Here is a 48,317-nt window from a genome sequence, read left to right as displayed (position 1 = left end):
CTTCACCCGCCGCAACCCCGACCGACAACGCGACCGGCTCATCAAACAACTCCACAGCCTGGGCTACACCGTCACCCTCGACAAGGCCGCGTAGACAAGCCACGGTCGATTCTCTTCACAGCCACGGTCGATTCTCTTCACAGCCACGGTCGATTCTCTTCACAGCGTGCGATTGGGGATTCCACGCCTCGGGTAAGTACCGTTGCGCCGCGAGGCGGCGCGCGGCCGCGAGGGTCCCGCGCCGCCAGACGGCGAACCGGCGAGGACAGGAGGCGGCGTGGCAGAGGCGTACCCGGCGTACGAGGACCGGCCCCGGCGACGGGGCCGCAAGGTGCTGATCGGTTTCGTCGTCCTGCTGCTGGTCCTGGCCGGGCTGCTGGCGGTCGCCGACCGGGTGGCCGCCGGGGTGGCCGAGCGTGCCATCGCCGACCAGGTGCGGCAGCAGGTCGCGAAGCAGGACGTGCAGTCCGCGCCGCCGAAGGTCGACGTGGGCGGCTTCCCGTTCCTCACCCAGGTGATCGCCGGCAGGTACCAGCACATCTCGATCGTGCTGACCGACGTGCAGGGCTCCGTGCAGGGCGACGCGGTCAGAGTGCCGCGGCTCGACGTGGATGCCCGCAACGTGACGGCGTCGCTGGACACCCTCCGCTCGGGGCGGGGCGACGTGATCGCCGAGAGCGTCGACGGTCGCGCCACCGTCGCGTACGACAGCTTGGCGAAGATGCTCGACCGGCCGGGGCTCACCCTCGGGGAGCGGGACGGCAAGCTCACGGTCACCGCTCCGGCGGACATCCTCGGTGTGAAGCTCACCGTCCACGGCACCGCCGACCTGGCGGTCGCGAACGGCAAGGTGGCGCTGCGGTTCAACGAACTGACCGCCGAGGGCCTGCCGAACCTGCCGCTGGCGAAGACGTTGCTGGCGAACTACGCCAGGAGCATCTCGGTCAAGGTGCCCCTGCCGGCGCTGCCGTTCCAGCTCAGCGTCCGCAAGGTGGAACCGAGGCCGGAGGGCCTGGTGGTCACCGCCGACGCGCAGCACGTGCCGATCAACTCCGCCGGCTGACCGGCTGGTAAGCGCCTCAGTCAACCGACGAATCCCTGCTCACGGCCCGACCACCGGTCGGGCCGTCGGCGTTCTCCGGGCCCCTGCCGCGTCCCGGATGCTGGTCGGACCGGTGGCATCGGCCGGAGCGGCTGGTAGTCTCCCTCCTCATGGGGACGCTCCTCACCAAACGGCGCGCGGTCGACCTGTGCCGCGTGGCCACCTGCCTGTGTCGCCCCGTCATCTGACGGCGGGGCTGTCCTCGGCCGCCTAGCGGCCACCGGCACGCAGGGTCCGCGTACCCTCCGGTGTTCCCTTGATCGCCCGGCAGCGGCGCCGTCGCACGTACCCGTGATCCGTTCCTAGTTCTGGGTCCCGCGCGTGGTGCGACAACTACCGACTTCGATCTCCGCGCGCAGGCTCACCATCCGTCCTCACCAGGGAGTGATCTGATGAGTCGCGACACCGCACTCGTCTCGGCCGAGTGGGCCGAGAAGAACATCGACGCCCCGGGCGTCGTCTTCGTCGAGGTCGACGAGGACACGTCGGCCTACGACACCGGCCACATCGCCGGGGCGATCAAGCTCGACTGGAGGACTGACCTCCAGGACCCGGTGCGCCGGGACTTCGTCAACAAGGCCCAGTTCGAGGCGCTGCTCTCCGAGCGGGGCATCGCCAACGACGACGCCGTCATCCTCTACGGCGGCAACAACAACTGGTTCGCCGCGTACGCGTACTGGTACTTCAAGCTCTACGGCCACCGCGACGTCAAGCTGCTCGACGGCGGCCGCAAGAAGTGGGAGCTGGACGCCCGCCCGCTGGTCACCGACCGGGTGGAGCGCCCGAAGACGCAGTACGTCGCGAGCGAGCCGGACACCTCGATCCGCGCCTTCCGGGACGAGGTGGTCGACGCGATCGGCACCAAGAACCTGGTCGACGTGCGCAGCCCCGACGAGTACGCCGGCCGGCTGCTCGCCCCCGCCCACCTGCCGCAGGAGCAGGCCCAGCGGGCCGGCCACGTGCCGACCGCGATCAGCGTCCCGTGGTCCAAGGCGGCCAACGAGGACGGCACCTTCAAGTCCGACGACGAACTGCGCAGGATCTACGCGGACGCCGGGCTGGACGACAGCCGGGAGACCATCGCGTACTGCCGGATCGGCGAGCGCTCCTCGCACACCTGGTTCGTCCTGCAGGAGCTGCTCGGCCACCGGAGCGTGAAGAACTACGACGGTTCGTGGACCGAGTACGGCTCGCTGGTCGGCGTGCCGGTCGCGCTCGGCGACGAGCCCGGGGAGGCGTGATCGAGATGACTGTTCCCACCGCAGCAACGGCTCCCACCGCCGCCGGTTGCGCCGCTCCGGACCAGGCCGCGCCGTTGCCGGCCAGCCTGGACCTGGAGAAGGAGACCGTCATCACCGGTCTGGTGAAGGCCGAGTCCGGCGAGGTCGTGCCGGGCGCGTACGTCCGGCTGCTCGACTCGACCGGCGAGTTCACCGCCGAGGTGGTGACCTCCCCGGCCGGCCAGTTCCGGTTCTTCGCCGCGCCGGGCAACTGGACCCTGCGGGCGCTCTCCCGACACGGCAACGGCGACACCGCCGTCGCCGCCGCCCGCGGGATCAACGAGGCGACCGTCACGGTTGCCGCCTGACCCACGCTCTGACCGGCCCGTGGCCCGTCGCCCTACCCCCCAGGGCGGCGGGCCACGGGCCGTTCCGGGGCGCTCCCGCCCGGCCTGGCCCGGTCGGTTCGGGATTGATCGACTGCGGGTCGGCGCGGTGGTGGGGTTCGCGGCCGTGGGACACCGCCAGATCGGCGACCTGGCACCGCCCGCCCGGCCGTGCTGGGCACGTGGGAGAGCGCACGCGGGTGGCGGTGCGGTCGCCATCGCATGACACGATGGCCCGGTGAGTGGTGCTGTCCAGGCGGGCTACGCCCCGCCGACCCGTCCCGACCAGCCGGCCCCCGGCCGGCGTCGGCTGCGTTGGTTGGTGGCCGCGGCGGTGGCGTGGGCGGTGCTGCTCGCGGGGCTGACCTGGTGGTCGGTGCGCCATGACCCGCCGACCGTGAAGGAGCAGCGCAGCCTGGGCCAGGCGATTCCGGTGGTGGCCGGCGCGGTGGGGCGCCTGGTGGCCGCCGTGGACGGCGAGGCCTGGGAGTTGACCCCGGCCCAGGTGCGCCGGGGTTGCCGGGTCACCCCGCTGGCCGACGGGACGGCACTGACCCAGGGTCTGGACGTGCTGGTCGCCGCCGGCGGCGAGCAGGCCCTGCTGGAGCGGGTGGCGCAGCGGCTGCCGGCCGACTGGCGGGCCGGGGTCCACGTCGAATCGGGCCGCCCCCGGTTGCGCGCCGACGCGGGGGAGTTCGTGGCGGTCGACGGGCGGGTGGTGGCCGACGGGCGGGTCCGGCTCTCCGCCGGGACCGGCTGCCGGCCAGCCGACACCGAGTACGCCGAACTGCTGCCTGGACAGGCCGTCGGGCCCGAGCTGGCGGCGGCGCTGCGGGCGCTGGGGCGCGCCGAGCCGCCGGTCCCCGAGGTGGTCGTGGTGCCCTGCCCCGCGGGCAAGGCCGCCCAGACGATCAGCGTGGTGGCCGGGGCCACGCCGGCGTCGCTGGCGCCACTGCGCCCGCTCGGCGCCGCCGTGGTCGACCGTCCCGACGGGTACGCGTACCGGACCGGGCGGGTCGTCGTGCTGGCCGACACCACCGGTGACCAGCTCCGGCTGGCCGCCTCGACCGGCTGCGCCGGCTGACCCGTACCGTTGCGGGCCGCCCCGACCGGAGCGGGCCGCCCTGGCCGCGCGGCCGTCAGTGGCCGCGGCTCCCGTCGTGCGGGCTGCGGCTGCGGCCCAGGGCGTCCACCCGGCCCCACCGGCCGGGGATGTCGAGCACCTCCACCCGGCCCATCCCCTCGGGGAGGGCGGGGTCGATGATCAGGTGCTCACCCTGCGGCTCCAGGCCGAGCATCACCCGGAGCAGCAGCAGTGGAGTGCCGGAGGACCAGGCCTGCGGGCTGCATGCGGTGGGGTACTGCACCGGGTAGTCGGTGAGGTCCCGCTCGTAGCCGGCGAACGCCTCGGGGAGCCGCCCGTCGAAGTAGCGGGACGCGCTGAGCATCGCGTCGCAGATCCGGCCGGCCTCCTCCCGGAAGCCGTACCTCATCAGGCCCCAAGCGATGAACGAGTTGTCGAACGGCCAGACCGTGCCGACGTGGTACCCGATCGGGTTGTACCGGCCCTGGTCGTCCGCGAGGGTACGCACCCCCCACCCGGAGAAGAGGCGCGGCCCGAGCAGGTGCCGGGCCACGGCGGCCGCCCGTGACTCGTCCACGATGCCGCTCCACAGCAGGTGGCCGATGTTGGAGGAGAGGGCGTCGACGTGCCGCCCCTCCGGGTCCAGGGCCAGCGCGTAGTACTCCTTCTCGGGGATCCAGAAGTCCCGGTTGAACCGCTCCTTGAGCGCCGCCGCCTCGCGTTCCAGCTGGTCGGCGTACGCGGGATCGTTCCAGAACGTCCGGGCCAGCCGGGCGCCGCGCAGCTTGGCGTCGTACGCGTACCCCTGGAGTTCGCAGGTGGCCCGGGGAAACGCGGGCAGCCGGCCGTCGGCGTAGGAGACGGAGTTCCAGGAGTCCTTCCAGCACTGGTTCTGCAGGCCGGTCTCCGGGTTGCGGGTCATGTACCAGACGTATCCGGTGCCGAGCAGGTCGCCGTACGTGTCGATCCAGCTCAGCGCCGCCCGGGTCTCGTGCTCCAGTTGCCGGATCAGCGTGGTGTCCCCGGTCCACCGCTCGTACTCGTCGAGCAGGATCACGAAGAGCGCGGTGGAGTCGGCCGAGCCGTAGTACGGGGAATGCGGCTGCTCGAGGAAGCCGGCGGTCTCCCCGTACCGCAGCTCGTGCAGGATCTTGCCGGGCTCCTCGTCCCGGAAGTCGTCCAGCCGGCTGCCCTGCAGGCCGGCCAGCATGAGGATGGTCGGTGGGACCAGCTCGGGCAGGAAGGGCAGCACCTGCAGCGAGGTGAAGATGCTGTCCCGGCCGAACAGGGTCATGAACCACGGCAGGCCGGCGGCGAGCAGCCGTACGCCCAGCGCGATCGACTCGTACCGGAGGGCGGCCAGGTCGTTGAGGCTGCGCCGGTACGCCCCGGCCAGCGGCTGGCAGTCGCAGCCGAGTTTTGGGGCCCGCTCGATCAGCTCGTTCTGCTCGGCATGGATCGCCGCGGCGGTGCGGTGCCCGCCCAGCGGCAGGGTGGTCCGGATGTCCTCCCCCCGGGCGCCGTAGATGATCGTGGTGACCTGCAGCCGGGTGGTCCACTCGCCGTGCGGACCGACCCGGATCCGGAAGGTCATGCCGCCCTCGTCGATGTCGCCCGGGGCGCTCGTGCTGATCACGGTCTCCCGGTGGAGATTCTCCCGCCGGTACACGAGCCGGAGCTCGTTCGTCCGGGTGCCCGGGGTGGTGCGGCCCTTCTTCTGCCGCTGGTGCTTGATCTCGAAAACGTCCGCGAAGTCGGCGCCGATGTCGAGCCGGAGGCTGAACTCCTGCTCCTGACCGGCGTGGTTGAGCACGGTCAGCTCCTCCCCGAAGCTGCCGCCGATCGACCGGCTGCGGAGCACCGAGACCTTGGCGTCGAGGTAGTGCGTCGGCTCGCCGGGGACCAGAAAGAACCGGGTCCCGTATGACAGGGAGTCGTCGATGGAGAGCGGATGCAGCCGCTGGCCGTCGAGAGTGAGTATCCAGGTCGAGACGAACCGGGTGTCGAAGGAGAACAGCCCGGTGGGGAAGTCGAAGGACGGCTCGATGTCGCCGCGCTCGTCGCTGACCAGAAAGGTGTTGCCGTCCAGGATGCTGACCCGCGTCATTCCGACCGTCCGGCCTGCTCACGGACGACCTCGCGGGCCACCTCGCGGGGATCCCGGGTGCCGGGCGGGTCGGGGAAGAACCGGCGGAAGAGGAGGAACAGCAGCACGTTGCCGCTGAGCGTGGCCTCGTTGCGGAACACCGCCGCGAGGGCCGACTCGCGTCCGTCGGCCAGTTCCTCGAACAGGTCGGCGCCGACCGTGAAGGTGGCCTCGGCCGGCCGCTGCTCCCGGCTCACCTGGGCCGATCCGGGCGCCAGCTCCACGTACCAGTGCTCGGTGCGGTTGCCGGTGGTCAGGTCGATCTGAAGGGTGCCGTCGGTGGGGCCGCGCAGCACCGCCGGGGCACGCCTCGGCAGCGCCGCGAAGAACTGCTCGGTCGCCTGGCCCACATCCGAATCGTAGGCAGCAGCCGGACATGTCGGGCCAGTATCGGCTCTCCGCGCAAGACGGACATTCCCCCGGGTCGGCCGGGAGGCCGTCAGTAGACCAACGCCTGCGCGCCCTCGGCCATCGTCTCCTCGACGAAGACGGCTGCGCCGGCGATGCGTACGCCGGGGATGACATCGCCCTGGCCGATGTCCCGCCGGGCGGCGCACTGCGTGCAGGCGGTGACCTTGCCGGTGGCCAGGATCACGTGCAGCAGCTCGGCCAGCGGCGCGGAGTGCGGCAACTCGAACTCCTGCGCCCGCCCGGGCAGCGCGAACCAGGTCGACTCCCCGGTCAGCCAGAGCGACACGTCGACCCCGGCCGCCGCCGCCGTGGCGGCGACGGTGAAGGCCTGGGCGCAGCGCTCGGGAGCGTCCGCCCCGGCGGTGGCCTTGACGACGAGAGTACGGGCCATGGCGCCCAGCATAGGATGGCCCGGATGGTTACCGAGATCGGGTTCGTCAGCCTGCTGGTCGCCGGCCTGGGCGCGCTCGCCGGGGGCCTGGTCTATCTGGCCGTGAAGATTTCGAGAGGAAAATGGTGAGCGCGAGGAGTGAGCCGGGTTTGCGAGCCCCGCAGTCGCGAACGAAGGTGGCCCCGTGAGCGCGAACACGTCGGATGACAATCCGCTTGCGCCGCCGCCGTGGCTGAACGCGCCGCCGATCGACTCGTACCCGTACGAGGAGAGCCACGACCTGCGCGTCGGCCCGAAGCTGCACCGGAGCCTGGACGGCCTGCTGCCGTACATCGGGGTGTGGCGGGGGCGGGGCCGGGGCGGGTTCCCGACCATCGAGGACTTCGACTTCGCGCAGGAGATCCGGATCAGCCACGACGGCCGGCCGTTCCTGTTCTACGAGTCCCGCGCCTGGATCCTGGACGAGCAGAGCCGCCCGGTCCGTCCGGCGGGCCGTGAGGTCGGCTGGTGGCGCCCGGTGATGGACGGCGACCGGGTCACCGACGAGCTGGAAGCCCTGATGACCACGCCCACCGGCGTGATGGAGCTGCACATCGGCAAGCGCAAGGGCACCCAGATCGAGTTCGTCACCGACGCGGTGGTCCGGACGGCCACCGCCAAGGAGGTCACCGCCGGTGCCCGCCTCTTCGGCATCGTCGAGGGTGCCCTGCTGTACGCCCAGGAAATGGCCGCCATGGGCCAGCCCCTGAGCCCCCACCTCTCCGCCCGCCTCCTCCGCGTAGCCGGCTGACCCCACCGCTCCGTCCTGTTTCTCCCGTCGATCATGAGTTGGCGGCGGTCTCGATCTCCGATCCTGCCGCCAACCTCATGATCGACGCTGTGGATCGGCGGGAGGGAGGGGGAAGCCTAGGAGAGTGAGCAGGGCGGGGGTTGTGGCGGAGTGGGGGAGCGGGGTTTGGTCGAGGGTGCGGATCTCGGCCAGGCCGCGGAGGGACGAGGTGAGCCAGACGCCGTCGGCGGTCGCCAGCTCGGCGGGGGTGACCAGGCGTTCCTCGGCGGTCAGGCCCAGCTCGGCGGCGTGGTCGAGGAGCCAGCGGGCGGTCACGCCGGGCAGTACCCCGGTGGCCGCCGCCGGCACCGTGCACAGCGTCGTACCGGCCAGCCAGACCACGTTCGCGCTCGGCCCCTCCAGCACGTAGCCGTCGGTGGAGACCCAGAGCACGTCGTCCACGCCGGCCCGGGCCGCCCAGCGGCGCGCCGCGGTGCTCACGGCGTACGAGGTGGACTTCACACCGACCGGCAGCCAGCTCAGCTCGGGGCGGGACCGGGCGGCCACCCCGAGCGGCAGGGTGGCCACGGTCACCCCGTCCCGCCGGGCTCGCCGGGCCTCGGCCGGCACCTCGCCCAGCGTGGCGTACACGGTCGGCCGGCCATCGCCCTCCGGCCCCCGGGTGCAGACCAGCCGCAGCGCCCCCTCCACCTCGGCCGGCCAGCCGGCCCGGATCTCGTCGAGCAACGCGACCAGCGCGTCGGCGGGTGGGAGCGCCAGAGCGATCGCCGCCGCGCCGGCCCGCAGCCGGGCCAGGTGGGCGTCGCGCAGCCAGGGCTCCCCGCCGCGCAGGTGCATGGTCTCGAAGAGGCCGTCCCCGTGCAGCACGCCCCGGTCGTCGCCGCGCAGCACCGCCTCCCCGGCCGGTACGACGCCCCGACCCAGCACGGCCACCCGCGATGCTTCCACGAGCGCCGAGGGTAGCCGCGTACCACCGCGCCGGCCGGACCGGCGCGGCGGCCGAACTATGATCGGACGGTGTCCGAATCCTCCCTCGCGGAACTGCTCCGCTCCCGTGGGCTGCGGCTGACGGCGCAGCGGCAGCTCGTCCTGCAAGCGGTCATGGACCTGGGGCACGCCACTCCGGAGCAGGTGCACACGGCGGTCCGGGAGGTGGCTGCCGGGGTCAACATCACCACCATCTACCGAACGCTCGAGCTGCTGGAGCGGCTCGGGCTGGTGACACACACCCACCTGTCCCACGGCTCGCCGACCTACCATGCGGCGGGCGAGCACCAGCACGTCCACCTGGTCTGCCGGGAGTGCGGCGCGATCGACGAGATCGAGCCCGAGCTGCTCCGCCCGCTCGCCGACCAGTTGGCCGCGCAGCGGGGGTTCCAGGTGGACATCGGGCACGTGGCGCTCTTCGGCGTCTGCGGCCAGTGCGAGGACGGGGGACGCAAATGATCGACATCGCGGGAGCGGTGGCCGCCGAGGCCATCGACGAGGAGACCCGGGAGCAGCCGGAGCCGGTGCACCGGGCGGCCGGGGTCGGCCCGGTGGCCGCCCACTACGGCGACCCGTTGCGCGAGCAGCGCACCCTGGCCACCGGCGTCGGCCTGGTCGACCGGTCGCACCGGGGCGTCGTGGCGGTGCCGGGGGAGGAGCGGATCGGCTGGCTGCACACCCTGACTAGCCAGCACCTCGCCGGGCTGGGCGCCTGGCAGGGCACCGAACTGCTCGTCCTCTCCCCGCACGGGCACATCGAGCAGCACGCCATGGTCGCCGAGGACGGCGAGACCACCTGGCTGGACACCGAACCGGGGATGACCAGCGGGCTGCTGTCGTACCTGGAGAAGATGCGGTTCTTCAGCAAGGTCGAGCCGCGCGACGCCACCGCCGACCACGCGCTGCTGTCGCTGGTCGGGCCGGAGGCCATCGGCGCGCTCGAGACCCTCGGCGTCAGCGGGCTGGCCGCGCCGGACGTGGTCGCGGTGCCGGGTCCGAAGTTCCGCTCCGGTGATCTGCCAGCGCGGCCCTCCGTGATGTACGACGTCCGGCCGCTGCCGATCGGCGGGTGGGCCCGGCGGGTGCCGCTCGGCGTGGACCTGCTGGTGCCTCGGGACGCGATGACCCAGGTGGTGGACGAGCTGCGGGGCGCCGGCGTGCCGGTGGCCGGGCTGTGGGCGTACGAGGCGATCCGGGTGGCCGCCCGGCAGCCCCGGGCCGGGGTGGACACCGACCACCGCACCATCCCGGCCGAGGTCGACCTGATCGCGCCGGCCGTACACCTCGACAAGGGCTGCTACCGGGGGCAGGAGACGGTGGCCCGGGTGCACAACCTGGGTAGGCCGCCGCGCCGGCTCGTCCTGCTGCACCTGGACGGGGTGACCACGGACCAGCTGCCGGCCGTCGGTGCTCCGGTGACCCTGGACGGCCGGACGGTCGGTTTCGTCGGCACCGCGGTGCAGCATTATGAGCTGGGCCAGATCGCCCTCGCCGTGCTGAAGCGCAACGTCGCCGACGACGCCAGACTGCTGGTCGGCGAGACGGCCGCCGCCATCGACGTGTCGTAAGCCTGCCTTACTGGGCGCCGCAAGCCGGAAATCCTTCGGTTCTATGGCTCGACAGGCACGATTCTTCCGCCCGGCCGCCTCCCGGCCATCGACCGGAGGCGGGTGGGCCGTCTAGGATCGCCAGCATGACCACTGGGACGTTGATCACGGTTGCCCCCACCGGTGCGGAGTCGGCCAAGGCGGACGTGCCGGCGCTGCCGGTGACTCTCGACGAGCTGCTGTTGACCGCCAAGGAGTGCGAGGCCCTCGGCGCCGCCGTGATCCATGTCCACATCCGCGACGACGAGGCGAAGCCCACCCTCGACCAGGGGCGGCTGCGCGAGACCGTCGCGGCGCTGCGCGAGACCACGGACCTGATCGTGCAGCTCTCCTCCGGCGGTGCGGTGACCGACCCGGAGGCCGACCGGCTGGCCGTGCTGGACGCCGGCCCGGAAATGGCCTCCTGCACCATGGGCACGGTCAACTTCGGTGATGACGTCTTCCTCAACCGCTGGGAGTTCATCGTCGCCCTGCACACCCGGATGCAGGAGAAGGGCATCGTCCCCGAGTACGAGATCTTCGACCTCGGCCACCTCACCGCCCTCCAGCGCCTGCTCGGCAAGTACGGCCTGCCGCACGGCGGGCACGTGCACGTCGACTTCGTGATGGGCGTGCCGGGTGGCATGCCGGGCACCACCGCGACCCTGGTCGCGGCCGAGCAGATGCTGCGCGACCTGCCAGAGGGCACCACCTTCTCGGCCACCGGGATCGGCCGCAGCACCATCCCGGTGCTGCTCGCCTCCCTCTCGGCCGGTGGTCACCTGCGGGTCGGCATGGAGGACACGGTCACCTACGCCAAGGGCCGGCCGGTCGAGTCCAACATGCAACTGGTCGCCCGCGCGGTCGGCTTCGCCCAGCTCGCCCAGCGCCCGCCGCTGACCACCACCGAGGCCCGGCAGCTCCTCGGCATGTAAGCCGCGGCAAGCCTCACACCCCTGTCCGCCTGCAGTCGACGCCGCTGGTCACCCCGGTGACGGGCCCGCCGGACCCGTCGGTACCGTCCACGTCGTGGGAGAGACGTACGAGGGCGGCGTGCCGCTCGCCGAGGTGGTCCGGTCCGGGTTCGTGGAGGGCGTCCACCGTGGTTCCGTGGCGGTGCTCGACGCCGCCGGCGCGCCGGTGGCCGGGGCGGGGGACCCGACCTCGCCGATCTTCCCCCGCTCGGCCAGCAAGCCGATGCAGGCGATCGGGATGCTCCGGGCCGGCCTGCCGCTGACCGAACCGGCCGACGTGGCGCTGGTCTCGGCCAGCCACGCCGGCGAGGAGTTCCATGTGGAGCGGGTCACCGCGCTGCTGCGCGGCGCGGGCCTGACCGAAGAGGCGCTGCACTGCCCGCCGGACCTGCCGGTCGGCGAGGCCGCCCGGGAGGCGGTGCTGCGGGCCGGGGGCGGGCCGACGCGGACCCGGATGAACTGCTCCGGCAAGCACACCGGGATGCTGCTGACCTGCCTCGCCGCCGGCTGGCCACTAGACGGCTACTGGCGGCCCGAGCACCCGCTCCAGCAGCGGCTGACGGCCGCCGTCGAGGAGTGCACCGGGGAGACGGTGGCGGCCGTCGGGGTGGACGGCTGCGGCGCGCCGGTGCTCGCCGTCTCGCTGACCGGGCTGGCCCGGGCGTACCTGCGGCTGGTCTCCGCCGAGCCCGGCACCGTCGAGCGGACCGTGGCCGACGCCATGCGGACGTACCCGGAGCTGGTGGGCGGCACCCAGGCGGACGACACCCGGCTGATGCGCGGCGTACCCGGGCTGCTGGCGAAGGTCGGCGCGGAGGGCGTCATCGCGGCGGCGGTCCCGGGGGTCGGTGCGGTGGCTCTCAAGATCGACGATGGCGCCGGGCGGGCCCGGATGCCGGTGCTGGTGAGCGCGCTGCGCCGGCTCGGCGTCGAGGCCCCGGTGCTGGCCGAGTACGCCGAGCTGCCGCTGCTCGGAGGCGGCCTGCCGGTCGGTGCGGTCCGCGCCGTCTGGTGACCCACAACCGCTACGCCGCAGCGGCCGGCCTCGCCGGCCCCCGCGGCGGCGGCTCAGGGCAGGAAGTCGAGCAGGGCGGCGTTGACCGGTTCGGGGCGTTCGAGCGGCAGCAGGTGGGCGGCGTCCGGGACGTCCGGTAGGCGCACCCCGTGCGGGGCCTCGGCGGCGATCCGGTCGGCGAGCCGGCGGAGGTCCGCGAGGTCGTCCGCGCCGGTGCCGACCAGCACCGGCATGGCCAGCTCACCCAGCCGGTCGATCGCCGGCGGGTCGAGTTCGCACACCTCGACGGCGCTGAGCGCCAGCTCGGCGGCGAGTGCCCGCCGGTCCATCTCGTCGGCGAACCGGATCAGCTCCGGATCGACGTCCTCCGGGCGGCGGGTCGGGCCGACCACCCAGAACCGCACCTCGCCGGCCGCGGTCGCGGCGAAGTCCTCCGGGTCCACCTCGCCGACCAGCTCGTCCCAGAGCTGTTCGGTCTCCTCGGACCACTCGTTGCCGGAGACCGGGGCGCCGAAGAGGGCGAGCGCGGAGACCCGGTCCGGATACGCCAGCGCGGTGTCCACCGCCACCTTGCCGCCGAACGAGCAGCCCACCAGGGCGGCCCGCGCGACGCCCAGGGCGTCCAGCAGCCCGATCACGTCGTCGTGGTGGGCGAACGGGCTCGGCGGCAGCTCGGAGTCGCCGTAGCCGCGCAGGTCGGGGACGAGCACCCGGTGCTGGGCGGCGAGCGCGGGCACTTGGCCCCGCCACATCCGCCGGTCGGCGATGCCGGCGTGGAGCAGCACCACCGGGCTGCCGCTGCCGGCCTCGTCGTACGCGAGCACCGCACCATTCACGTCGATCTTGGGCACGGGGGAACCGTACGGACCCGACAGCCGGGGCGCAACCGGCTATCTGAGACCCTGCTAACTCTGGCAAGCATTCTGCTTGCAGTAGCTAGCACCCCGCGCTAGCGTGGAGTCATGGCCACCGGAAAGGACCTACCCGACGTCGGCGGGTTCATTCGCGATCTGCGCCGCAACGCGAAGATCTCCCTGCGGCAGCTCGCCGAGCAGGCCGGCGTCAGCAATCCGTACCTCAGCCAGATCGAGCGCGGACTGCGCAAGCCGAGCGCCGAGGTGCTCCAGCAGCTCGCCAGCGCGCTGCGCGTCTCGACCCCGGCGATGTACCTACGCGCCGGGCTGCTGGACGCCAAGGAGGGGCAGGGCGTGCTCGCGGCGATCGCCGTCGACCCCGAGCTGACCATGGCCCAGAAACAGTCCCTCACCCAGATCTACGAGACGTTCCGCCGGGAGAACGCCCGGCTCGCCGAGGCGACCGCCGCGGCGCAGGGCGCCGCCGAGCCGGCCCCGGCCACCGAACCGACCTCGTCGGCCGGCGCGCCGGGAGAGGCGCCGCCGACCGCGGCCACCATCACGCCGGCCACCGCTGGCCCCGCGACGCTGGACGGCACGCCGACCGAGGGCGTCCTCGAGTCGGTCGCCGTCACCGAGGCGGGTCCCGCGCCCGCCCCGACCGCCGCCGATCCTGAGAAGAAGACCGCCCACGGGGTGGTCCGGAAGGCCGCCGGTGCGGCCGAGGAGGAGAAGTCATGACCCAGCCGAAGACCAACCGAATTCCGGCCCCGCTCTACGCCGCCGCCGGCGCCGGCGAGCTGGCCCTCGAGCAGCTCCGCAAGCTGCCCACCGTGGTCAGCGACCTCGGCACCCGGGTCGTCGCCGAATTCGGCGGCAAGGCTGTCGTGACCGGCGTCGAGCTGCGCCAGAAGGCCACCGAGACGCTGAAGAGCGCCAACGAGACGCTGAAGACCGCAACCGCGACCGGGCTGCGGGAGAAGGCCGTCCCGACCGACCTCGACCTGGACAAGCTCCGCGAGGCCGCTGGCCGCAACGCCGCCGCCGTCCTGACCGGCGCCCAGGAGCGGGCCCAGGCCGCGTCGGCCCGGGCCGTGGCCGCGTACGCCGAGCTGGTCGCCCGCGGTGAGCGGGTCGTCGGCGCGGGGGTGCTGGAGGCCGCGGACACCGTGAACGCCGACATCGAGGCGACCGGGGCCGCCACCACGCCGGCCGCCAAGCCGGCCGAGGTGCCGACCCCGACCGAGGTGGCCGAGGCCGCCGAGGCCAAGCCGGCCGCCGTGAAGCGCACCCGGGCCACCAAGGTCACCGCCACCAGGGCCACCGCGGCGAAGCCGGCGACCCCGTCGGCGAAGCTGCCGAAGACCACGAAGCGGACCCGCCCCGCGGCCGAGTGAGTCGAACCTGGGCCGAGACCCCGGACAGCGTCCTGTAGGACGTTTTCCGGGGTCTCGGCATAAGCTTGCCGGCATGGCCTACGCCGCGCCGATCTTCGCGTTCGAAGTCCGCTACGTGATCGAGCTGATCCTGCTCGTCTTCGCCCTGGTCATCGAGGCTGTCGCCCTGGTCCATGCGATCACCCAGCGGTCCGACGCGTTCGCCGCGATCGGCACCCTGCCCAAGGGCGGCTGGATCGCCATCCTGGCGGTCTGCCTGGTGCTCACCCTGCTCGGGGTCGGGGGCGGGGTGCTGAGCATCTTCACCCTGATCGGCATCGCGGCGGGTCTGATCTATCTGCTGGATGTCCGGGTCGGCTTGCGTGACCTGCACGACGGCCGAGGTTCCTGGTGAGGAGTTTCCGCTGGCCCCCGCCGCCGGACGGCGGTCCCCGCACCTGGGGGCCGGGGCCCGGCGCGCCCCGCACCGGCCGGCCGGCGCTACCCGAACCGGAGACCGAGCTGGTCGCCACCCCGCACGGCGTACGGCTGGAGCGGCTGGTCACCGGCACCGGTGACCCGGTGACGGTGTTCGCCCACGGGCTCGGCAACGGGATCGCCACCACCCGCCCGTTCGGCAGCGGGGTCACCGGCCGCAAGATCTTCTTCCAGTTCCGCGGGCACGGCCGCTCCGACTCGCCGCCCGGGCCGTGGAACTACCTGGACCTGGCCCGCGACCTGCGGGCGATCGCCGACCTCGGCGGCGCCGCCCGGGCCTTCGGGGCGAGCCTGGGCGCCGGCGCGCTGTGCCGGCTGCTCGCCGAGAGCCCCGAACGCTTCGAGAAGCTGGTCTTCTTCCTCCCCGCCGTGCTGGACAGCCCGCGCGGCGAGGTGGCCCGGGCCCGGCTGACCGACCTGCTCGACGCGGTGGCGGAGGGGGACGCCTCCGCCCTGGCCGACGTGGTGTCGCTGGAACTGCCGCCGGCCGTTCGCAACAGCCCGGCCGGCTGGGCGTACCTGCGGCAACGGCTGGATCAGCTGCTCCGGGACGGGCTCGCGCCGGGGCTGGCCAGCCTGCCGGATCAGGCCCCGCTGCGGACCGCCGACGCGCTCGCCGGGGTCACCGCTCCGGCGCTGGTGATCGGCTGCGCCGGCGACGACCTGCACCCGGTGACGGTCGCCGAGCAGTTGGCCGCCGCGCTCCCGCAGGCCACCCTGCACGTGTACGACCGGCCGGGCGTCCTCTGGTCGGAACGCGCCGACCTGCGGGACCGGATCTCGACGTTCCTCAACGGGTAACCTGCCCGGCATGGGCGTCACACACCACGGCCGTACGCACCGCCTCGACCTTGCCGACCCCACCCTGCGGGAGTGGACGTGCACGGTGCTGGCGGCCGATCCCGAGCAGGGCATCGTGCTGGAGCGGTCGGCCTTCTATCCGGGCGGCGGCGGGCAGCCGCCGGACCACGGGGTGCTGCTCTGGCAGGGGGTGCAGACCCGGATCGTGGGCACCCGCAAGGGCGACGACCTCTGGCTCATCCCGGCCGAGGGTGACCCGCTGCCGCCGGTCGGCACCGCCGTCACCGGCGCGGTCGAGGAGGTCCGGCGGACCATGCTGATGCGTACCCACTCCGGCCTGCACGTGCTCTGCGGGGTGGTGTTCCGGGACTTCGGCGCGCTGGTCACCGGCGGCAACATGGAACCCGGCGAGGCGCGGATGGATTTCAACCTCCCCGAGGTGCCGCCGGACTTCAAGTCGCGGATCGAGGAGCTGGTCAACGCCGAGGTGGCCGCCGACCGGTCGGTCGCCGTGCGGGTGCTGCCCCGGGCGGAGGCGCTGGCCCTGCCGGACATCATCCGTACCCAGTCCAATCTGATCCCGGCGGACGAGCAGGAGGTCCGGATCGTCGACATCGTCGGGCTGGACGTGCAGGCCGACGGGGGCACCCACGTCGCCTCCACCGCCCAGATCGGCAAGGTCCAGGTGGTCAAGGTGGAGAGCAAGGGCCGGGCCAACCGCCGGGTCCGCGTGCGTCTGGTGGACTGACGCGACTCCCGGCGCGCGTGCTGCGCGCCGGGAGCCGTGGATCAGACCAGGTCGACGCGCTCGCGTTCGACCGGGTAGCCGGCCCGGGCGAAGGCGGCGGCCATCGGGTGGTTGGTCTGGTCGGTGGCCGCGACCACCACCGTCTCACCGGCCTCGACCAGCAGGTGGGTCGCCTCGACCAGCAGGTCGTACGCGTAGCCGTGCCCCCGCTGCTCGGGCACCACGCCGACGAAGCCGACGATCGCGGTGCTGTGGTTGCGGGCCGGCACGGTCAGGCCGACCAGCTCACCGTCCGGCGTCCAGGCGAGCCGCCACCAGTCGCGCGGGCTGGGCAGCCAGCGCAACAGGTCCAGCTCCTCCTGCGCCGCGGCGTCCGGTCCGGACGTCGCGGCGGTGTGCCGGGCGTGCGCGTCCAGGCTGCCCTCGACGATGCGGCGGAGCACATCCAGCACGATTCCGTCGTCCGGCTCCGGGCGGAACTCCAGCCGGCCGGGCCGGTCGGGCAGCCCGCGGTCCAGGCTCCAGCGGTACCGGTACCGCCACACCAGCACCGACATGCCGGCCTCGGTGGCGGCCGCGATCCGCGCCTCGGCCTGGGCCCGGGCCGCCGGCTCCGTACGCCAGCCGACCGGCAGCGAGATCGAGTACTCGGCCCGCAGCGGCACGGTCCGGAGCAGCCGGACCGCCGCGTCGGCGTCGGTGAAGTCGAACCAGTCGAGCGCCAGGGGTTGGTCGTCGTCCGGCCCGCCCCACCAGGCGGCGCGCGCCACGACGACGTCGTCGCGTAGCGCGATCCAGCTCCACTCGGGGCGGTACTGGCCGTCGGCGACCATGTCGAGGTAACGCTCGCCGAACGCGGCGCGCCCGACGAGACCGGGGTCGGACAGGGCATCGAACAGCTTCTCCTCGCCCGCGTTGATCGGGCGGATGACCAGGTCGGTCATGGTTTCCTTCCGGGATGCGCGTGCTCCCGTCAGGATGCCCGCGTCCTCGTGACCGGGTGGGAGCACAGGAATGTCGTTACGGACACGGTGCTCACCTCCCTCTGGTCGTCGAGGACGCCCGGCGAGCCTACCGGCCGGGCGCCGGGACGGCACCCGGATATCGGGGCTCAGCGCCTTGGCAGGTCGGGCGAATCCGGATCACACCGGAAACCGGACTTCCGCTGTCAGGTATTGCTGCCATCGTCGTCGGCATGAGCCAACCGCTGACAGGGAAGATCGCACTCGTCGCCGGGGCGACCCGGGGCGCCGGCCGGCAGATCGCCGTCCAGCTCGGTGCCGCCGGGGCGACCGTCTACGCCACCGGCCGCAGCACCCGGGAGCGCCGCTCCGAGATGGACCGGCCGGAGACCATCGAGGAGACGGCCGAGCTGGTCACGGCCGCCGGCGGCACCGGCATCGCGGTCCCCGTCGACCACCTCGACCCCGACCAGGTACGCCGCCTGGTCGACCGGATCGACGCCGAGCAGGGCCGGCTCGACGTGCTGGTCAACGACATCTGGGGCGCCGAGCCGTTCATCACCTGGGAGACGCCGCTCTGGGAGCAGCCGCTCGATGACGGTCTGCACGCGCTCCGGCTCGCCATCGACACGCACATCATCACCAGTCACTTCGCGCTGAAGCTGCTGGTGCGCAACCCCGGCGGCCTGGTCGTGGAGGTCGGCGACGGCACCACCGAGTACAACGCGTCGAACTACCGGGTCTCGTTCTTCTACGACCTGGCGAAGACCGCGGTGAACCGGCTGGCGTTCGCCCAGGCCCATGAGCTGCGCCAGCACGGCGCAACCGCGGTCGCGCTCACCCCCGGATGGCTGCGTTCCGAGAACATGCTGGAGCTGTTCGGCGTCACCGAGGAGAACTGGCAGGACGCACTGGAGAAGCAACCGCACTTCGCCATCTCGGAGACGCCCGCGTTCGTCGGACGCGCGGTTGCGGCCCTCGCCGCCGATCCGGACCGGGCCCGGTGGAACGGAAGGTCCGTCTCCAGCGGCGAGCTGGCCCAGGTGTACGGCTTCACCGACCTCGACGGCAGCCGTCCCGATGCCTGGCGCTACCTGGTCGAGGTGCAGGACCCGGGGAAGCCGGCCGACGTCACCGGTTACCGCTGACCGCCGGCGCGGCGGTGCCGAGCCCTGCCGGCGCCGCCAGGTTCGGCTCGAGGTAGAGCGCGGCCGCGCGACGGGCCGCCTCGGCGAACCGCTCCCGCAGCTCCGGCGGGTCGAGCACCTCCACCTCCGGGCCGAGCGAGAGCAGTTGGGCGTACGCCACCTCGACGGACTCGACGGGCAGCCGGAGCACCATCCGACCCTGCCCGTCGGGCCCCTCGGCGGCGCCGACCGCCTCGTCGTACACGAAGGGGGCGTCGGCGAGGTGCCGGAGCGCGCGCAGGCCGGCGGGGCTGAGCCGGACCTTCACCTCGGCCCGGAGCATGTCCCGCAGGAACGCCTCGGCCTGCTCCCGCCAGTACGCCCCCAGGTCGAAGCCCTCGTCCCGGTCGAAGGTCGCCCCGCCCACCTCGACGCCGACCACCCGGTCCACCCGGTACGTCCGGTACCCGTCGCCGACCCGGCCGACCAGATACCAGATCCCGCTCTTCAGCACCAGCCCGTACGGCTGGACGGTGCGGGTCACCTCCCGCTCGCCCCGGCGGTAGCGCAGCTCGACCACCCGGTCCCGCCAGACGGCCCGGGCCAGCTCGGTCAGCCATGCGGGTGGCTCGCTCTGCCGGAACCAGCCTGGCACGTCGAGGTGGAACCGCTGCCCGGTCCGGGCCGGCGCGTCGCGGAGGCTCGGCGGGAGCGCGGCGAGCACCTTCAGCTCGGCGGCGGCGACCGCGTCGGCCAGCCCCATGTCGCCGGCCGGTCCGGGCAGCCCGGCCAGGAAGAGCACCTCCGCCTCGTCCCTGGTCAGCCCGGTCAGCCGGGTCCGGTAGCCGCCGAGCAGGCGGTACCCGCCGGCCCGGCCCCGGTCCGCGTAGACCGGCACCCCGGCGGCGGAGAGCGCCAGCACGTCCCGGTAGACGGTGCGCTCGGAGACCTCCAGCTCGCGGGCCAGCTCGGCCGCGGTCATCGTCTCCCGCGACTGCAGCAGCAGGACCAACGAGATGAGCCGGGATGCGCGCATCCGCCCACCCTGCCTCGTGCCGGCCACGGTAGGGCTGTCCCCACCCCGCGGATACGAGGTGACCGTGTGTCGCCCGGGCCGCCGGATGACGAGGCTGAGGACATGCGAATTCAGGGAACTGGCGGGCCGGTCGTCGAACTGGTCGATGTGGTGCGGAGATATGCCGGCGGCAGTGGGGCGCCCGCGCTGGCCGGGGTAACGGTCGCCTTCGCGGCCGGGACGTTCAACGCGGTCATGGGACCGTCCGGGTCGGGGAAGTCCACCCTGCTGCAGTGCGCCGCCGGGCTGGACCGGCCGGACGGGGGCCAGGTCCGGCTCGCCGGGCAGGAACTCGGGACGCTGCGCGAGCCGAAGCTCACCCAGGCCCGCCGCCGCCGGGTGGGCTTCGTGTTCCAGTCGTACAACCTGATGGAGTCGCTGACGGTGTGGCAGAACGTGCTGCTGCCGCAGCGGCTCGCCGGCGCCCGGCCCGACCGGGCGTGGGCCCGCGAGGTGCTGCACCGGGTGGGTCTCGCCGGGCGGGAGAAGGACCGGCCCGGGCAGCTCTCCGGCGGCCAGCGGCAGCGTGTCGCGCTCGCCCGGGCGCTCGCCGCCCGACCGGAGGTCATCTTCGCCGACGAGCCGACCGGAGCCCTCGACCTCGGTGCCGGCCGGGAGGTGCTCACGCTGCTGCGCGAGGCGGTGGACGAGCTGCGTACCGCGGTGGTGATGGTGACCCACGACCCGGCGGCAGCCGCCTGGGCCGACCGGGTCGTCTTCCTCGCCGACGGCCGGGTCGTCGACGAGCTGGCCGACCCGACGGTTGAGACGGTGGCCGCGCGGATGACGGCGGTGACGGCCGCATGATCCGCCTGGCGATCGGTACGCTGCGCCGCCACCGGGGCGCCTACCTCGGCACCTTCCTCGCCGCGCTGCTTGCCGTGGCCCTGCTGGCTGGGGCCGGCCTGCTGCTCTTCTCGGTGCTCACCGCGGCCCCGCCGGCCAACCGGTTTGCCTCCGCCGCGGCGGTGGTGTCCGGTGCCCGCGAGGTCAGCCTCACCACGACGAAGGAGAAGCACAAGAAGGGCAAGACCAAGACCAAGACGAAGGTCAAGACCGAACGGCTCAGCGGAGCGGGAACCCTGCCCGGGGACCTGGCGACCCGGCTCGCCGGGCTGCCCGGGGTGGCGCGTGCCGTACCCGACGCGGCCTTTCCCGTCGAGCTGACCACCGCCGCCGGGCGGCCGGTGCGCGGCGCCGACGCCGCCCCGGTGATCGGCCACGGCTGGTCGTCGGCCGCGCTCACCCCGTACCGGTTGCGCGTCGGCGACGCGCCGGCGGCGGGCGAGGTGGTCGTGGACGCCGACCTCGCCGCCCGGGGCAACCTCGCCGTCGGCGACCACCTCCGGATCACCACCCGCACGGGGGTACGGATCCTGCGGCTGGCCGGCGTCGCCGCTCCCATCGGCCGGGACGCGCTGCCCGCCCAGGGCGCGCTCTTCTTCGCCGACCGCGAGGTGGCCGCGGTCTCCGGACTGGCCGGCCCCACCGCGGTCGCGGTCCTCGCCGGGCCGGGAGCCGACCGGAGGGCCCTGCTCGCGGCGGTCCGGGCCCGCGCCGGGGGCATGCCGGTACTGACCGGGGCCGACCGGGTACGGGCCGACCTGCCGGGGGCGCTGCCCGACTACATCGGACCGATCTCCGTCTTCGGTTTCACCATTGGGATCACCGCCTTCGCGGCGATCTTCGTGCTCACCGGCACGGTGGCGTTGGGGGTCCGGCAGCGGCTGCGTGAGCTGGCGCTGCTGCGCACCATCGGGGCGACCCCGCGCCAGCTGCGGCGGCTGCTCGGCGTGGAGAGCCTGGTGCTCGCCGCCGTCGCCGCGCTGCCAGGGCTGCCGCTCGGGGTGCTGGTCGCGCATCTGGTGGCGGCCCGGTTCCGGCACCTAGGGGTGGTGCCGGCCCAGTTCACCGTCCGGGTCAACCCGGTGGTGCTGATGCTCGCCGGGTTCGCCGGGGCCCTGGTCACCTTGGTCGCCGCCCGGTTCGCCGGTCGCCGCGCGGTGCGGGTCGCCCCGGCTCAGGCGCTCGTCGAGACCGTGGTCGCGCCGCGCGGCGGGATGCTGGCCCGGGCCGCCGTCGCCCTGGTCGCCGCGGCCGGCGCGGTCGCCGTGCTGACGTTCGTGCCGCTCGGTGGCCCGTTCGGGATGGGTATGACCTTCATCTCGTCCGCGCTGCTGCTATGCGCGGTCGCCGCGCTCGGCCCACTGCTGGTTCGGCTGGTCTCCGCCGTGCCGGGACGGCTCAGTGCCGGCACCGGTGCGGCGGGCTGGCTGGCCGCTGCCACCACCCGCGTGGAGGTCCGTCGTACCGCGGCGGTGGCCGTTCCCCTGGTGCTCATGTTCGCGATCAACGCGCCGCTGCTGCTCAACGGCGAGTTGCTGACCCGGCTGGCAGGCGACCAGCAGGCGCAGCGGCTGGCCGGGGCGACCACCCTGGTCACCGGCGCGGTCGGCCTGCCGCTCGACACCGCGAAGCGGGTGACCGCGCTGCCCGGCGTCACCGGGGCGGTGGCAACCGTGCCCACCCGCGTGGTGCTCGCCGATGGCGGCAAGCCCCAGGACTACGCCGCACAGGGCCTGCTACGTACCGGGGTGGACGGCGCTCTCGACCTGGCCGTCGACGACGGTGCCCTGGCCGGGGACGGCACGTTCGCGGCGAGCAGCGACCTCGCTGACGCGTACGGCTGGCGGCTCGGCGACGAGGTACCGATCTGGCTCGCCGACGGGGAACAGGTCGTCCTGCGGCTCTCCGCCCGCTACAGCTGGCACCGTGGGTTCGGCGAGCTAACCCTGCCGGCCGGGCTGGTCGCCGCGCACGACCCGCGCGGTCTGGTCACCATGGTCGCCCTGCGGGACTCCGACGGCGCGGTCGCCGAGCGGATCCGGCAGCGCTGGCCCGAGCTGCGAGTGGTGCCGACCGCGGCGGCGACCCGTACCGATGACGGCAACCAGCAGGGCGCGTGGGAGCTGCTGGTGGTGGTGTCGCTGGGCTTCACAGCGATCGCGGTGGTGAACACGTTCGCCATCTCGGCCGCCGCCCGCCGACGGGAGTTCACGGACCTGCGGCTGGCCGGCGCGACCGCCCGGCAGGTGCACCGCCTGGTGGACCGGGAGAGGCTGATCACCGTGATGGCCGCGCTGGTCCTGGGCGTCGCCGTCACCAGCGCAGTGGTCGTCCCGTTCAGCATCGCCCAGGACGGCGTCCTCCGGCTGGTGGTGGCACCCGGGACGTACCTGCTGCTGCTCGGCGGGGTGGCCGGGCTCGGGCTGCTCGCCGGCGCCCTACCGGTCCGACTCGTGCAGCGGCGCCGTGGCCTGCCGGCCCTGGAGGACCGGTGACCTTCCACTGCCGGGCCGCCGCCCGTACGCCGGCGGCGGCCCGGGCCGCTACGATCCGCCGCGTGACGACGGCGACCACCCGGAGCCTCGCTTACCTGGCGGCCGGGATCCTGGCCGGCGCCGCCGGGTTCGCCTGGACGGTGGCCGCGCTGCTCGCCGTTGGCCTGCTCGCGGTGACCCAGCTCGGCGGCCCGGCGTTCCTCGGGGCCGCCTGGGTTACCCGCCGGCTCGCCGCCGTCGAGCGCCGTCGGGTCGGCTGGGTCCTTGGCCGGCCGCTGGATGAGCCGTACGAGCCGGCCGCCCCGGGCACGGTGCGCGAACGGGTCGCCCAGGTGGCCCGGCAGCCGGCCACCTGGCGGGACCTGGTCTGGCTGGTGGTGTCCTTCCCGCTGGGCCTGGCGAGCGGGGTAGCCGGCCTGGTGGTCACCGCCGTCCTGCTGGGCGCGGTGGCAGCGCCCGCCTGGCTCTGGGCGGTGCCCAACGACAGGGCGCCGTGGCCGCTGCGACCGCTGCTCACCACCACCCCGGGCCGGTTCGCCCTCACCGCCCTCGGGCTGCTGTTGCTGCCGGTCGGGGCCGCGCTGGTCCTGTGGCTGGCCCGCGCGGTGGCCGCCGCCGCGAATGCCCTGCTGGCCCCCGGCTCGCACCTGCGGCTGGTACGGGAGGCCGCCCGGCTCGCGGAGACCCGCTCCCGGGTGGTCGACGCGCAGGCCGCCGAGCTGCGCCGGATCGAGCGCGACCTGCACGACGGCGCCCAGGCCCGGATCGTGGCCGCCGGCATGACCCTGGCGCTCGCGGCCCGGAAACTCCGTGCCGACGGCGGCGCCGTGCTGCCCGACGTGGACCTGGCCCGTCGGCAGCTCGACGACGCGCTGGCCGAGCTGCGCCGGCTCGTCCGCGGCATCCACCCGCCGATCCTCACCGACCGGGGCCTGCACGCAGCCCTCGCCGCGCTGGCCGCGGACAGCCCGCTCGCCGTGCACCTGCAAGGCGATCCGGCCGGGCGCTATCCCGCGGCGGTGGAGTCGGCGGCCTACTTCGTGGTCGCCGAAGGGCTGGCGAACGCGGGCAAGCATGCCGAGGCGTCCGAGTGCACCATCGTCCTGGCCCGCACGACGGGCGCCCTGGAGGTGACCCTGACCGATGACGGCCGGGGTGGCGCCGACCCCACCGGAGGCGGACTGGACGGGCTCCGCCGCCGGGTCGAGGCGCTGGACGGCAGGATGACCCTCACCAGTCCACCGGGCGGCCCGACCGTCCTGCACGCGGAGCTGCCATGCGAATCGTGATCGCCGAAGACCTGCTGCTCCTGCGCGACGGGTTGGTGCGGCTGCTCACCGACACCGGCCACGAGGTGGTGGCCGCGGTGGACAACGCGGACGACCTGCTCGACGCCGTCGAGCGGCACCGACCCGACCTGTCCCTGGTGGACGTCCGGCTGCCGCCCGGCTTCCGCGACGAGGGGTTGCGCGCCGCGCTCCGGCTACGGGCGGACGGACGGGACGCCCGCGTGCTGATCCTGTCCCAGTACGTCGAACGGGCGTACGCGGCGGACCTTCTCGCCGACGGCCGGGGCGGAGTCGGTTATCTGCTCAAGGATCGGGTCACCGCGCTCGACGACTTCCTGGACGCGGTGGATCGGGTGGCGGCCGGCGGCACGGTGATGGATCCGGAGGTGGTGCGGCAGCTCTTCACCCGCAACAGCCGCCGCTCCGGGGTGGACGCGCTCACCCCGCGCGAACGCGAGGTGCTGGGGCTGATGGCGCAGGGGATGTCGAACTCCGCGATCTGCGCGGCCCTGGTGCTCGCCCCGGTGAGTGTGGAGAAGCACATCACCAACATCTTCGTCAAGCTCGACCTGCCGCCCGCCGACGACGCACACCGCCGGGTACGCGCCGTGCTCGCATATCTGAACGGCTGACCCGCCGGACTACGCTGTCCGTTCGTGGACGCCACCAGCCTCGCGCCCGTGACCGGCGCCGCCACCCGCTTCCTCTCCGGCGCCGGCCTGCTGCTGCGCGGCATCGGCCTCTACGTCCGCAGCCCCGGGCTCATGCTGCTCGGCGTCGTCCCGGCGCTCATCTCCGGCGTGCTCTTCGTCGCCGCGTTCGCCAGCCTGCTGTACTTCGTGGACGACCTCGCCGCGCTGGTCACCCCGTTCGCGGACGACTGGTCGGGGGCCTGGCGGGGCCTGGTCCGGGTGATCGCCGGGCTGGCGATCGTGGGCCTGGCCGGCCTGCTCGGGGTGCTCACCTTCACCGCGGTCACCCTGGCCGTCGGCGACCCGTTCTACGAGAAGATCTCCGAGCGGGTCGAGGACCGGCTCGGCGGCACCCCGGGCGCGGTCGAGGTGCCCTTCTGGGCCTCGGTGCGCCGCAGCATCATCGACTCGCTGCGGCTGCTGGCGGTCTCCGTGCTGGTCGGCGTACCGCTCTTCGCGGCTGGCTTCATCCCGGTGGTCGGGCAGACGGTCGTCCCCGTGATCGGCGCGGCGGTGGGTGGCTGGTTCCTCGCCCTGGAGCTGGTCGGCGCGGCCTTCTACCGCCGGGGAATGGGGCTGCCGGAGCGTCGGTCGCTGCTCAAGGCGGACCGACCGACCACCCTGGGCTTCGGCGTGGCCGTCTTCGTGTGCTTCCTGATCCCGCTCGGCGCGGTGCTGGTCATGCCGGCCGCCGTCGCCGGCGCCACCCTGCTCGCCCGCCGGTCGCTCGGCCAGTCCGTCGAGTAGCTCTCCCGGGCGGTGTCAGGGGGCCGTCGGGTCGCTGCCGGCCTCAGGTGAGTTCGCGTAGGCAGGACCACTGGGTGGCCACCGGCCGGTAGCCGAGCCGGGCGTTGACCGCCAGCATCGGTGCGTTCGCCCCGTCGTTCGAGGTGTACGCGACACGGACGCCCCCGAGCGCGGCCCGGTGCAGCGCGGCCCGCTTGACCAGCCTGGCCAGGCCGCGGCCCCGGTGTCCGGGCACCGTGCCGGTGAATGCCGACCACATCCGGTCGCCGTCCCGCTTGACCAGGCTGACCGCGGCCAGCGTGCCGTCCACCTCGGCCACCGTGCTGGCGGCCCGGTCCAGCCCTGGGTTGTCCCAGACCTCGTGGTGCCAGATGTCGTAGCCCATGGCGTCTGTCGGGACGTCGCCCGGTTCGTCCAGCGACGACTCGGCGTCCACCTGATGAATCCGGCGCGGGTCCAGCTCGACGGCCGGGAGCAGCCGGACGCCTGGCGGCGGCTCGGGCATCGGCGGGGCCGGCTGTAGGTCGAGCGCGGAGTAGCGCAGCTCCCGGCTGGGCGTGAAGCCGTGCCGGCGGGCGAACGGCAGCGACTCGGGCTGGGACCAGGTGAGCACCCGCCGTGCGCCGATGAGGCGCAGGTGACCGAGCGCGGCCTCCAGGAGTGCGGTGCCGGCACCCTGACCCTGGTACGCCGGGTGTACGTGCAGGGTGGAGATCTCCCCCACGCCCGGCTCCGAGGTCTGGGTGTTCCGGTACGCCGACGCCCAGCCGACCACCTGCCCGTCCGCCTCGGCCACCCAGGCGGTCCAGTCCTCCTCGGGCGGCGGCTGGGCGATCATGCGCCGGGTCGACTCGACGCCGCGTACCAGGTACGGGTGCACGACCGTTCGGAGGGCCACGACGCCCGGCGCGTCGTCGGGGCGGGCGGGACGGATCACAGGCACGGGCCGACGGTAGCCGCAGCCTCCGGAACGCGCGACGGGTTAATGGCGGCCACTTTCGCCTGTAGATGGAAAAAGTCGTGCGGTTGCCAGCAAAACTTTCGTCTCGCGAATCTGTCCTTTGTGTTTCGCGACCGTTAAGGTCCCGCGTAGAAGCTGGTCGATCAGGTGAGGAGGCGCCGTGTCTCGCAAGCCGTTACGCCGTCTGTTGTCGGTAGCGCTCGGTGCGCTGCTGGCGCTGCCGATAGCCGGGAGCCTCTCGACGCCGGCCGCGGCGGCCGAACCGGGCTTCCGGGCACTGGTCTTCTCGAAGACCGCGGGATTCCGGCATGACTCGATCCCCGCCGGGATCGCGGCGATCCAGAAGCTCGGGCAGGAGAACAACTTCGCCGTCGACGCGACCGAGGACGCCGGGGCGTTCACCGACGCGAACCTGGCCCAGTACGACGTGGTGGTCTGGCTCTCGACCACCGGCGACGTGCTCAACGCCGACCAGCAGGCGGCCTTCGAGCGGTACATCCGCCAGGGCGGCGGGTACGCCGGGGTGCACGCCGCCTCGGACACCGAGTACGAGTGGCCGTGGTACGGCAAGCTCGTCGGCGCGTACTTCAACAGCCACCCGGCCATCCAGCAGGCCACGGTCAAGGTGGACGACCACGTCCACCCGTCCACCGAGTCGCTGCCGGACCGGTGGGTCCGCACCGACGAGTGGTACAACTACCGCGCCGACCCGCGCGGCGAGGTGCACGTGCTCGCGGCCCTCGACGAGCGGACGTACGGCGCCGGGGCGGGCGCGATGGGCACGAGCCACCCGATCGCCTGGTGCCAGCAGTACGACGGCGGGCGGTCCTGGTACACCGGCGGCGGCCACACCGACGCCTCGTACCGCGAGCCGGAGTTCCTGCGACACCTGCTCGGCGGGATCAAGACGGCCGCCGGGGCCGTGCCGGCGGACTGCGGGGCGACCGTCGACGGCAACTTCGCGCAGGTGACCCTCGCCAAGGGCGCGGACACCACGGGCGAACCGATGAACCTCGCCGTGCTGCCCGACCGGCGGGTGCTGCACACCTCCCGCGACGGCCGCGTCTTCCTCACCACGCCGCAGGGCGTGACCAGCCTCGCCGGCCGGCTCCCGGTCTACAACCACGACGAGGACGGGTTGCAGGGCATCGGGGTGGACCCCGGCTTCGCCAGCAACGGCTGGATCTACCTCTACTTCGCGCCCCCGCTGGACACCCCGGAGGGGGACGCGCCGAACGACGGCACCAGCGCGGACTTCGCCCGCTTCGACGGGGTGAACCGGCTGTCCCGGTTCAAACTCACCGGCGGCACCCTCGACCTGGCCAGTGAGCAGAAGATCCTCGAGGTGCCGGCCAACCGGGGCATCTGCTGCCACGCCGGCGGCGACATCGCCTTCGACGCCGCGGGCAACCTCTACCTCTCCACCGGCGACGACTCCAACCCGTTCGCCTCCAACGGCTACATCCCGATCGACGAGCGGGCCAGCCGCAACCCGGCGTACGACGCGCAGCGCTCGTCGGCCAACCCGAACGACCTGCGCGGCAAGGTGCTTCGCATCAAGGTGGCCGCTGACGGCAGCTACCAGTCGCCGGCGGGCAACCTCTTCCCGGCCGGCACCGCCGGCACCCGGCCCGAGATCTACGCGATGGGCTTCCGCAACCCGTTCCGGTTCACCGTCGACCCGGAGACCGGCTGGCTCTACCTCGGCGAGTACGGCCCGGACGCCGGCGCCGCCGACCCGAACCGCGGTCCGGCCGGGATGGTGGAGTTCAACCAGATCCGCGGCCCCGGCAACTTCGGGTGGCCGTACTGTGTCGGCCCGAACGTCGCGTACAACGACTACGACTTCGCCACCGGGACCTCCGGGCCGAAGTTCGACTGCACCGCCCCGCGGAACACCTCGCCCCGCAACACCGGCAAGCAGGACCTGCCCGCCGCGCAGCCGGCGTGGATCACGTACGACGGCGCCTCGGTGCCGGAGTTCGGCGACGGCAGCGAGTCGCCGATGGGCGGCCCGGTCTACCGGTACGACCCCGACCTGAGGTCGGACACGAAGTTCCCCGAGTACTTCGACGGCACGTTCTTCGCGGCCGAATGGGGACGCGGCTGGATCAAGAACATCGTCCTGGACGACGCCGGCCAGCCGCTCAGCATCAACCCGTTCCCCGAGCAGGTCGTGCGGCCGATGGACATCGAGTTCGGCCCGGACGGCTCCCTCTACGTCCTCGACTACGGCAGCGGCTACTTCGGTGGCGCACCGGACTCTGCCGTCTACCGGATCGACTACGTCAAGGGCAAGCGCGCCCCGATCCCGGCGGTGAGCGCCAGCCCGACCTCCGGGCCGGCCCCGCTCACCGTGGCCTTCTCCTCCGCCGGGTCCCGGGATCCCGATCCGGGCGACTCGTTCACCTACGCCTGGGACTTCACCGACGACGGCACCGTCGACTCGACCGAGCCGGACCCCACCTTCACCTACACCACGAACGGGCAGTTCACCGCCCGGCTCACCCTGACCGACCAGGCCGGTACGACCGGAACGGCGACCGTGCAGATCACGGTCGGCAACACCGCGCCGCGGGTCGAGTTCGCCGCCCCGCCCGCTGGTGGCGTGTTCCAGTTCGGTGACCGGGTGCCGTTCACCGCGCGGGTCACCGACCCGGAGGACGGCGAGATCGACTGCGGGACCGTGCAGATCGACTACGCCCTGGGCCACGACACACACAGCCACGGGCTGGTCCAGACGCACGCCTGCGAGGGGGTGCTCGACACCGTCGCCGAGGACGGCCACAGCGCCGACGCCAACCTCTACGGCGTGCTCGCCGCGACCTACACCGACCAGGGCGCAGCGGGCGTGCCGCCGCTCACCGGGCAGACCCGGCTGGTCCTCCAGCCCCGGATCCGGCAGAGTGAGCACTTCACCGAGGCAAACGGGATCCAGGTCGTCGACGCGGGCGGCGCGCACGGCGGGAAGCGCGTCGGGTACATCGACAACGGCGACTGGATCGCGTTCGACACGTACAACCTGACCGGCATCACCGGCGTCCAGGCCCGGCTCTCCTCCGGGGGCGGGGGCGGCACCCTCGAGTTCCGGACGGACCGGCCGGACGGGCCCCTGGTCGCCAGCATGGCCGTGGCGAACACCGGCGGCTGGGACAACTACGTCAACAGCCCGGTCGTCCCGGTCACCGACCCCGGTGGCACCCACCGGCTCTACCTGGTGTTCAAGGGTTTCGGCGGTGGGCTCTTCGACGTCGACGAGTTCACCTTCCACGGCAAGGGCGTGGCGTCGAGCACCCGACCGGAGGTGACCGCGTCGGCCGACGTCGCCCAGGCGCAGATCCCGGCGACCGTCAGGTTCACCGCCGCCGGCACCGACCGGGACGGGGACCCGCTCAGCTACGCATGGGAGTTCGGTGACGGAGCGACGTCGACGGAGCAGAACCCGACGCACACCTACACCAAGGCCGGCATCCACACGGCCAAGGTCACCGCGCGTGATCCGTCCGGGCTGGCCGCGTCGGCCACCGTCACGGTGAACACTTATCGGGTGGCACCGCCGTGCGCAGACCCGTCCGCCGAGGTGAAACCGGACGACGAGTTCACCGGCGAGGTCATCGACCGGTGCCGGTGGTCGGTGCTGCGCGAAGACCCCGCGCGCTACCGGCTCGTCGGCGGGTCGCTGCAGATCGACGCCCTCCCGGGTGACATGTACGGCGGCGCCACCGACGCGAAGAACATCCTGCTCCAGGACGCCCCGGCCGGGGCGTGGCAGGCCGTGACGAAGGTGACCATCGACCACACGGACGCGTGGGAGCAGGCGGGCCTCATCGTCCACGGCGACGACCCGAACTTCGTCAAGTTCTCGTTCATCAGGACCGACAGCGGGGTGCGCAACTTCGAGTTCATCCAGCAGCAGGGCGGGTCGCCGATCGACGGCGGTGCCGTCGACCGTTCGCCCAACCTGGCCGTGGACTTCCCGCACACGGTGTGGATGAAGATCACCAGCGACGGGCGGGCGCTGACGGCGGCGTACTCGACCGACGGTGAGCAGTGGACGAGCGTCGGCCGGCCGCGGGACCTGTCCGCCGTGCCGAACCCGAAGGTGGGCGTCGCCGCCTTCAACGGCACCGGCAACCCGGCGTCGTTCGACTTCTTCCGGCTCGACGACGCGCCGCAGAACGCCTGCACGCCGACCGCTCCGGAGGCCGGCTACACCAGCCTGTTCGACGGCACCTCGGCGAGCCTGGCCAAGTGGAAGCAGGCCGGGCCGGGCGGGTTCCTGCACGCCGCCGACTGCACCCTGCTGTCGTACGGCGGGCTGGGCCTGCACTGGTATGACCAGAGCTTCCGCGACTACAGCCTGAAGCTGGACTGGAAGATGGCCGGGGACGACAACTCCGGGGTCTTCGTCGGGTTCCCGAACCCGGGCAACGACCCGTGGCTGGCGGTCAACCAGGGGCACGAGATCCAGATCGACGCCACGGACGCGCCGGAGAAGACGACCGGGGCGATCTACAACTTCCAGTCGGCCGACCTGGCCGCCCGGGACGCCGCGCTCAAGCCGCCGGGGCAGTGGAACTCGTACGAGATCGTCGTCCGGGGCCAGAGCATCGTGGTCCACCTGAACGGCGTGAAGATCAACGAGTACGTCAACACCGATCCGGCCCGGATGCGGCAGCCCAGCTACGTCGGCATCCAGAACCACGGCGACGGTGACGACGTCTACTTCCGCAACATCCGGCTCAAGCAACTGCCGTCGGACACCGTCGCGCCCACCACCCGGGCGACCACCTCGCCGGCCGAGCCGGACGGTAACGCCGGCTGGTTCCGCTCCGACGTCACGGTGACCCTGCAGGCCACCGACGACGACAGCGGCGTGGCGCGGACCGAGTACCGGACCGACGGCGGGTGGACCCGCTACAGCGGGCCGATCCCGGTGGCCGGCGACGGCGAGCACACCGTCGAGTACCGCTCGGTGGACCTCGCGGGCAACGCCGAGGCGCCGCGGAAACTGGTGCTCAAGCTCGACGGGACCGCGCCCGTCTCCGCCGCGACGTTCGCCCCGCCGGGCGACTCGGGGTGGCACAACGGTGCGGTGCCGGTCACCATCACGGCCACCGACCAGACGTCCGGGGCGGCGAGGATCGAGTACTCGCTCGACGGCGGCGCCTGGACGCCGTACGCCGACTCGGTCGAGGTGCGTGGCGACGGCAACCACACCCTCCGGTACCGCGCCACGGACCGGGCGGGGAACGTGGAGGACGTGAAGTCCGCCGTACTGAAGATCGACGGCACGGCCCCGGCGGTCCTGCTCTCCGGGGTGGCGGCCGGCGCGACGTACGGCGACAGCCAGGACGTGCGGATCACCTACTCGGCGACCGACGGCACGTCGGGGGTCACCTCGCTGGTCGGCACGCTCGACGGGAAGCCGATCCTCGACGACACCCTGCTGCCGCTCTACGGGCTGTCGCTCGGCGAGCACACGCTGGCGGTGGTGGCGACCGACACGGCGGGCAACCGGTCGACCCGGTCGATCACGTTCACCGTGACGACCTCGATCGAGGACATGGGCAACCTGGTGGACCGGTTCCGGGCCACCGGCTGGCTCTCTGCCGAGAGTGCCAGCCAGCTGCACAAACCGTTGGACCAGGCCGGCAAGTTCGCGGCCAAGGGGCTCAACAAGCAGGCGGTGCGGGAGCTCCGACCGTTCCGGGACCTGGCGGGCGATCCGAAGGTCGTGCCGAACGCCGAGGTGCGCGCCGTCCTGGTCCGCGACGCGGACGTGATGATCGAGCGGTTGTCCGGGAAGTAGATCGACGAGCCGAGACGGCCGGGGCCGGGGGTGTCACACCCCCCGGCCCCGGTCTGGTGCGTCCCGGCTACGCCGACTCGCGCACCAGCAGTTCGGTGGGGAGCAGCAGCGCCTGCTCCACTCTCTCGCCGGCCGCGATGCGCAGCAGTTGCCGGGTCATCGCCCGGCCCAGCTCCACTATCGGCTGCCGGATCGTGGTGAGCGGCGGCTCCGTATACGCCGCCGTCTCGATGTCGTCGAACCCGACCACCGCCACGTCGTCCGGCACCCGCCGCCCCGCCTCCCGCAGGGTCCGCAGGGCGGCGTGCGCCATCAGGTCCGACGCGGCGAACAGCGCGTCCAGGTCCGGTTGTGCGGCGAGCAGCTGCCGCGTCGCCGCGGCGCCGGACTCCCGGGTGAAGTCGCCGTACGCGACCAGCTCCGGCAGGCCGGCGGCGGCGACCGTCTCCCGGTAGCCGACCAGCCGCTCGATGCCGGCGACCATGTCCTGCGGGCCGGCGATGGTGGCGATCCGCCGCCGGCCGCCCTCGATCAGGTGCCGCACCGCCCGGGCGACCCCGCCGACGTGGTCGACGTCGACGTAGGGCACCTCGGCGCCGTCCAGCGGCCGGCCGCTGCACACCACCGGGATGCCGAGCCGGGCCAGCTTGCCGGGCAGCGGATCCTCGCCGTGCAGCGAGGCGAAGAGCACGCCGTCCACGTGCCGGCCGGTGGTGTAGCGCTCTACCCGTTCGTGGCCGGCGGGCGAGCCGGCCAGCATGAGCACGAGCTGCTTGTCCGCCGCCTCCAGCTCCTGCGCGGCGCCGCGGATGATCCCCGGGAAGACCTGGTCGTCGGAGAAGACCCGGGTGGCCGCCTCGGGCAGCACCAGCGCGATCGAGTCGGTGCGCTGGGTGACCAGGCTGCGGGCGGCGAGGTTCGGGACGTACCCGAGTTCCTCGACCGCCTGGCGGACCGCCCGCTGGATCGACTCGGCGACCGTGGTGGAGCCGTTGACCACCCGGGAGACCGTGGCCCGGGACACGCCGGCCCGCCGGGCCACCGCCTCCAGGGTCGGACGCTGGGCCGTCGTCATCCCCGTCACCCCCACCTCGTCACCGCCAGAGCGACCATACGAGATGGCCGAACAGGTCGACTCCCCGCGGGCAATGCCCTGGTGCGGGCTCCCCGCGCGAGCCCAGGTGCCGCCCGGGGCAGGGTCAGCCCACCCGCAGCCCGTCGAGCAGCCGGCGGTCGCCGGCCACCCCGAGGGCGTCGAGGCTGATCCGGCCCATCAGGGCCAGCAGCAGGTCGCTCGCCGTCCCGGTGACCTGCGCCCGGGCGTGGTGCTCGTCGTGGTCGAGGATGGTGGTGGTGTCCAGCAGGGCCACCCCCTCGCCGCGTAGCCGCAGGTACCACTCCTGGGCGGCGTCGGTCGCGGTCAGCTGCACCACGCCGTGCCACTGGCCGGGCTGGATCCGCCGGCCCGCCGGCAGCCAGGTGTCCAGCACCTCGCTCACCCCGTCGGCCGCGAGCTTCGCCTCGATCGGCTCACCGGCGGCGACGGCGACCTGGGCGTCCCAGCGGTGCACCGCCGTCTCGTGCGCCATCCGGCGCGGCCAGAAGCCCGCCTTCTTCGGCTGCGGCGCGAAGTTCCACGCCGGCGCCTCCGGGTCCAGCCCCTCGAACAGCCGCATGAGCTGGTCGTACTCCTGTCGGTACCACTGCGCCGGGGTGAGGTCCGCCGGCGGGGTCACCGGTTCGCGTACCGGCCTGGTGGTGGTCCCGGCGGTCACCACCGTGCGGGCCCAGCGGTAGACCCCACAGAGGTGGTGGGCGAGGTCGGAGACCGTCCAGCCGGGGCAGGAGAGCACCGGAGTCTCCAGCGGCGCCTCCGCGACGGCAGCGGCGAAGGCGGGACCCTCCGTCCGCAACGCGCCGATCCAGAAATCCTTCGTGCCGTGCAGTCTGCCCATCGCAATCCTCCCGGGTGTGACCCGGCCACCAGTGGGTGCCGCGGCTACCCCTCAGCCTAGGGTGAAAGGCGTGTCAGACGTCTACGCCGAACCGACGACCGGAGCCGACCCGACCGACCCGGCCACCCTGGCGAGATACACCACGCTTCGCCTCGGCGGCGCGGCCAGGCGGCTGGAGACCGCAGGCAGCGCCGAAGAAATCGTACAAAAGGTGCAGGATGCGGAGGCGCGGGACGAGCCGGTCCTCATCCTGGCCGGCGGCAGCAACGTGGTGATCGGCGACCAGGGCTTCCCCGGCACGGTGGTGCTGGTCCGGGCCCGGGGGTTCCGGGTGGTCGCCGAGGACGCCGACACGGTCACCGTACGGGTCGAGGCCGGTGAGCCCTGGGACGATCTGGTCGCCGCCACCGTGGCGCGGGGCTGGTCGGGGCTGGAGTGCCTCTCCGGCATCCCCGGCTCGGCCGGCGCCACCCCGATCCAGAACGTCGGCGCGTACGGCCAGGAGGTGGCCGAGACCATCACCGGCGTCCAGGCGTACGACCGCACCCACCACGAGGTGGTGCGGATCGAGGCGGGCGACTGCGGGTTCGTGTACCGGGGCAGCATCTTCAAGTACAGCGACCGCTGGGTGGTGCTGTCGGTCGACTTCCGGCTGGCCCGCTCCCCGCTCTCCGGCCCGGTGCGCTACGCCGAGCTGGCCCGGGCACTCGGCGTCGAGGTGGGCGACCGGGTGCCGCTGGCCGACGCCCGGGCCGCCGTGCTGCGGCTGCGCGCCGGCAAGGGCATGGTGCTGGACGCGGACGATCCGGACACCTGGTCGGTGGGCTCGTTCTTCACCAACCCGGTCCTCGAGCGCGAGGCGTACGAGATGTTCCGCGAGCGCGCCGCGGATCTCGGCGAGCCGCCGTCCTGGCCGGGCGCGGGGGACGTGGTCAAGGTCAGCGCCGCCTGGCTGATCGACAAGGCCGGCTTCGGCAAGGGGTATCCCGGCCCGGAGGGGGTGGCCATCTCCAGCAAGCACACCCTCGCGCTCACTAACCGCAGCGGCACGGCCAGCACCTCGGCCCTGGTGGCCCTGGCCCGGGAGATCCGCGACGGCGTCCACGACCGCTTCGGCGTAACCCTCCACCCCGAACCCGTCCTAATCAACTGCACCATCTGACCCACCCCAGCACCCCCGCCGGCCTCGGTGATCATGAGGTTGGCGGCGACAAATCGGACACCAGGCACCGCTAACCTCATGATCAACGAGGTCGGAGGGAGGAAAGCGGGCTCAGGTGGGGGAGATGGTGGGCCAGGGGAGGGTGAGTTCGCCGTGGCGCCAGCGGCGGGGGCGGTCGAGGACTGGCCAGCCCGCCTGTTTGACCGCGGTGACTGTCCGGAGCCAGCGCTGACGCGGGCCGAAGGGGGCGTAGCCGGCGGCAGCGTGCCAGGCATCGTCCAGAGCCCGGATCAGATCGTGGATCCGCTCGCCGGGGACGTTGCGGTGGATCAGCGCCTTCGGCAGCCGCTCGGCGAGCTGGGCCGGGCTGTCCAGGGTGGTCAGCTTCGCGGCCAGGGTCAACGTGCGGGGGCCGGTCGCGTCGAGCAGCACCCAGCTGCCCAGCCGGCCCAGCTCGTCGCAGGTCCCCTCGACCAGGAGCCCGCCCGGGGCCAGCCGCTCGATGACCGTACGCCAGGCGTCGGCCACCTCGCTCTCGTCGTACTGGCGCAGCACGTTGAACGCCCGGACCAGGGCGGGCCGGAGCCCGGCCAGCTCGAATCCGCCCCGGGCGAAGGCCAGCCCGGGTGGGTCGGCGGCGGGCTGGGCGGCGGCCACGCGTACCGGATCGATCTCGAGGCCGACAACCCGGACGTCGGCGCGTACCCCGGTCGCGAGCCGGGCCCGCAACTCGACGGCGGTGACCGGGGTGGCGCCGTAGCCCAGGTCGACCACCAGCGGGTCGGCAGCGGCGCGCAGCGCGTCGCCGCAGGTCTCCACGAGCCAGTTGTCGACCCGCCGGAGCCGGTTCGGGTTGGTCGTCCCCCGGGTCACCACGCCGAGCGGGCGCTGCCGCATCAGCGCACCCTCCGTTCGCGACTGCGGGACTCGCAACCCGGCTCACTCCTCGCGCTTCACCGCGACCCGGTGCACCTTGTGCTGGGCGGCCTGGGCCAGCGGACGGACCACCAACTGGTCGATGTTCACGTGCTGCGGGCGGGTGGCGCACCAGGCGACGCAGTCGGCGACGTCCTCGGCGACCAGCGGCTCCGCCACCCCGGCGTAGACGGCGGCGGCCCGCTCGGCGTCGCCACCGAATCGGACCAGGCCGAACTCCTCGGTCTGCACCATGCCCGGGTCGATCTCGATCACCCGCACCGGCCGGCCGCACAGCTCCAGCCGGAGCGTACCGGCGATCGCCGTCTGCGCGTGCTTGGCGGCGGTGTAACCGCCGCCGCCCTCGTAGACGACGTGTCCCGCGGTGGAGCTGACGACCACGATGGTGCCGGCGCCGGACGCCTCCAGCGCGGGCAGCAGCGCCTGGGTGACCCGGAGCGTGCCCAGCACGTTCACGTCGTACATCCACTGCCAGTCGTCGATCGAGCCGGACTCCACCGGGTCCAGGCCGCGCGCCCCGCCGGCGTTGTTGACCAGCAGGGTCACCGGACCGGGCGCGGCGGCGGCCGCCGCGGCCAGGGCGGCCACCGACGCGTCCGAGGTGACGTCGCACGCCACCGCGGTGGCCGCGCCGCCGGTCGCCTCGATCTCGGCGACCAGGCCGGCCAGCCGGTCGGTACGCCGCGCGGCGGCGAGCACGTGGAAGCCCTCGGCGGCCAGCCGGCGGGCGGTGGCCGCGCCGATCCCGCTGGACGCCCCGGTGACGATGGCGACAGAGGTCATCCGATCATTGTCTCCCCGCCCCGGCGGTCATGGCGCGATGAGGTCCGTCACGCCGGGGACCACCGGCAGGCATTTCCGATGCCCGATGGGGAAGATGACATCCGGCGCGGAGGTTGACCGAAGAAGCGCCGGTCGTGCGGGACGGCATCAACCGTGACAAAAGGAGCGGACGTGGCGGAGTTGCACACCGGTGTCGGTCGTCAGCGAGGTGCCCTGCCGTGGCCGCGGCCGCGCCGCATCGCCACCATCTCCGTACACACCTCGCCGCTGCACCAGCCCGGCACGGGCGACGCGGGCGGCATGAACGTCTACATCCTGGAGGTCGCCCGACGGCTGGCCGAGGCCGACGTCGAGGTGGAGATCTTCACCCGGGCCACCTCCGGCGACCTGCCACCGGTGGTGGAGATGGCGCCCGGCGTGCACGTCCGGCACGTTACCGCCGGCCCGCTCGAAGGGCTGACCAAGGAGGAGCTGCCCGGGCAGCTCTGCGCCTTCACCGCCGGCGTGCTCCGCGCCGAGGCGGCCCGCCCGCCGGGCCACTACGACCTGATCCACTCGCACTACTGGCTCTCCGGGCAGGTCGGCTGGCTGGCCAAGGAGCGCTGGGGCGTGCCGCTGGTGCACACCGCGCACACCCTGGCCAAGGTCAAGAACGCGCAGCTCGCCGCCGGCGACCGGCCGGAGCCGAAGGCACGGGTCATCGGCGAGGAGCAGGTGGTCGCCGAGGCCGACCGGCTGGTCGCGAACACCCGGGTGGAGGCGCGCGACCTGATCGCCCGGTATGACGCCGAGCCGGACCGGGTGGCCGTGGTGGAGCCCGGCGTCGACCTGGACCGGTTCCGCCCCGTCGCCGGGGATCGGGACGCCGCCGTGCACACCGCCCGCCGCCGTCTCGGCCTGCCCACCACCGGGTACGTGGTGGCCTTCGTCGGCCGGATCCAGCCGCTCAAGGCCCCGGACGTGCTGATCCGGGCGGTCGCCGCGCTGCGCGAACGGGAGCCCGCGCTGGTCGATGAGCTGACCGTGGTGATCTGCGGCGGCCCCAGCGGCAGCGGCCTCGACCGGCCCACGGCGCTGATCGAGTTGGCCGGCGCGCTCGGCGTGGCCGACCGGGTGCGTTTCCTGCCGCCGCAGACCGGTGACGACCTGCCCGCCCTCTACCGGGCCGCCGACCTGGTCGCGGTGCCGTCGTACAACGAGTCGTTCGGGCTGGTCGCGCTGGAGGCTCAGGCGTGTGGCACACCCGTCCTGGCCGCCGCCGTCGGCGGCCTGGTCACCGCCGTCCGCGACGGGGTCAGCGGGGTCCTCATCGACGGTCACCACCCGGTCGACTGGGCCCGTACGCTGGCCCGGCTGCTGCCGGACCGGCTGCGCCGGGCCACCCTCGGCCAGGGTGCACAGCAGCACGCCCGCAACTTCTCCTGGCATCGCACGGTCTCCGGCCTGCTCGCCGTGTACGGCGAGGCGATCACCGAGCACCGTGCGAGGCTCGCCGGCCAGCTCTCCGGCGACCCCGCCCTCTCCTGCTCCTGGTGACCGGCCGCCGCCCGGCGGGGTCCGTGGCCCGCCCGTACAGTGGGAGCGGTGAGCCGCCGGAGTGAGGTCGCCGCGCTGATCGAGTCCGTCTGCGCCGAGCGCGAGCTGGAGTGGGAGTCCACCGGCGAGGCGTCGTACGCGGTCACCCTGCCGGGGACGCACAAGCTCAAGACGATCTGCAACCTGATCGTCGGCGAGCACGCGCTGCGGATCGAGGCGTTCGTGATGCGCCAGCCGGACGAGCGCCGCGAGGAGCTCTGGTCCTGGCTGCTCCAGCGCAACGCCCGGATGTACGGGGTGGCCTTCTCCATCGACACGGTCGGCGACGTCTACCTGACCGGCCGGGTCAACCTGGCCGGGCTGGACGACGACGAGTTGGACCGGCTGCTCGGGGCCGTCCTGACGTACGCCGACGAATCCTTCGACAGCATGCTGGAGATCGGCTTCGGCACCGCGATCCGTCGGGAGTGGGAGTGGCGGGTCAAGCGGGGCGAGTCGACGGCCAATCTGGCCGCGTTCGCCCACCTTTTCGAGCCGTCGACCAGTACCCGCTCGGCCGCCGGAGGTTCGGACCCGTCCTGAGGGGTATGCGGCACCGCGCGGTGCGGCACTTGGGACCCACCGCGGGCCGAGGACGGAACTGTCGAGGAGCGTGTCCCATGGCTCAGCGCATCAGCTCAGGTCGCGGCACGACTGCGACCAGGACCAACCGGCAACCCGGTAACCAGACTCCGAACACGCCACGGATCTCCGAATCCGAGATTTCCCGGATGCGGGTCGATGACCTGCGTAACCAGCTTCGCCGGCGCGGGGTCTCCGGGATCTCCGCGCTGCGCAAGCCGGAACTGGTGAAGACGCTGGCAAAGACCCTGCGGGCGGAGAGCCGGGGCGGTGGCGCGGCACGTCGGCCGACCGGGCCGGCCGGGCGCGCCGCCGCCACGAAGAAGGCGGCCGCCAAGAAGGCACCGGCGAAGCGGACCGCCGCGGCCAAGGCGGCGCCAGCCGCGAAGGTCACCGGTGCGCGGGCGAAGAAGGCCGCCCCCGCCAAGCGGGCCGCGGCGAAGAAGGCACCCGCCGTCAGGCGGGCGGCTCCCGCGAAGAAGGTGGCAGCGAAGAAGGCACCTGCCGCGAAGCGGGCGGCTCCCACGAAGAAGGCGGCGGCGTCCCGGGCGCGCGGCGCGACGACGGCCGCCGGTGCGGGTCGGCCGACGGCGGTCTCCACCGGTGGTACGGCGACGACGCCGGTCCGGACCGGCCGGTCGTCAGCCCGTTCGGTGCGGTCGTCCCAGCAGATCACCTCACTGCAGGATCGTCCGGAGCGTCCCGGCCGGAGCCTTGTTACCGCCAACCACGAGGTGATCCAGCGCTGGGCGCGGGACCGTGGCGCCAAGCCGGCCACCATCGCCGGCACCGAGCGGGAGGGCCGGCCGGGCGTGCTGACGTTCAACATCCCGGGATACCGGGAGAGCAGCCGGATCCGGGAGATCACCTGGGACGACTGGTTCCGGACCTTCGACCTGCGCGGCCTGAACCTGATCTACCAGGAGCAGATGCGGGACGGCCGGCAGAGCAACTTCTTCCGCACGGAGAATCCCAACCGGGAGGACGCCTGAGGTTTGCGGGAATGGCTGGTGGGAAGCCGCTGTTGGCCAACACATGGCCCGGAGCAAGGACAGCCGGATTTCCGACACGGGTGCTGTGACGGGCAAGACAGCGATCTGAGTTGAATCCGGAATCCCGGGCGAACTAACTTTATTGCACCGCGCCACGCTTGTAATCGTTCGGGGGAGCGGCGGATCGAACAGATCCGCGCAGGCGAGGCGCGAGGGATCGGGTGGAGCACATCGTTGGGGGACGGTGCCACCCGTGGAACCGGCGGCGCGAGCGGGCGACGCTTACGGGGGTGAGTGTCGCCCGCCGCCGCCGGGTGTACGGTGCGAGCGCCCACCACGACGGGGGTCGAGGTGGGCGCTCGACGCCGTCCGGAGCCGGACCGCCTCAGCGGCCGCCAGCCAGCGCTTCCGCCCGGTCCGCCGGCGCCACCCGCAGCGCGGCGACCCGGCGTTCCCGGGGCGGGCCGGCGAGCAGGTGACCGACCGCCGCCACCAGGCCCAGCCCGCCCACCACGAGCCAATGCCGCTCGCCGAGGTGCTGCAGGCTGAGCCCGCCCAGCGCCGGCGCCACGAAGGACGCCGCCGGGAAGGTCAGGTAGAACACCGACTGGTAGTGGGCGCGCAGCTCCGGAGGCGCGAGATCCGCGTTGATCTGCGCGTTCGGGGGTGCGGCGAGCATCTGCCCGACCGTCCACACCACCGCCGCGCCGAGGTAGAACGGCAGGTGGTCGGCGACGGCGAGCCAACCGAAGCCGAGCGCCATCAGCCCGGTGGAGACCGCGAGCACGGTGGACTTCCGGAACGGCTCGATCAGCCGGGGCACGAAGAGTTGACCCACCACGATGAGAGCGCCGCCGACCGCCACCACCACGCCGTACGCCGAGGGGCCCAGCCCGTCGGCCCGCATGGCCAGCGGCATGATCGTCGAGGTCTGCATGGTGAGCACGGCCAGCAGGAAGGTCAGCCCGACGAAGACGAGGAAGGTCCGGTCGGTCAGCGCGGTGTGCAGCCCCGGCCGCCGCGACCGGCCCGCCACGACGCGGGGGGCCGCCGTTCGGCGGGCCAGCGTCTCGGGGACCTTCAGTGCGACGACGGCCGCGGCGGCCAGCGTCGCGGCGGCGTCGACCAGGAAGAGCGCGAGGAAGCTGGCCTCGGCGAGCACGCCGGCCAGCAGCGAGGCCACCGCCATGCCGAGGTTGAACGCCCAGAACTGGAGGTTGAACGCCCGCGAGCGGCGTTCCTCGGGCACCACGTCGACGATGGCCGCCACGAAGGCCGGGCCGGGCATCGAGTGCGCCACCCCGACCAGCGCGGCGAGCACCCCGATCACCGCCAACTCCCGGCTGAACGCCAGGGCCAGCATCAGCCCGGCGGCGCCCAGGTGGCCGGCGAGCAGGGTGGCCCGGCGACCCCACCGGTCGGCCAGCACTCCGCCGAGCAGCGTGCCGACCGCCCCGCCGGCCCCGTACGCCCCGACCACGAGCCCGGCGAGGGACCAGGAGGCGCCTCGCGCGGCGGTCAGGTAGAGCGACAGGAAGAGCATCGCGAAGGCGCCGGCCCGGTTGATCAGCAGGCCGGACCAGAGGTACCAGAAGGTGGCGGGGAGCCCGCCAGCCGTGTCGTCCCACCAGCGCCGCAGGCCGCGCACGGGTCCTCCATGAAGGTTTGTTAACCGGTCCGCCTCAGACCGTAGGGAGCCGGTCCGGGCCGCGCCAGGGTGGCCCTGATCACCACCCGGACGGGCGTACCTCAGGAACCGGCCCGGACCGGCTCGGTGGGAGCGGTGGCCGCGGCCTCGGCCACCTCCGGGGCCGGCGACCGAACCACGGTGACCGGCCGGACCGGCGTGGCAGAGGTCCGGAGCTGGACCGCGCGCCGTTCCCGGGCCGGGCCGGAGACGAGGTGGGCCACCGCCGTCACGCCGCCGATCGCGGCGCAGCCGACCCAGAGCGTGGTATTGCCGGCGTGCTCCCGGACCAGGCCGCCCAGGATCGGGGCGGCCGCCCCGGCCAACTGCCAGGAGAGCGAGAAGACGCCCTGGTAGCGGCCGCGCAGCGCGGCGGGGGAGAGCTCGGCGATGAGGGTGGCGTTGGACGGCGAGTTGAGCATCTCGCCAATGGTCCAGATCAGCACGGTGAGCCCGTAGAACCAGGCGGCGTCGGCGAACGCGGTGAGGCCGAAGCCGACACCCGTCACCACCGAGGCGAGCGCCAGCACGTGCGAGCGGCTCCGACCCTTGATCAGCCGGGGTACGAAAAGCTGGCCGACCACGATCAGCACCCCGTTGAGCGCGATCACCGAGCCGTACGTGGCGGGGCTCAGGCCCGAGTCGCCCATGGCGATCGGCAGCATCGAGATGTGCTGGAGGAAGACCAGCGCGGCGAACAGGTTGAGCGCCACGAACCCGAGGAAGACCCGGTCGGTGAGGATGGTCCGCAGGGCGCCGGCGGGGACCGCGGGTCCCTTGGCGACCGGGCCGGTCGGGGTCGTCCGAGTCTCCCCGACCCGGCTGAAGATGATCAGGGCGGTGACCGCTGTGGTCACCGCGTCGACCAGGAAGAGCAGCAGGTAGCCGGCCTGGGCGGCGACGCCGGCGAGCACCGCGGCGCAGGCGAAGCCGAGGTTGATCGCCCAGTAGTTCAGCGAGAAGGCGCGCAGCCGGTCCTTCTCCGGCACCACGTCGACCATCATGGCGCCGAACGCCGGGCGGGCCGCCTCGGCGAACAGGCCCAGCAGCAGCGCGCCCAGGGCCACCGCCCAGAGCGGCCGGGCCAGGCCGAGCCCGACCATCATGACGGCCGCGCCGAGGTGCGCGGTGAGCAGGGTGGGGCGGCGGCCCCAGCGGTCGGTGAGGGTGCCGCCGATCGTGGTGCCGACCGCGCCGCCGACGCCCCACAGGCCGATCACCAGGCCGGCCTGGGAGGCCGAGAAGCCGCGCTCGCGGGTGAGGTAGATGGCCAGGAAGACCAGGACGAACGAGCCGAGCCGATTGATCAGCGTGCCGGTCCAGAGGTACCAGAAGGACCTCGGCAGCCCGCCCGTGGTGTCCCGGAACCAGCCCTGCACCGTCCGCATTCCGACGCCCCCGATTTGGTAATGACTGACGAATCATCAGCGCCTTACAACCTAGTGTCGGGCCGGAACGCCGGTCATCAGCTTTTCCACGTGGTGGTCGTCACGACCGGTCGCCGCGTGTCCGCCGACGAGGTACGGCAGGATGATCCGCATGACTGCGAGCGAGGGGCCCACCGTCGGGACGCTGGTCCTGCTGCGGCACGGCGAGAGCGACTGGAACGCCAAGAACCTCTTCACCGGCTGGGTCGACGTCGACCTGACGACCAAGGGCGAGAGCGAGGCGCGGCGCGGCGGCGAGCTGCTCCGCGAGCACAGCCTGCTGCCCGACGTGGTGCACACGAGCGTGCTGCGCCGCGCGATCCGCACCGCCGAGCTGGCGCTGGACGCGGCCGACCGGCACTGGATCGCGGTGCGCCGGTCGTGGCGGCTCAACGAGCGGCACTACGGCGCCCTGCAGGGCAAGAACAAGAAGCAGACCCTGGACGAGTACGGCGAGGAGCAGTTCATGCTCTGGCGCCGGTCGTACGACACGCCGCCGCCGCCGATCGACGACAACGACCAGTGGTCCCAGGTCGGCGACCCCCGGTACGCGCTGCTGCCGACCGAGCTGATGCCGCGGACGGAGTGCCTGAAGGACGTCGTCGAGCGGATGCTGCCCTACTGGTACGACTCGATCGTGCCGGACATCCTGGCCGGCCGTACGGTGCTGGTCGCGGCGCACGGCAACTCGCTGCGCGCCCTGGTCAAGCACCTCGACCAGATCTCCGACGAGGCGATCGCCAAGCTGAACATCCCGACCGGCATCCCGCTGCGCTACGACCTCGACCCGCAGCTGCGCCCGCAGACGCTGGGCGGGACGTACCTGGACCCGACGGCGGCCAAGGAGGCCGCCGCCGCAGTCGCCAACCAGGGCCGCTGACCGGACGACGAAGGGGCCCCGGGCGATCGGGGCCCCTTCGTCGCGTCCGGGCTCAGCTCGCCGAGGCGGCGGCCTCGCCGGTGATCAGGTAGATCACGTGCTCGCCGACGTTCACCGCGTGGTCGGCGAAGCGCTCGTAGAAGCGCCCCAGCAGGGTGGCGTCGATCGCGGTCTCCACCCCGTACGGCCAGTCGTCGCCGAGCAGCACGCCGAAGAGGCTCTTGTGCAGGTCGTCCATGGCGTCGTCGTCGCTGTCCAGCTCGGCCGCGAGCGCGGCGTCGGGCCGGGCCAGCAGCGTGGCGATCTTCTCGGCCATCCGGTCGGCGATGGCGGCCATGTCGGTGAAGACCGGACGCAGCTCGGCCGGCACCGCCGGGGAGGGGTGCCGGCGCAGCGCCGTCTTGGCCACGTGGTCGGCCAGGTCGCCCATCCGCTCCAGGTCGGCCGCCACGTGCAGGGCCGTGATCATCGCCCGCAGGTCGGAGGCGACCGGCGCCTGCCGGGCCAGCAGGTCGCAGACCCGCTCCTCCACGTGCCGGTAAAGGTCGTCGATCTCGGCGTCCCGCGCGACCACCGTCTCGGACGCCGCGCGGTCGGCGGTGAGCAGGCCCCTGGTGGCCTGGCGCAGAGCGGCGCGCACCCCCTCCGCCATGTCCACCAGCAGTTGGCTGACAATCTGCAGGTCGGCCCGGAACTCGTCGCGCATCGTCACTTCCTGAGGTCGGTGGCCGCGGGCGGCCGGGGCCGGCCGCGTACGGCGTGAGCAGGTGCGCGACCCACCGTAGGCCGGGGGTGCCGGCGCCAAGGTGAACCCGGGTGAACGACGCGGGGCCCGTGAGTGAACTTTCCCGGAAGTGAGAGTGGTTCGTCCCATTCCGCCCGATCGTCAGGTGAACATTGACCCTACGATCGCCGGGTGGATTGGGCGGTGGCGGTCGTGGTGGCCGTGGCACTGGTGGCCGGACTGGTCGCCGGGCTGCTGCTGTCCCGACGCGTCCAGCAGTGGCGGCGCCGATCGGCGTCATCGGGGAGCGAGCGCTCCCGTTGGCAGGCAGGGAGGCCCGCGATTCCCGACGAGCAGCAGGGTGGGCTCTCCGGGCTCGGCCGGAAGACGATCGACTCGCTCCGCGCCGGCGTGGTGGTGCTCGACCCGGACGACCAGCCGGTGCTGGTGAACCCGGCCGCGCGGGCGATGGGCCTGCTCCGCACCGGCGGGATGCCCGGCACCATGGTGGCGCACCCGCTGATCCGTACCCTCGCCGGGCAGGTCCGCCGCACCGGCGTGCGCCGCGAGATCGAGCTGGACCTGCCGCGTGGTCGCGACAGCGCGGGCGACAACCCGCTCGGCGTGCACCTGCGCGCGATGGGGCTCGGCGCCGGCTACATCTCCGTCGAGGCGGCCGACGTCACAGAGTCGCACCGGCTGGCCCGGGTCCGGCGGGACTTCGTGGCCAACGTGAGCCACGAGCTGAAGACCCCGATCGGGGCCCTCCAACTCCTCGCCGAGGCGCTGGTCGACGCCACCGAGCCGGCCGCTGAGGGCGCGGCGGACCTCTCCGAGGACATGATTGCCGCCCGGCGGTTCGCCGAGCGGATCCAGCACGAGTCGACCCGGCTGGGCCGGCTCGTCCAGGAACTGCTGGAGCTGACCCGGCTCCAGGGCGCCGAGCCGCAACCCGCGCCGGAGCCGGTCTCCGTGGACTGGGTGATCGCCGAGGTGATCGACCGGACCCGGACCGGCGCCACGGCCCGCCGCGTGGAGATCGCCGTCGATGGACAGCGCGGTCTGACCGTGTACGGTAGCGACAGCCAGCTCGCCACCGCGTTGGCGAACCTGGTGGAGAACGCGATCAACTACTCGGGCGAGGACACCACGGTCCGCGTGACCGCGCGGGCCACCGACGAGTACGTCGAGATCGCCGTGGCCGACCAGGGCATCGGTATCGCCCCGAACGAGGTCGACCGGATCTTCGAGCGGTTCTACCGGGCCGACCAGGCGCGCTCCCGGGCCACCGGTGGCACTGGCCTGGGCCTGGCCATCGTCAAACACATCGCCAGCAACCATGGCGGTCGGGTGGACGTGTCGAGCACTCTTGGTGGAGGGTCGACGTTCACCCTCCGGCTGCCCGCGCGCCCCCCGGACGACCTGGAGGCGACACTCTCGTCCGCTGGGATCGAGGCCGGCCCGGCCGAGCTTCGGTAGGCCTGACCGACAGGAAAGGAAACACCCCGTTGAGCCGCGTACTGGTGGTCGAGGACGAGGAATCGTTCTCCGACGCCCTGTCCTACATGCTGCGCAAGGAGGGCTTCGAGGTGTCCGTCGCCGCGACGGGCACCTCCGCCCTCACCGAGTTCGACCGGACCGGCGCCGACATCGTGCTGCTCGACCTGATGCTGCCGGAGATGTCGGGCACCGAGGTCTGCCGGCAGCTCCGTCAGCGCTCGCACGTCCCGATCATCATGGTCACCGCCCGGGACAGTGAGATCGACAAGGTGGTCGGCCTGGAAATCGGGGCCGACGACTACGTGACCAAGCCGTACTCGCCGCGCGAACTGGTGGCCCGGATCCGGGCGGTGCTGCGCCGGCAGAGCGCGGAGGCGACCGAGTCGGGTGCGCCGACCCTGGCCGCCGGGCCGGTCCGGATGGACATCGAGCGCCACGTGGTGACCGTCGACGGCGGCCCCGTGCAGCTGCCGCTCAAGGAGTTCGAGCTGCTGGAGCTGCTACTGCGCAACGCGGGCCGGGTGCTCACCCGGGGGCAGCTGATCGACCGGGTCTGGGGCGCCGACTACGTGGGCGACACCAAGACGCTGGATGTGCACGTCAAGCGGCTGCGCTCGAAGATCGAGCCGGAGCCCTCGGCGCCGCGCTACATCGTCACCGTCCGGGGCCTGGGCTACAAGTTCGAGCCGTGATCGTCCGCCTTCGGTGACGGTCTCCGGGCATGCGGTGTCGTCTTCGGTTGCGGTTCGGGTGACCCGCCGTGCGCCGGCTCCGGCGGTCAGGCTTGATCCCTGCGCCGGTCCCGGCGGGCCCCACCCGCGTCGTGGTCCTGCGCCGTCCGGGTCGTGCGCCGTCCGGGTTGTGCGACCTGCGTGACTCGTGCCCCGGGTACGGCTGGAGGCCGGTCCTGGCTGGCCTGTCCTCGGTCCGCTACGGGTGTGTTCAGGGGCGCGCTTTCGCCGAAAGTGAGGCCTTCCGGCGGCCGCGAGGGGCTACTTCCCCGAAAGTGTCGCCTCGTTCGTTGTGCTGGGCCAGGGATCGACTCGGTGTGCGGTATGTGGGGGTGTCGTGGGTGCCGGATACCGCCTCGTGCGGTACCTGGAGTGGATCTACGGGGGTTGCCGGCCGCCCGCCCCGGGCGTTGTGGCCGGCGATGTCCGGTTTGCGGGTGACGGTCGGCATCCTCGGCCTGGAATCTCTGGCGGCCGGGGGTCGTTGGACACGGGTGCACGGCCGAGGAAGGCACCCCGCGAGCCGGGGTGGCCAGGCCCGGAATGATGGCGGGCTGCCGGTCGTTGCACATGACTCGCGACCGAGCCCCCGTGTGGTGGGGTGGTCGGGCCCGGAATGATGGTGGCCCGCCGGTCGTTGGATATGGTCCCGGCGCCGCGAAGAGGCGAACCCCCGTTGCCCCGCGAGCTAGCCGGTCGAAAGACTTTCCCCCTCTTTTGAGCGCCTGACGGTGCTTGCGCACTTGTAGCCGACCCCCCATCGGTGTGTGCGCCAACCCCCGAATGGAGCTTTCGTCATGAATTCGATGCTGCGTAAGAGTGTTCTTGGTGTTGCTGGTCTGGCTTTCACCGGTGGTGTGTTCGCCGGTCCGATCGCCGCCCACGCGGATGCCCCGGTCACCGCTGCCAAGCCGGTGGCGGCCGTGCAGGCCGACAAGCCGACCGTCGACATGGGCAAGTTGATCCCGCATGGTGTGCAGGGCGCCCAGTCGAAGATCACCCTGAACG

The 48,317-nt window shown here is 73.1% G+C and carries 45 protein-coding genes and 1 pseudogene; 31 read left to right on the top strand and 15 right to left on the bottom strand.

From position 1 onward, the window contains the following. The first annotated feature begins 277 nt into the window (after positions 1-277). The 5 genes from A6A27_RS11110 (at position 278) to A6A27_RS11095 (ending at position 3,792) form a co-directional block, all read left to right on the top strand. Positions 278-1,063, top strand: coding sequence for an LmeA family phospholipid-binding protein (locus tag A6A27_RS11110; protein WP_073834490.1), 786 nt, complete (start codon positions 278-280; stop codon positions 1,061-1,063). A gap of 149 nt (positions 1,064-1,212) precedes the next feature. Continuing rightward, positions 1,213-1,290: an Ms5788A family Cys-rich leader peptide gene (locus A6A27_RS47120; RefSeq protein ID WP_311202345.1), complete on the top strand. Its 78-nt coding sequence runs from the start codon at positions 1,213-1,215 to the stop codon at positions 1,288-1,290. Positions 1,291-1,494: 204 nt separating this feature from the next. Further along, positions 1,495-2,343: a sulfurtransferase gene (locus tag A6A27_RS11105; protein ID WP_073834489.1), complete on the top strand. Its 849-nt coding sequence runs from the start codon at positions 1,495-1,497 to the stop codon at positions 2,341-2,343. 5 nt (positions 2,344-2,348) lie between these two features. Beyond that, positions 2,349-2,690: a DUF1416 domain-containing protein gene (locus tag A6A27_RS11100; protein ID WP_073834500.1), complete on the top strand. Its 342-nt coding sequence runs from the start codon at positions 2,349-2,351 to the stop codon at positions 2,688-2,690. Between the two features lie 256 nt (positions 2,691-2,946). After that, on the top strand, positions 2,947-3,792 hold the full coding sequence (locus A6A27_RS11095) for a hypothetical protein (protein ID WP_073834488.1): 846 nt from the start codon (positions 2,947-2,949) through the stop codon (positions 3,790-3,792). A gap of 55 nt (positions 3,793-3,847) precedes the next feature. Here A6A27_RS11095 and A6A27_RS11090 read toward each other — a convergent pair whose 3' ends face one another. The 3 genes from A6A27_RS11090 to A6A27_RS11080 form a co-directional block, all read right to left on the bottom strand. After that, positions 3,848-5,899: an amylo-alpha-1,6-glucosidase gene (locus A6A27_RS11090; RefSeq protein ID WP_073834487.1), complete on the bottom strand. Its 2,052-nt coding sequence runs from the start codon at positions 5,897-5,899 to the stop codon at positions 3,848-3,850. Further along, positions 5,896-6,288: an SCP2 sterol-binding domain-containing protein gene (locus tag A6A27_RS11085; protein ID WP_073834486.1), complete on the bottom strand. Its 393-nt coding sequence runs from the start codon at positions 6,286-6,288 to the stop codon at positions 5,896-5,898. Before A6A27_RS11085 ends, A6A27_RS11090 begins: the two co-directional genes overlap by 4 nt. An 89-nt stretch (positions 6,289-6,377) precedes the next feature. Continuing rightward, positions 6,378-6,752, bottom strand: a complete 375-nt coding sequence (locus tag A6A27_RS11080) for a DsrE family protein (RefSeq protein WP_073834485.1) — start codon at positions 6,750-6,752, stop codon at positions 6,378-6,380. Between the two features lie 12 nt (positions 6,753-6,764). Between A6A27_RS11080 and mtfM the strand changes: the two genes are divergently transcribed. Both mtfM and A6A27_RS11075 read left to right on the top strand, forming a co-directional pair. After that, entirely contained in the window at positions 6,765-6,869 is a 105-nt protein-coding gene (gene mtfM / locus A6A27_RS46800) for a small membrane protein MtfM (protein WP_274534545.1), read from the top strand. Positions 6,870-6,924: 55 nt separating this feature from the next. Beyond that, the gene (locus tag A6A27_RS11075; RefSeq protein ID WP_073834484.1) at positions 6,925-7,530 is read left to right on the top strand and encodes an FABP family protein; all 606 of its coding nucleotides are present in this window, start codon (positions 6,925-6,927) and stop codon (positions 7,528-7,530) included. A 75-nt stretch (positions 7,531-7,605) separates the two neighbouring features. On the opposite strand, the gene A6A27_RS11070 is transcribed toward A6A27_RS11075, so the two are convergent. Next, positions 7,606-8,478, bottom strand: coding sequence for an aminotransferase class IV (locus A6A27_RS11070; protein WP_073834483.1), 873 nt, complete (start codon positions 8,476-8,478; stop codon positions 7,606-7,608). Between the two features lie 69 nt (positions 8,479-8,547). Between A6A27_RS11070 and A6A27_RS11065 the strand changes: the two genes are divergently transcribed. From A6A27_RS11065 to A6A27_RS11050, 4 genes are all read left to right on the top strand, one after another. Then, a complete protein-coding gene (locus A6A27_RS11065) occupies positions 8,548-8,976 on the top strand; it encodes a Fur family transcriptional regulator (RefSeq protein ID WP_073834482.1) in 429 nt (142 codons plus the stop codon). After that, a complete protein-coding gene (gene ygfZ / locus A6A27_RS11060) occupies positions 8,973-10,085 on the top strand; it encodes a CAF17-like 4Fe-4S cluster assembly/insertion protein YgfZ (RefSeq protein ID WP_073834481.1) in 1,113 nt (370 codons plus the stop codon). The genes A6A27_RS11065 and ygfZ overlap by 4 nt, the downstream gene beginning before the upstream one ends. Positions 10,086-10,210: 125 nt before the next feature. Further along, positions 10,211-11,038 carry a 3-keto-5-aminohexanoate cleavage protein gene (locus tag A6A27_RS11055; protein WP_073834480.1) on the top strand — a complete coding sequence of 276 codons (828 nt, stop codon included), beginning with the start codon at positions 10,211-10,213 and terminating at the stop codon, positions 11,036-11,038. Between the two features lie 94 nt (positions 11,039-11,132). After that, positions 11,133-12,092, top strand: a complete 960-nt coding sequence (locus A6A27_RS11050; RefSeq protein ID WP_073834479.1) for an asparaginase — start codon at positions 11,133-11,135, stop codon at positions 12,090-12,092. Positions 12,093-12,145: 53 nt separating this feature from the next. Here A6A27_RS11050 and A6A27_RS11045 read toward each other — a convergent pair whose 3' ends face one another. Next, positions 12,146-12,943 carry an alpha/beta fold hydrolase gene (locus A6A27_RS11045; protein ID WP_073834478.1) on the bottom strand — a complete coding sequence of 266 codons (798 nt, stop codon included), beginning with the start codon at positions 12,941-12,943 and terminating at the stop codon, positions 12,146-12,148. Between the two features lie 111 nt (positions 12,944-13,054). Here A6A27_RS11045 and A6A27_RS11040 point away from each other — a divergent pair, with 111 nt between their 5' ends. The 5 genes from A6A27_RS11040 to A6A27_RS11020 all read left to right on the top strand — a co-directional run bounded on the left by A6A27_RS11040 (position 13,055) and on the right by A6A27_RS11020 (position 16,369). Beyond that, positions 13,055-13,687 carry a helix-turn-helix domain-containing protein gene (locus tag A6A27_RS11040; RefSeq protein ID WP_073834477.1) on the top strand — a complete coding sequence of 211 codons (633 nt, stop codon included), beginning with the start codon at positions 13,055-13,057 and terminating at the stop codon, positions 13,685-13,687. Then, positions 13,684-14,343: a hypothetical protein gene (locus A6A27_RS11035; protein WP_073834476.1), complete on the top strand. Its 660-nt coding sequence runs from the start codon at positions 13,684-13,686 to the stop codon at positions 14,341-14,343. Before A6A27_RS11040 ends, A6A27_RS11035 begins: the two co-directional genes overlap by 4 nt. Before the next feature lie 73 nt (positions 14,344-14,416). Further along, positions 14,417-14,737 carry a DUF2516 family protein gene (locus A6A27_RS11030; protein ID WP_073834475.1) on the top strand — a complete coding sequence of 107 codons (321 nt, stop codon included), beginning with the start codon at positions 14,417-14,419 and terminating at the stop codon, positions 14,735-14,737. Beyond that, entirely contained in the window at positions 14,734-15,621 is an 888-nt protein-coding gene (locus A6A27_RS11025; RefSeq protein WP_073834474.1) for an alpha/beta fold hydrolase, read from the top strand. Before A6A27_RS11030 ends, A6A27_RS11025 begins: the two co-directional genes overlap by 4 nt. A gap of 10 nt (positions 15,622-15,631) precedes the next feature. Continuing rightward, on the top strand, positions 15,632-16,369 hold the full coding sequence (locus tag A6A27_RS11020; RefSeq protein WP_073834473.1) for an alanyl-tRNA editing protein: 738 nt from the start codon (positions 15,632-15,634) through the stop codon (positions 16,367-16,369). 41 nt (positions 16,370-16,410) lie between these two features. On the opposite strand, the gene A6A27_RS11015 is transcribed toward A6A27_RS11020, so the two are convergent. Then, the gene (locus tag A6A27_RS11015) at positions 16,411-17,313 is read right to left on the bottom strand and encodes a GNAT family N-acetyltransferase (RefSeq protein WP_073834472.1); all 903 of its coding nucleotides are present in this window, start codon (positions 17,311-17,313) and stop codon (positions 16,411-16,413) included. A gap of 251 nt (positions 17,314-17,564) precedes the next feature. Here A6A27_RS11015 and A6A27_RS11010 point away from each other — a divergent pair, with 251 nt between their 5' ends. Continuing rightward, on the top strand, positions 17,565-18,479 hold the full coding sequence (locus A6A27_RS11010) for an SDR family oxidoreductase (protein WP_073834471.1): 915 nt from the start codon (positions 17,565-17,567) through the stop codon (positions 18,477-18,479). On the opposite strand, the gene A6A27_RS11005 is transcribed toward A6A27_RS11010, so the two are convergent. Then, entirely contained in the window at positions 18,463-19,494 is a 1,032-nt protein-coding gene (locus tag A6A27_RS11005) for a helix-turn-helix transcriptional regulator (RefSeq protein ID WP_073834470.1), read from the bottom strand. The two genes, A6A27_RS11010 and A6A27_RS11005, sit on opposite strands and share 17 nt — an antisense overlap. 102 nt (positions 19,495-19,596) lie before the next feature. Here A6A27_RS11005 and A6A27_RS11000 point away from each other — a divergent pair, with 102 nt between their 5' ends. The 5 genes from A6A27_RS11000 (at position 19,597) to A6A27_RS10980 (ending at position 25,602) form a co-directional block, all read left to right on the top strand. Next, complete coding sequence (locus A6A27_RS11000; protein WP_073834469.1) at positions 19,597-20,340, top strand: ABC transporter ATP-binding protein; 744 nt, start codon at positions 19,597-19,599, stop codon at positions 20,338-20,340. After that, positions 20,337-22,874, top strand: a complete 2,538-nt coding sequence (locus tag A6A27_RS10995) for an ABC transporter permease (RefSeq protein ID WP_073834468.1) — start codon at positions 20,337-20,339, stop codon at positions 22,872-22,874. Before A6A27_RS11000 ends, A6A27_RS10995 begins: the two co-directional genes overlap by 4 nt. Before the next feature lie 62 nt (positions 22,875-22,936). Continuing rightward, on the top strand, positions 22,937-24,163 hold the full coding sequence (locus A6A27_RS10990; protein ID WP_073834499.1) for a sensor histidine kinase: 1,227 nt from the start codon (positions 22,937-22,939) through the stop codon (positions 24,161-24,163). Continuing rightward, on the top strand, positions 24,151-24,795 hold the full coding sequence (locus A6A27_RS10985) for a response regulator transcription factor (protein WP_073834467.1): 645 nt from the start codon (positions 24,151-24,153) through the stop codon (positions 24,793-24,795). The genes A6A27_RS10990 and A6A27_RS10985 overlap by 13 nt, the downstream gene beginning before the upstream one ends. A gap of 24 nt (positions 24,796-24,819) precedes the next feature. Next, positions 24,820-25,602 carry an EI24 domain-containing protein gene (locus tag A6A27_RS10980; protein ID WP_073834466.1) on the top strand — a complete coding sequence of 261 codons (783 nt, stop codon included), beginning with the start codon at positions 24,820-24,822 and terminating at the stop codon, positions 25,600-25,602. A 43-nt stretch (positions 25,603-25,645) separates the two neighbouring features. On the opposite strand, the gene A6A27_RS10975 is transcribed toward A6A27_RS10980, so the two are convergent. Then, the gene (locus A6A27_RS10975; protein WP_241825225.1) at positions 25,646-26,545 is read right to left on the bottom strand and encodes a GNAT family N-acetyltransferase; all 900 of its coding nucleotides are present in this window, start codon (positions 26,543-26,545) and stop codon (positions 25,646-25,648) included. 178 nt (positions 26,546-26,723) lie between these two features. Between A6A27_RS10975 and A6A27_RS45835 the strand changes: the two genes are divergently transcribed. Continuing rightward, on the top strand, positions 26,724-32,375 hold the full coding sequence (locus tag A6A27_RS45835; protein WP_143193970.1) for a ThuA domain-containing protein: 5,652 nt from the start codon (positions 26,724-26,726) through the stop codon (positions 32,373-32,375). A 67-nt stretch (positions 32,376-32,442) separates the two neighbouring features. Here the strand turns inward: A6A27_RS45835 and A6A27_RS10965 are convergent, their stop codons facing one another. Both A6A27_RS10965 and A6A27_RS10960 read right to left on the bottom strand, forming a co-directional pair. Next, a complete protein-coding gene (locus A6A27_RS10965; RefSeq protein WP_073834463.1) occupies positions 32,443-33,450 on the bottom strand; it encodes a LacI family DNA-binding transcriptional regulator in 1,008 nt (335 codons plus the stop codon). Between the two features lie 124 nt (positions 33,451-33,574). Beyond that, the gene (locus A6A27_RS10960) at positions 33,575-34,330 is read right to left on the bottom strand and encodes a maleylpyruvate isomerase family mycothiol-dependent enzyme (RefSeq protein ID WP_073834462.1); all 756 of its coding nucleotides are present in this window, start codon (positions 34,328-34,330) and stop codon (positions 33,575-33,577) included. Positions 34,331-34,400: 70 nt separating this feature from the next. Here A6A27_RS10960 and A6A27_RS10955 point away from each other — a divergent pair, with 70 nt between their 5' ends. Continuing rightward, entirely contained in the window at positions 34,401-35,492 is a 1,092-nt protein-coding gene (locus A6A27_RS10955; RefSeq protein WP_073834461.1) for a UDP-N-acetylmuramate dehydrogenase, read from the top strand. Between the two features lie 111 nt (positions 35,493-35,603). Here the strand turns inward: A6A27_RS10955 and A6A27_RS10950 are convergent, their stop codons facing one another. Together A6A27_RS10950 and A6A27_RS10945 are read right to left on the bottom strand one after the other, a co-directional pair. Further along, positions 35,604-36,389 carry an SAM-dependent methyltransferase gene (locus A6A27_RS10950; protein ID WP_073834460.1) on the bottom strand — a complete coding sequence of 262 codons (786 nt, stop codon included), beginning with the start codon at positions 36,387-36,389 and terminating at the stop codon, positions 35,604-35,606. A 42-nt stretch (positions 36,390-36,431) separates the two neighbouring features. After that, positions 36,432-37,211, bottom strand: a complete 780-nt coding sequence (locus tag A6A27_RS10945; protein WP_073834459.1) for an SDR family NAD(P)-dependent oxidoreductase — start codon at positions 37,209-37,211, stop codon at positions 36,432-36,434. 171 nt (positions 37,212-37,382) lie between these two features. On the opposite strand from A6A27_RS10945, the gene mshA reads away from it, so the two are divergent. From mshA to A6A27_RS10930, 3 genes are all read left to right on the top strand, one after another. Beyond that, positions 37,383-38,747 carry a D-inositol-3-phosphate glycosyltransferase gene (gene mshA, locus A6A27_RS10940; protein ID WP_073834458.1) on the top strand — a complete coding sequence of 455 codons (1,365 nt, stop codon included), beginning with the start codon at positions 37,383-37,385 and terminating at the stop codon, positions 38,745-38,747. 48 nt (positions 38,748-38,795) lie between these two features. Continuing rightward, the gene (locus A6A27_RS10935) at positions 38,796-39,329 is read left to right on the top strand and encodes a YbjN domain-containing protein (RefSeq protein ID WP_073834457.1); all 534 of its coding nucleotides are present in this window, start codon (positions 38,796-38,798) and stop codon (positions 39,327-39,329) included. A 77-nt stretch (positions 39,330-39,406) separates the two neighbouring features. After that, a complete protein-coding gene (locus A6A27_RS10930) occupies positions 39,407-40,360 on the top strand; it encodes an SAP domain-containing protein (protein WP_073834456.1) in 954 nt (317 codons plus the stop codon). A 385-nt stretch (positions 40,361-40,745) separates the two neighbouring features. Here the strand turns inward: A6A27_RS10930 and A6A27_RS10925 are convergent, their stop codons facing one another. Together A6A27_RS10925 and A6A27_RS10920 are read right to left on the bottom strand one after the other, a co-directional pair. Next, positions 40,746-42,008 carry an MDR family MFS transporter gene (locus A6A27_RS10925; protein WP_073834455.1) on the bottom strand — a complete coding sequence of 421 codons (1,263 nt, stop codon included), beginning with the start codon at positions 42,006-42,008 and terminating at the stop codon, positions 40,746-40,748. Between the two features lie 101 nt (positions 42,009-42,109). Then, positions 42,110-43,435: an MDR family MFS transporter gene (locus tag A6A27_RS10920; RefSeq protein ID WP_073834454.1), complete on the bottom strand. Its 1,326-nt coding sequence runs from the start codon at positions 43,433-43,435 to the stop codon at positions 42,110-42,112. 151 nt (positions 43,436-43,586) lie between these two features. On the opposite strand from A6A27_RS10920, the gene A6A27_RS10915 reads away from it, so the two are divergent. After that, complete coding sequence (locus tag A6A27_RS10915) at positions 43,587-44,354, top strand: phosphoglyceromutase (RefSeq protein WP_073834453.1); 768 nt, start codon at positions 43,587-43,589, stop codon at positions 44,352-44,354. 52 nt (positions 44,355-44,406) lie between these two features. Here the strand turns inward: A6A27_RS10915 and phoU are convergent, their stop codons facing one another. Beyond that, positions 44,407-45,060: a phosphate signaling complex protein PhoU gene (gene phoU / locus A6A27_RS10910; protein ID WP_073834452.1), complete on the bottom strand. Its 654-nt coding sequence runs from the start codon at positions 45,058-45,060 to the stop codon at positions 44,407-44,409. 210 nt (positions 45,061-45,270) lie between these two features. On the opposite strand from phoU, the gene A6A27_RS10905 reads away from it, so the two are divergent. The 3 genes and pseudogenes from A6A27_RS10905 to A6A27_RS45830 all read left to right on the top strand — a co-directional run. Then, positions 45,271-46,557, top strand: coding sequence for a sensor histidine kinase (locus tag A6A27_RS10905; RefSeq protein WP_073834451.1), 1,287 nt, complete (start codon positions 45,271-45,273; stop codon positions 46,555-46,557). Between the two features lie 29 nt (positions 46,558-46,586). Beyond that, positions 46,587-47,270 (top strand): response regulator transcription factor, encoded by a 684-nt coding sequence (locus A6A27_RS10900; RefSeq protein WP_073834450.1) that lies wholly within the window; start codon positions 46,587-46,589, stop codon positions 47,268-47,270. 836 nt (positions 47,271-48,106) lie between these two features. Further along, a pseudogene (locus A6A27_RS45830) lies at positions 48,107-48,317 on the top strand (hypothetical protein); the annotation flags it as partial.

Source organism: Micromonospora sp. CB01531 (genome assembly GCF_001905095.1).
Classification (GTDB): Bacteria; Actinomycetota; Actinomycetes; order Mycobacteriales; family Micromonosporaceae; genus Micromonospora.
This window is presented reverse-complemented; position numbering and strand designations above follow the sequence as displayed.

What these genes read in the sequence shown, in the direction of transcription:
- A6A27_RS10920 (WP_073834454.1), bottom strand. Translation starts at nt 43,435, where the DNA reads ATGCGGACGGTGCAGGGCTGGTTCCGGGACACCACGGGCGGGCTGCCG.
- A6A27_RS11055 (WP_073834480.1), top strand. Translation starts at nt 10,211, where the DNA reads ATGACCACTGGGACGTTGATCACGGTTGCCCCCACCGGTGCGGAGTCG.
- A6A27_RS10995 (WP_073834468.1), top strand. Translation starts at nt 20,337, where the DNA reads ATGATCCGCCTGGCGATCGGTACGCTGCGCCGCCACCGGGGCGCCTAC.
- A6A27_RS11090 (WP_073834487.1), bottom strand. Translation starts at nt 5,899, where the DNA reads ATGACGCGGGTCAGCATCCTGGACGGCAACACCTTTCTGGTCAGCGAC.
- A6A27_RS11015 (WP_073834472.1), bottom strand. Translation starts at nt 17,313, where the DNA reads ATGACCGACCTGGTCATCCGCCCGATCAACGCGGGCGAGGAGAAGCTG.
- A6A27_RS11080 (WP_073834485.1), bottom strand. Translation starts at nt 6,752, where the DNA reads ATGCTGGGCGCCATGGCCCGTACTCTCGTCGTCAAGGCCACCGCCGGG.
- A6A27_RS10965 (WP_073834463.1), bottom strand. Translation starts at nt 33,450, where the DNA reads ATGACGACGGCCCAGCGTCCGACCCTGGAGGCGGTGGCCCGGCGGGCC.
- A6A27_RS11105 (WP_073834489.1), top strand. Translation starts at nt 1,495, where the DNA reads ATGAGTCGCGACACCGCACTCGTCTCGGCCGAGTGGGCCGAGAAGAAC.
- A6A27_RS10950 (WP_073834460.1), bottom strand. Translation starts at nt 36,389, where the DNA reads ATGCGGCAGCGCCCGCTCGGCGTGGTGACCCGGGGGACGACCAACCCG.
- A6A27_RS10930 (WP_073834456.1), top strand. Translation starts at nt 39,407, where the DNA reads ATGGCTCAGCGCATCAGCTCAGGTCGCGGCACGACTGCGACCAGGACC.
- A6A27_RS11030 (WP_073834475.1), top strand. Translation starts at nt 14,417, where the DNA reads ATGGCCTACGCCGCGCCGATCTTCGCGTTCGAAGTCCGCTACGTGATC.
- A6A27_RS10915 (WP_073834453.1), top strand. Translation starts at nt 43,587, where the DNA reads ATGACTGCGAGCGAGGGGCCCACCGTCGGGACGCTGGTCCTGCTGCGG.
- A6A27_RS47120 (WP_311202345.1), top strand. Translation starts at nt 1,213, where the DNA reads ATGGGGACGCTCCTCACCAAACGGCGCGCGGTCGACCTGTGCCGCGTG.
- A6A27_RS10945 (WP_073834459.1), bottom strand. Translation starts at nt 37,211, where the DNA reads ATGACCTCTGTCGCCATCGTCACCGGGGCGTCCAGCGGGATCGGCGCG.
- A6A27_RS11040 (WP_073834477.1), top strand. Translation starts at nt 13,055, where the DNA reads ATGGCCACCGGAAAGGACCTACCCGACGTCGGCGGGTTCATTCGCGAT.
- A6A27_RS10985 (WP_073834467.1), top strand. Translation starts at nt 24,151, where the DNA reads ATGCGAATCGTGATCGCCGAAGACCTGCTGCTCCTGCGCGACGGGTTG.
- A6A27_RS11000 (WP_073834469.1), top strand. Translation starts at nt 19,597, where the DNA reads ATGCGAATTCAGGGAACTGGCGGGCCGGTCGTCGAACTGGTCGATGTG.
- A6A27_RS11035 (WP_073834476.1), top strand. Translation starts at nt 13,684, where the DNA reads ATGACCCAGCCGAAGACCAACCGAATTCCGGCCCCGCTCTACGCCGCC.
- A6A27_RS11005 (WP_073834470.1), bottom strand. Translation starts at nt 19,494, where the DNA reads ATGCGCGCATCCCGGCTCATCTCGTTGGTCCTGCTGCTGCAGTCGCGG.
- A6A27_RS11100 (WP_073834500.1), top strand. Translation starts at nt 2,349, where the DNA reads ATGACTGTTCCCACCGCAGCAACGGCTCCCACCGCCGCCGGTTGCGCC.
- ygfZ (WP_073834481.1), top strand. Translation starts at nt 8,973, where the DNA reads ATGATCGACATCGCGGGAGCGGTGGCCGCCGAGGCCATCGACGAGGAG.
- A6A27_RS11020 (WP_073834473.1), top strand. Translation starts at nt 15,632, where the DNA reads ATGGGCGTCACACACCACGGCCGTACGCACCGCCTCGACCTTGCCGAC.
- A6A27_RS11010 (WP_073834471.1), top strand. Translation starts at nt 17,565, where the DNA reads ATGAGCCAACCGCTGACAGGGAAGATCGCACTCGTCGCCGGGGCGACC.
- phoU (WP_073834452.1), bottom strand. Translation starts at nt 45,060, where the DNA reads ATGCGCGACGAGTTCCGGGCCGACCTGCAGATTGTCAGCCAACTGCTG.
- mtfM (WP_274534545.1), top strand. Translation starts at nt 6,765, where the DNA reads ATGGTTACCGAGATCGGGTTCGTCAGCCTGCTGGTCGCCGGCCTGGGC.
- A6A27_RS10960 (WP_073834462.1), bottom strand. Translation starts at nt 34,330, where the DNA reads ATGGGCAGACTGCACGGCACGAAGGATTTCTGGATCGGCGCGTTGCGG.